The sequence below is a fragment of the Pseudomonas sp. DR48 genome (genome assembly GCF_019823085.1).
In the GTDB taxonomy this organism is placed as follows: domain Bacteria; phylum Pseudomonadota; class Gammaproteobacteria; order Pseudomonadales; family Pseudomonadaceae; genus Aquipseudomonas.
This window is the reverse complement of the sequence record NZ_CP081946.1, coordinates 2,088,599-2,146,269: the sequence shown is the minus strand read 5'-3', so window position 1 is coordinate 2,146,269 and position 57,671 is coordinate 2,088,599. Positions and strand designations below refer to the sequence as shown.

General features: G+C 60.1%; 40 protein-coding genes, 1 tRNA gene and 1 pseudogene (2 of these 42 running past the window's edge). 7 read left to right on the top strand and 35 right to left on the bottom strand.

All coding sequences use genetic code 11. The features are described from left to right. Window positions 1-384, bottom strand: the 5' end (the start) of a protein-coding gene (gene gabD / locus K5K95_RS09805; RefSeq protein ID WP_054050229.1) for an NADP-dependent succinate-semialdehyde dehydrogenase. The gene continues 1,059 nt to the left of window position 1, outside the view; 384 of the gene's 1,443 nt are visible here — the first part of the coding sequence; the start codon lies at window positions 382-384; its stop codon lies beyond the left edge, outside the window. 349 nt (window positions 385-733) lie between these two features. Here gabD and K5K95_RS09800 point away from each other — a divergent pair. Then, window positions 734-810 (top strand) — tRNA-Arg (locus tag K5K95_RS09800). A gap of 97 nt (window positions 811-907) precedes the next feature. Here K5K95_RS09800 and K5K95_RS09795 read toward each other — a convergent pair. From K5K95_RS09795 to K5K95_RS09775, 5 genes are all read right to left on the bottom strand, one after another. Then, window positions 908-1,174 carry a hypothetical protein gene (locus K5K95_RS09795; protein WP_261398174.1) on the bottom strand — a complete coding sequence of 89 codons (267 nt, stop codon included), beginning with the start codon at window positions 1,172-1,174 and terminating at the stop codon, window positions 908-910. A 20-nt stretch (window positions 1,175-1,194) separates the two neighbouring features. After that, window positions 1,195-1,827 carry a hypothetical protein gene (locus K5K95_RS09790; RefSeq protein ID WP_222589284.1) on the bottom strand — a complete coding sequence of 211 codons (633 nt, stop codon included), beginning with the start codon at window positions 1,825-1,827 and terminating at the stop codon, window positions 1,195-1,197. Next, window positions 1,824-2,390: an RNA polymerase sigma factor gene (locus K5K95_RS09785; RefSeq protein ID WP_222589283.1), complete on the bottom strand. Its 567-nt coding sequence runs from the start codon at window positions 2,388-2,390 to the stop codon at window positions 1,824-1,826. Before K5K95_RS09785 ends, K5K95_RS09790 begins: the two co-directional genes overlap by 4 nt. A gap of 1 nt (window position 2,391) precedes the next feature. Beyond that, on the bottom strand, window positions 2,392-4,092 hold the full coding sequence (locus tag K5K95_RS09780; protein WP_222589282.1) for a vWA domain-containing protein: 1,701 nt from the start codon (window positions 4,090-4,092) through the stop codon (window positions 2,392-2,394). An 89-nt stretch (window positions 4,093-4,181) separates the two neighbouring features. Then, window positions 4,182-4,742, bottom strand: a complete 561-nt coding sequence (locus tag K5K95_RS09775; RefSeq protein ID WP_222589281.1) for a YbhB/YbcL family Raf kinase inhibitor-like protein — start codon at window positions 4,740-4,742, stop codon at window positions 4,182-4,184. Between the two features lie 140 nt (window positions 4,743-4,882). Between K5K95_RS09775 and K5K95_RS09770 the strand changes: the two genes are divergently transcribed. Further along, window positions 4,883-6,412: an apoptosis inducing factor family protein gene (locus K5K95_RS09770; RefSeq protein ID WP_222589280.1), complete on the top strand. Its 1,530-nt coding sequence runs from the start codon at window positions 4,883-4,885 to the stop codon at window positions 6,410-6,412. A 78-nt stretch (window positions 6,413-6,490) separates the two neighbouring features. On the opposite strand, the gene K5K95_RS09765 is transcribed toward K5K95_RS09770, so the two are convergent. The 10 genes from K5K95_RS09765 to K5K95_RS09720 form a co-directional block, all read right to left on the bottom strand. Next, window positions 6,491-7,996, bottom strand: coding sequence for a YdgA family protein (locus K5K95_RS09765; RefSeq protein ID WP_222589279.1), 1,506 nt, complete (start codon window positions 7,994-7,996; stop codon window positions 6,491-6,493). 281 nt (window positions 7,997-8,277) lie between these two features. Next, window positions 8,278-8,913 (bottom strand): NADH:ubiquinone oxidoreductase subunit N, encoded by a 636-nt coding sequence (locus tag K5K95_RS09760; protein WP_222589278.1) that lies wholly within the window; start codon window positions 8,911-8,913, stop codon window positions 8,278-8,280. A gap of 81 nt (window positions 8,914-8,994) precedes the next feature. Beyond that, the gene (locus tag K5K95_RS09755; protein ID WP_222589277.1) at window positions 8,995-10,443 is read right to left on the bottom strand and encodes an efflux transporter outer membrane subunit; all 1,449 of its coding nucleotides are present in this window, start codon (window positions 10,441-10,443) and stop codon (window positions 8,995-8,997) included. Beyond that, entirely contained in the window at window positions 10,440-11,327 is an 888-nt protein-coding gene (locus tag K5K95_RS09750) for an HlyD family secretion protein (protein WP_222589276.1), read from the bottom strand. The genes K5K95_RS09755 and K5K95_RS09750 overlap by 4 nt, the downstream gene beginning before the upstream one ends. Continuing rightward, window positions 11,324-11,533 carry a DUF1656 domain-containing protein gene (locus K5K95_RS09745; protein ID WP_010464893.1) on the bottom strand — a complete coding sequence of 70 codons (210 nt, stop codon included), beginning with the start codon at window positions 11,531-11,533 and terminating at the stop codon, window positions 11,324-11,326. Before K5K95_RS09745 ends, K5K95_RS09750 begins: the two co-directional genes overlap by 4 nt. After that, entirely contained in the window at window positions 11,530-13,602 is a 2,073-nt protein-coding gene (locus K5K95_RS09740) for an FUSC family protein (protein ID WP_222589275.1), read from the bottom strand. The genes K5K95_RS09745 and K5K95_RS09740 overlap by 4 nt, the downstream gene beginning before the upstream one ends. Further along, window positions 13,599-14,027, bottom strand: a complete 429-nt coding sequence (locus tag K5K95_RS09735) for a MarR family winged helix-turn-helix transcriptional regulator (protein ID WP_222589274.1) — start codon at window positions 14,025-14,027, stop codon at window positions 13,599-13,601. Before K5K95_RS09735 ends, K5K95_RS09740 begins: the two co-directional genes overlap by 4 nt. Window positions 14,028-14,156: 129 nt before the next feature. Next, the gene (locus K5K95_RS09730; RefSeq protein WP_222590316.1) at window positions 14,157-15,632 is read right to left on the bottom strand and encodes a Fic family protein; all 1,476 of its coding nucleotides are present in this window, start codon (window positions 15,630-15,632) and stop codon (window positions 14,157-14,159) included. A gap of 99 nt (window positions 15,633-15,731) precedes the next feature. Next, complete coding sequence (locus K5K95_RS09725; protein WP_208670607.1) at window positions 15,732-15,977, bottom strand: DUF2789 domain-containing protein; 246 nt, start codon at window positions 15,975-15,977, stop codon at window positions 15,732-15,734. Window positions 15,978-16,113: 136 nt separating this feature from the next. Continuing rightward, on the bottom strand, window positions 16,114-16,575 hold the full coding sequence (locus K5K95_RS09720) for an aminoacyl-tRNA deacylase (protein ID WP_222589273.1): 462 nt from the start codon (window positions 16,573-16,575) through the stop codon (window positions 16,114-16,116). A 204-nt stretch (window positions 16,576-16,779) separates the two neighbouring features. On the opposite strand from K5K95_RS09720, the gene K5K95_RS09715 reads away from it, so the two are divergent. The 3 genes and pseudogenes from K5K95_RS09715 to K5K95_RS09705 all read left to right on the top strand — a co-directional run. Continuing rightward, window positions 16,780-17,313 (top strand): NfeD family protein, encoded by a 534-nt coding sequence (locus tag K5K95_RS09715; protein ID WP_222589272.1) that lies wholly within the window; start codon window positions 16,780-16,782, stop codon window positions 17,311-17,313. Window positions 17,314-17,315: 2 nt separating this feature from the next. Further along, window positions 17,316-18,074, top strand: coding sequence for a slipin family protein (locus K5K95_RS09710; protein WP_208670610.1), 759 nt, complete (start codon window positions 17,316-17,318; stop codon window positions 18,072-18,074). A gap of 107 nt (window positions 18,075-18,181) precedes the next feature. Next, window positions 18,182-18,412 (top strand): annotated as a pseudogene (locus K5K95_RS09705) (DUF6124 family protein); the annotation flags it as partial. A 196-nt stretch (window positions 18,413-18,608) separates the two neighbouring features. Here K5K95_RS09705 and cysC read toward each other — a convergent pair. The 8 genes from cysC to K5K95_RS09665 all read right to left on the bottom strand — a co-directional run bounded on the left by cysC (window position 18,609) and on the right by K5K95_RS09665 (window position 34,497). After that, complete coding sequence (cysC, locus tag K5K95_RS09700; RefSeq protein WP_222589271.1) at window positions 18,609-19,214, bottom strand: adenylyl-sulfate kinase; 606 nt, start codon at window positions 19,212-19,214, stop codon at window positions 18,609-18,611. Continuing rightward, window positions 19,198-20,712 carry a TolC family protein gene (locus tag K5K95_RS09695; protein ID WP_222589270.1) on the bottom strand — a complete coding sequence of 505 codons (1,515 nt, stop codon included), beginning with the start codon at window positions 20,710-20,712 and terminating at the stop codon, window positions 19,198-19,200. Before K5K95_RS09695 ends, cysC begins: the two co-directional genes overlap by 17 nt. A gap of 40 nt (window positions 20,713-20,752) precedes the next feature. Further along, the gene (locus K5K95_RS09690) at window positions 20,753-27,466 is read right to left on the bottom strand and encodes an Ig-like domain-containing protein (RefSeq protein WP_222589269.1); all 6,714 of its coding nucleotides are present in this window, start codon (window positions 27,464-27,466) and stop codon (window positions 20,753-20,755) included. 53 nt (window positions 27,467-27,519) lie between these two features. Then, window positions 27,520-28,356: a sulfotransferase family protein gene (locus K5K95_RS09685; RefSeq protein WP_222589268.1), complete on the bottom strand. Its 837-nt coding sequence runs from the start codon at window positions 28,354-28,356 to the stop codon at window positions 27,520-27,522. Between the two features lie 124 nt (window positions 28,357-28,480). After that, a complete protein-coding gene (locus tag K5K95_RS09680) occupies window positions 28,481-30,052 on the bottom strand; it encodes a glycosyltransferase family 39 protein (RefSeq protein ID WP_222589267.1) in 1,572 nt (523 codons plus the stop codon). 249 nt (window positions 30,053-30,301) lie between these two features. Beyond that, window positions 30,302-32,398: an HlyD family efflux transporter periplasmic adaptor subunit gene (locus K5K95_RS09675; RefSeq protein WP_222589266.1), complete on the bottom strand. Its 2,097-nt coding sequence runs from the start codon at window positions 32,396-32,398 to the stop codon at window positions 30,302-30,304. After that, window positions 32,399-33,718 carry an efflux RND transporter periplasmic adaptor subunit gene (locus K5K95_RS09670; RefSeq protein WP_222589265.1) on the bottom strand — a complete coding sequence of 440 codons (1,320 nt, stop codon included), beginning with the start codon at window positions 33,716-33,718 and terminating at the stop codon, window positions 32,399-32,401. Beyond that, window positions 33,715-34,497, bottom strand: a complete 783-nt coding sequence (locus tag K5K95_RS09665; protein ID WP_222589264.1) for an efflux RND transporter periplasmic adaptor subunit — start codon at window positions 34,495-34,497, stop codon at window positions 33,715-33,717. Before K5K95_RS09665 ends, K5K95_RS09670 begins: the two co-directional genes overlap by 4 nt. A gap of 500 nt (window positions 34,498-34,997) precedes the next feature. Between K5K95_RS09665 and K5K95_RS09660 the strand changes: the two genes are divergently transcribed. Beyond that, window positions 34,998-35,687, top strand: a complete 690-nt coding sequence (locus tag K5K95_RS09660; RefSeq protein WP_222589263.1) for an NYN domain-containing protein — start codon at window positions 34,998-35,000, stop codon at window positions 35,685-35,687. Here K5K95_RS09660 and K5K95_RS09655 read toward each other — a convergent pair. The 11 genes from K5K95_RS09655 to K5K95_RS09605 form a co-directional block, all read right to left on the bottom strand. Continuing rightward, window positions 35,668-37,218 (bottom strand): efflux transporter outer membrane subunit, encoded by a 1,551-nt coding sequence (locus K5K95_RS09655; RefSeq protein WP_222589262.1) that lies wholly within the window; start codon window positions 37,216-37,218, stop codon window positions 35,668-35,670. The two genes, K5K95_RS09660 and K5K95_RS09655, sit on opposite strands and share 20 nt — an antisense overlap. Then, a complete protein-coding gene (locus tag K5K95_RS09650; protein ID WP_222589261.1) occupies window positions 37,215-38,279 on the bottom strand; it encodes an HlyD family secretion protein in 1,065 nt (354 codons plus the stop codon). Before K5K95_RS09650 ends, K5K95_RS09655 begins: the two co-directional genes overlap by 4 nt. A gap of 26 nt (window positions 38,280-38,305) precedes the next feature. Further along, entirely contained in the window at window positions 38,306-39,841 is a 1,536-nt protein-coding gene (locus tag K5K95_RS09645; protein WP_222589260.1) for an MFS transporter, read from the bottom strand. Window positions 39,842-40,053: 212 nt separating this feature from the next. Continuing rightward, complete coding sequence (locus K5K95_RS09640; RefSeq protein ID WP_222589259.1) at window positions 40,054-40,980, bottom strand: LysR family transcriptional regulator; 927 nt, start codon at window positions 40,978-40,980, stop codon at window positions 40,054-40,056. 201 nt (window positions 40,981-41,181) lie between these two features. Further along, a complete protein-coding gene (locus K5K95_RS09635; RefSeq protein ID WP_222589258.1) occupies window positions 41,182-42,048 on the bottom strand; it encodes an ABC transporter permease in 867 nt (288 codons plus the stop codon). Window positions 42,049-42,068: 20 nt separating this feature from the next. Next, window positions 42,069-42,929 (bottom strand): ABC transporter ATP-binding protein, encoded by an 861-nt coding sequence (locus tag K5K95_RS09630; protein WP_222589257.1) that lies wholly within the window; start codon window positions 42,927-42,929, stop codon window positions 42,069-42,071. A gap of 5 nt (window positions 42,930-42,934) precedes the next feature. After that, entirely contained in the window at window positions 42,935-43,960 is a 1,026-nt protein-coding gene (locus K5K95_RS09625; protein WP_222589256.1) for an ABC transporter substrate-binding protein, read from the bottom strand. Between the two features lie 18 nt (window positions 43,961-43,978). Continuing rightward, window positions 43,979-44,866, bottom strand: a complete 888-nt coding sequence (locus tag K5K95_RS09620; protein WP_222589255.1) for a TauD/TfdA dioxygenase family protein — start codon at window positions 44,864-44,866, stop codon at window positions 43,979-43,981. A 305-nt stretch (window positions 44,867-45,171) separates the two neighbouring features. After that, complete coding sequence (locus K5K95_RS09615; RefSeq protein ID WP_222589254.1) at window positions 45,172-46,539, bottom strand: HlyD family type I secretion periplasmic adaptor subunit; 1,368 nt, start codon at window positions 46,537-46,539, stop codon at window positions 45,172-45,174. Then, window positions 46,529-48,685 carry a type I secretion system permease/ATPase gene (locus tag K5K95_RS09610; RefSeq protein WP_222589253.1) on the bottom strand — a complete coding sequence of 719 codons (2,157 nt, stop codon included), beginning with the start codon at window positions 48,683-48,685 and terminating at the stop codon, window positions 46,529-46,531. The genes K5K95_RS09615 and K5K95_RS09610 overlap by 11 nt, the downstream gene beginning before the upstream one ends. Before the next feature lie 37 nt (window positions 48,686-48,722). Beyond that, a complete protein-coding gene (locus K5K95_RS09605; RefSeq protein ID WP_222589252.1) occupies window positions 48,723-50,075 on the bottom strand; it encodes a TolC family outer membrane protein in 1,353 nt (450 codons plus the stop codon). A gap of 359 nt (window positions 50,076-50,434) precedes the next feature. Between K5K95_RS09605 and K5K95_RS09600 the strand changes: the two genes are divergently transcribed. After that, window positions 50,435-57,671, top strand: the 5' portion of a protein-coding gene (locus tag K5K95_RS09600; RefSeq protein WP_222589251.1) for a retention module-containing protein. The gene runs 6,299 nt beyond the window's last position; only the first 7,237 of its 13,536 coding nucleotides appear in the window; its start codon is at window positions 50,435-50,437; the stop codon falls past the right edge of the window.

Sequence of the window (57,671 nt, the reverse complement as noted above, 5' to 3'; positions counted from 1 at the left end):
ACCGTAGACGCGCTTGGCTTCTTCGGCGAACCACTCGATAAAGGAAGCGGCGTAAACGATTTCGCCCTTGGCTTCGGCCAATGGCTTGCCCTGTTCCAGGGTCATCAGGCGAGCGAGGTCGTCCTGGTTTTCGATGATCAGTTCGAACCAGCGACGCAGCTTGTTCGCACGGTCCTTGGCGGTCAGTGCACGCCAGGCCGGCAGCGCTTTGTCAGCGGCTTCGATTGCACGGCGGGTTTCGGCAGCGCCCATTTTCGGCACAGTACCCAGAATTTCGCCCGTTGCCGGGTTGTTGACCTTGATCGTCTGACCATTGTCCGCATCGACCCAAGCGCCATCGATAAAGGCTTGCTGGCGGAACAACTGGGTGTCTTTAAGCTGCATGTCGGCTTTCCTTAACAGCACCGCGACCAGCGCGGAGCGAATTATGATTGTAGAAAGGCGCCTCAAAGGCTGCCGTCAGGGAAATCATTCACCGGGCTGAAGCACATAAATAGCGCACTGATTGAAACTCGTGCGGTTCAGCACCCAGACAAGAGCGTTTGAAATCTCAAACGAATCCTAGGATCAAAGGGGGTAAAGGACAATAGCCTGTTCGAAAAAAAGAACGAAAACGCCGCATTTGCCCAATTTTTCTGATCAACGTAGCAAACGGTTGTTACGGTTGCGAAAACCATCGTCGATTCAGCAGCATGGACGCCCGCAGTGCATATGAGTATCATGGCGCCCGCTTGCACCAGTAGCTCAGCTGGATAGAGTACTGCCCTCCGAAGGCAGGGGTCGTGGGTTCGAATCCCGCCTGGTGCACCATACGTCGTAAATGAAAAAGCCTCAGATCTTAGGGTCTGGGGCTTTTTTGTGCGTGTTGTCTCTGAGCAGGGCAACCAGATTTGGGTCCAGTTCTGGTTTACTCCGTCGTCCAATCAAACTCGTCGTACTCATCATCCTCTTCGTCCTCGACCTCTTCATCGTCAAGGACGTCTTCCTCAAGAGCCTCTGCTTCCTGCTGCGCAAGAAGAAACTCCTTACGACTCTCGGTAATTGCCCGCCTCATCTCCTCCCCTTTCACAGGGCAGTTGAGCATTTGGGCGATGCGATCGATTTTTTTCGCCACGGCTTCCTCCAACGCATCGGCTATGGCCCGATAGTGCGCGCTTTCGGGCCTTGTTGCCAAATGGCCGACCGCTTTGCGTTTCAATTTTCCTGCAATTGCTTGAGTCTGGCCGTGAGGTTTTCCTTGGGAAAGCGTTTGTGCAATGTCGCCATCAGGTCAGCCGCCGCTTGAGCCTGACCTGCTTTTTGCAAGCGGATCACTTCCCTTAATTGATCGTTGATAAACTTTGCCGGCGCCATCACCGGGGGCTTGCTGACCTTTGCTTCGTCAGCCATTTCAGCGCTGATCGATTCGGTCTGCGCGGGGGCGGCAAAGTCGGCCATCGGCGCGGCTGGCGCTGGGGCAGACATCGCGCCAGCGGGAGCCGCGAGCGAACGCGCCAACTGCGCAGACTCCTTCTTGGCAACCGGGGCCGATGCTGTTGGTGCGGGTGCGGGTGCGGGTGCGAAGTCATAGCCTGGCACTTGCTCTGGCGTGCGTTGCACCAGCGCCAACATCAACGCGACACCCACGAGGCTGGCGAACGCGACTTGCCAGCGCGGTTTCTGGCAAGCCTTGACCCAGCGTTGCCAGAGATTCTGTTTCGGCGCAGGCGTTTCTCGGTGTGCGGCGGCCAGAATGAACGCATCAAGGTGCGCCGGGGGCTCATCGCGACTGTGTTCACGAAAATGCTGCAGCACTTGGTCTTCCGGTGTTTTGCGGGCGTCAGTCATGTCAGTACCTCCTCGGCCAGCAGCCGACGCAGTTTTTGCTGGGCGTAGCGCAAGCGGCTTTTCACCGTTTCCAGCGGTGTTTCGGTGAGGGTGGCGATCTGGGGGAAATCGAGATCGCTGTGGGCGCGTAGCAGGAACACTTCGCGCTGGTCGGCGGGCAGGTTTTGCAGGGCGGCTTCAAGGCGCTGACTGTCGCGGCTCAGGCTCAGCAGCTGCTCCGGATCGGTCGCCTCATCGATCACGGCGTGGGTTTGTTCGTCATAGCTGTCGTGCAAAGGGTTGTGAATGCCATGTTTGCGCCAGTGATCGATCAGTCGGTTACGGGCAATCTGGTAGAGCCACGTACGAAAGTTCGCCCGGCCCTGTGGCTGACTGGTGCTGCGGATCAGGCTCAGCCAGGTTTCCTGGTAAACCTCTTCAGCCAGTTCGGGCTTGCCACTCAGGCCAAGCAGGAATCGATAAAGCCCCTGGCGGTGACGGGCGTACAAAATCTCGAACGCCGGCCCGTCGCCCGCACGATAGCGGGCCAGCAATGATTCGTCGTTCGGCTCAAGCGCTGACATGTCAGTTGTAGCCTCCCTTCAGCGGCTCACTGTTGGAGGCCGTTGTGGTGCGCAGGCTTTGCGCCAACTCCACCAGTTGCACGAACTCTGCCCGCAGACCGAAACGGTCGTCACCCCGTGCACCGCGCGCCAGGGCCTCGGTGTCCTTCAGACTGAAATCACCGGTATATCGTCCATCCTTCAGTTGCTGGGAAAAAGCCGCCACGGCTGCTGCAAATCGCAGGTCATCACTGACTTTTCCGACCGAATCACCCGCAATCGGCCGTTCGATCAAGCGACTATTCCCACCTTCCGGCAACTGATAACGCACGCGTAACATCGCCAGTTCTCCGGTATTCCCGGAAACAACCGACTCCGACTGGCCATAGCGCAACGGCTCCAGCCAGCCCTTCTCGCCCTTGGGTACGATTTCATACAGCGCGGTCACCGTATGCCCTGCACCGATTTCGCCGGCATCAACTTTGTCGTTGCTGAAATCCTCACGCTTGAGCGTCCGATTCTCATACCCCAACAGTCGATACTCGCTGACCTGAGCCGGGTTGAATTCCACCTGCAGCTTCACGTTCTTCGCCACCACTGCGAGGGTTGATCCGAGTTGATCCACCAGCACTTTGCGCGCCTCGCGCAGGTTGTCGATGTAGGCGTAATTACCGTCGCCGGCGTCGGCCAGTTGCTCCATCAGGTGTTCATTGTAGTTATCCACACCGAAACCCAGGGTGGTCAGGGAAACGCCGGTCTTGCGTTTATCCACAGCCATTTGCTTGAGGCTGTCGAAATCGCTGACGCCGACGTTGAAGTCACCGTCGGTGGCCAGCAGGATGCGGTTGATGCCCTTGGGAATGAAGGCCTGCTGCGCCATTTGATAGGCCAGATCGATGCCAGAGGCGCCAGCGGTGGAGCCGCCAGCGTTCAGTTGATCGATCGCGGTACGAATTTTCGCTTTCTCGCGACCGGACGTTGGCTCCAGTACCACACGCGAATCGCCGGCATAGACCACCAGTGAAACGCGGTCCTGCTCGCGCAATTGATCGACCAGCAACTTCAGCGTGCTTTTGACCAGCGGCAAACCCTCGCGGCGGTCCATCGAACCGGACACATCCACCAAAAACACCAGGTTGGCCGGGGCCAGTTCCGCCACCGCGCGGTCAGACGCCTTGATGCCTATACGCAACAATCGGGTATGTGGGTTCCATGGCGATGGCGCCAGCTCAGTGGTCACACCGAAGGGCGAGCCATCGGTGGGCAGCGCGTAATCGTAGGGAAAGTAATTGACCATTTCCTCGAGTCGCACCGCGCCTTCCGGTGGCAGCCGACCATGATTCAGCAAGCCGCGGACATTGGCGTAAGCGCCGGTATCGACATCGGCGCTGAAGGTCGAGACCGGCGCTTCTGCGACGCTGTGAATCGGGTTATCCGCCAGCGCTTGGTACTGCTCGCGCGGCTCATCGCGATAACCGGACGCAGCAACCTCTGGCGCGAAGCTCGCCATCGGTGCCGGACGTACGCTGCGTTTAGCCATGGACGCATCTGCCGCAACGGGCTCGCTGCGCACCAATGCTTCAGTCGTCATTGCACCTTGAGCCGGCGGCGCCACCTCAGCGGGTTCAGGCTTGGAGGAAACGCCGCAACCGCCAACGGACAGCAACAACCCGATGGCGAAACCCTGGGCGGCCGGGCGGAGGAAATGCAGGGGGAGGAACATGGGGGCTGACCTCAGGAGGAAATTGATCCATTCATCCTCTGAGACGGACAGCCCGACAGGTTCGGGTTAAACCGCAGTGAAAAGAATCTTCAGCGGTGATAACGCCGCACCACGCTGCTGTTTCTCAGCACATGGTCTTTGATCTTTTCCATCAGCTGTGCGCGGGTAAGGCCAGCAGGCAAGGCGTCCGGGGCCAGGTCCAGGGCAAAAATCTGGATGATGTAGTGGTGCGCGCTATCACCGATCGGCGGACAAGGACCGATATAGCCCGTGGTGCCTTTGACGTTCATGCCGCCGACGCCTTCCAGGGCGGATTTGGCGCCGACACCGGCCGGGATCTGGTGGGTGGTCGGTTTGATGCCGTAAAGCACCCAGTGATCGACACCCTGGCCTTTCGCTCCGTCGGGGTCATGCATGACGATGGCGTAACTGAGGGTGCCCGCCGGGCCGGCGGTCCAGTTCAAGGCCGGTGACTGGTTGTGCCCGCCACAATTGGGCGCGTCACTGGCGGCGGCCGAGGTGAACAGGCGGTCATCGGTGACGCCTGGGATGTTCAGGGTGAAACGTTCCTGGGCCTGCACTGGCAGTTGCACACATAGGGCGACAGCAACGGCCGCCAGCCAAGGGTTCAAAGAGGTCAATCGGGTCATTCCGGAGCACCTTGTGCGGATGGGGCCGTCGTCGGCTTGCGAACTATAGCTGTACCGTTCGTGCGGTGGCAGCAGGAATTGGCTGAACCTCTAAACAAGCGCCAAACTCAATAGGTGAAACGCCTGTCTGGAGACCGATCATGGCACTGCAACGCGTCGCCCGTTTCACCGATGTGCCCGAAAATCGTGGCCTTGAAGTCCAGATCGGGCAAACCAAAATTGTATTGCTGCGCGTCGGCGATCAATTACGCGCATTTCAGGGCGAATGCCCACACGCCGGTGCACCGCTGGCAGAAGGGGCACTGTGCCATGGGCGCCTGATCTGTCCTTGGCACAAGGCAGCGTATCGGATCGAAGACGGCGCATTATGTGAACCTCCGTCGCTGGACAGTCTCAAGCGTTATCCGCTTGAAGTACGCGAAGGCGAGGTCTGGGTCGACGATCAGCCGATGAGCGATGCTCACACTCCCCCCGCGGACGATGAACGCACGTTCGCCATCGTCGGTGCCGGCGCGGCAGGCACAGCCTGTGCGGCGGCCTTGCGCGAAAAGGGCTTCGGCGGTCGCATCGTCCTGATCGATCGGGAACCCGAAGCCGGTTACGACCGCACGGTGTTGAGCAAATTCGTGATTGCCGGTGAAATGCCACCGCAAGAAGTCCCGCCGCTGCGTGATGCGAGCTATTACCAAACGCAGCGTATTGAGCAGCTGCACGGCGAAGTGGCACGTCTGGATTGCGCCAACAAGACTTTGCACTTTGTTGACGGACAATCGCTAAGTTACGACGCGGCATTGCTGGCAACCGGCGGTACGCCAAAACCACTGGCCGTGCCAGGCGCCGAACTGCCGCAAGTCTTCCTGCTGCGCTCCAGGGATCAGGCCCGGCGGATTCTGGACGCGGCAAAACCCGGTCAGAAAGCGCTCATCATCGGTGACAGTTTTATTGCCATGGAATCCGCGTCAGCCCTGCGTGAATACGGGCTGGACGTCACGGTCCTGGCTCGCCACGCAGTACCGTTCGCCAAGCAGTTCGGCGAAACCGTAGGCAAGGCAATTCGCGCCCGGCATCAGGCTCACGGCGTGGTGTTTCACACCGATGGCGAGGTCGTGCGCATCGAAGGAGCAGACAAGGTCGAAGCGGTGCATCTGGACAACGGCCAACGATTGCCCGCGGACCTGGTGCTGGTCGGCATTGGCGTGACACCCGCAACCGAGGCGTTTGCCGATCTGCCCAAGGCAAAGGATCAGTCGCTGCAGGTCGATGGCGGCATGCGTGTGACTGATGGGCTCTGGGCCGTCGGGGATATCGCGACCTTCCCGCTCAACGGTCAGCCGCAACGGATCGAACACTGGCGCCTGGCCCAGCAACAGGCACGCATCGCCGCGTCGAACATGCTGGGTGGCGACGAGCATTACCTGGATGTGCCGTATTTCTGGACCTGGCACTTCGGGAAAAACTACGACTACCTCGGCCACGCCGAATCCTGGGACGAGGTCGAGTTCAAGGGCGATCCCAACCATCCGCCCTTTATCGGCCTGTTCAGCAAGAACGGCGTGGTGGCCGCCGCGGTGGCCTGCGATCAGGAGCGGGCGATGGCGATGCTGGCTGAGCGCATGAAACAACCGTTGCCGGTGGATGAGGCGTGGCGGCTGATTCGGGACGAGGATTAGTCTTCAAAAACACCCGGACAGCAAAACGCCCGGCGTCTGCATTGCGCAGAAGCTGGGCGTTTTGTTGAAGCCAGCGGTTTATTGAACCTGTGGCTCGCCGGCGAATTTGCTCATCATGAAGCTGACAAACTCTTCAAAGGTCATTTTCTGGCCATTGAATTCCACCTTGTTGTTGGCGTAGTGCAATTTGCTGACGATATTGTTGCCATCCAGTTTGGCCAACTGCGTGCCGACCGCCATGCTGCTGAACATATCCGAGGTCGCAGTCGCCTGGTCGGCAATCAGCTTGGCGTCGGTCTGGCCGTCGATTTGCGACTGCACGGTGAGCAAGTCAACGAGCATAGGCTTGGACACTTGCACATTGACATCGAGCAACGCGATCAACTGTTGGATCAGTTGCTCCGACGGCAAGTCCATGGACTGTGGCTTGGTCAAGTCGAGCACCAGATTGGCGCGGCTTTCACCATTGGTGGATTTGAACGACAGATTCTCCAAAGCAACCTGCGGGCCGGCGGCGAGCAGTTTTTCCAGGCCGGATTTGACCTGTGCGTCTTCTTCCGGAGTCAAGACCAGCTCTGGAGCCGGCTCGCCAGCGGCAGCGGCTTCGGCGGCGGCTTTCTCGTACGGCTGCAGTTTGGTCTGATAGATCTGCATCAGCGACATGGTCGCCGGAATGTCGAGGTTCTTCAGGCTCATGGCCAACTGCGCAGAACCGAACGCCTTGCCGTTCAGGGAGACTTCGTCAACTTTGTAATCAGCACGCCCCGAAGCGCTGGTGCCCGACTCTTCCGTCTGGTTTTTCATCTCGAATTTCTTCAAGCCCAGGACGGATTGCTTGGCGCCGAAGGTGGTTTTGCTGTCGGTCAGCTCCAGGGTGTTCTCGCCGGTGTAGTAACCGTAGGTGCTTTTTATCAGGTTGCTGGCCACGGTCAGACCGCTCAGTTCAACTTTCACCGGTGTCTGGTCTTCAGCCACGGTGGTCAGCGTCATGCTGTCCATGTAACCGTTGGCCTTGATTTTTTGAGCCTGGGCGCTGGCAGCGACGTCAAGGTTCAGGCCAGAAAACTTCAGGTTGGACTTGGCATCCAGCGCTACGTCCAGCGGCAGCAATTCAAGCGTGCCGTTAGTGGAGTTGTCGTAGCCGATATTGACCAGTCCCTTGAGCGGCGACTGGTTCTTGGCTGCGGCAAACCATTTTTCCGTGGCTGCGGTTTTTTCAAGTTCGTAGTGACTGGTGGCCATGACCGGCAGCCATTTCAGCGACACCAGGCGCGAAAACGGCAGCGGGCCGTGCTCGATGTGATCGACGAAGAGCAATTCGACCGGGGTCTCGCCGAACATTTCACCCTCACCTTTGAGGCGATAGTGCGCGGTGCTGCTGAACACATGGCGCTCCAGCGAAACCAGCTCCAGCGACGCCGTGCCATTGGACCCCACCAGCGCGGCGTTCAGCTCTTTGTTGGCGTCGGCGATCGAGGAGTTGAGCACGCCTTCGATTTTGGTGCCGGTGTACCAGGCACCACCGGCGCTGATTGCACCGATGGCAACGACGATTCCAAGAAGCACGCCTGCTGATTTATTCATGTATTACCCAGTCAATGTCCGTTGTTAAGAGTGTGTCGTCTTCCCTGAACCCATGTCGGGTTGCGGTCACGACTGCGCGAAAAGTGCGAAGCAGATTAGCATCAGGCGCGTTGTGCGACCCAGTGATTAAAGGTTAAAGAGTGTCTATGGACCGTTCGCAAGGGTTGAGAGTTTCAGCGCACAGGAAATCGCTATCGCGGGCAAGCCCGCTCCCACAGGTTCGGTGAAATCCCTGTGGGAGCGGGCTTGCCCGCGATAGCGTCGGTTCAGGCGAATTCAATTCAGGAATATTGGACCTCAATCTCATCCAGCTGATGATCAAAACTTTTCAGCCGCGCCGTCCACGTGTACACCAGCACTTCAAAATCCCGATTGATCACCGCCCCGCCCGTAACTTCCGCGCGTGGATCGCAGAAGTCCAGCTGATAGCGCTCACGGGCCATGGCGGCCGCCACGTCGGAGAGTTCACGGGCATTATTGAGCCAGTGCCAGCCATCGTCGGAAACCTGCTTGTCCAGTTCAAGGCATTGTTTTTTCAAGGTCTCGAGGCTTTTTTCCAGCGGCGTGCCGGTGAGTTCACCCATGACTTCCTGGAACGTGCGCCCCGGTTGCCAGTAGCTGCCCCAGAAATACCGGTCAAACACCGTTTCGACCCGACGCAAAGCCACCTTGGTGTCCCAGATCAGCACCAGCGTCTTGCCTTGTTCGAGTTGTCTTTTTTTGATGCGCTGCCCCTGGACGGAAGCCCAGGCGACCACGACGATTGCCATCGTCGCAATCAGCGCGGATGCGCTGTCGAGAAACACCAGAGCCTTGTCGATCTGGTGGGACAGCATGACGCCGTAGAAATAGGTGGCCGACAGCAAAACCAATGCCGTGATAGCGCACCAGAAGCCGGGAGCATAAGGGTTTTTCATTATTAGATCCCCATGACCAACGCGAGCCTTGATCGATGAAGTCGACGCGCGACTCCATCAAGTCAAAGCATAGCAACGGCCTCAGGGTTTGCTGGTGTTAGTGCCTTGCGTTCGTCCGCTTTCCCAGCCGCCGCCCAGGGCGAGGAACAAATCGATCTGGCTCATTGCAACTTGGGTGTTGGCGGAAGCCAGTTGCGCCCGCACATCGGTGTAGGTGCGGGTCGCTTGCAGGTCGGCCAGAAACGACGCACGGCCGGCCTGGAAGAAACGGTGGGTCTGGTCGGCGGCCAATTGCGCCGACTGTTCGGCGTCGGCCAACGCATCGCGACGCTGCAACAGCGCGGAATACTGCGCCAGGCTGGTCTGGGTCTCGCGGATGGCGTTAAGCACCACGCCGTCGAAATGCGCCAGCGTGCCTTGGGTCGTCGCTTCCGCCTCGCGGATTCGCGCCCGAGAGCCGTTGGACGGCACGGTCCAGCTCAGCAACGGCCCGAAGCCCCAGCGATTGGTCGACGGCTTGCCGAGGTTCTCCAGAATACCGACGGTTCCGACCGTCGCGCCGATGCTGATGTCGGGATACAACTCGCCCGTGGCGATACCGATGCCGGCGGTCGCGGCGGCCAATCGACGTTCGGCCTGACGCACGTCAGGGCGACGTTTGAGCAAGGTGGCGCCGTCACCGACCGGCAACAATTGGGTAATTTTCGGCAATTCGGCGCAGGTGGCAGTGCCGGCAGGCAATTGGTCGACCGGTTTAGCCAACAGCATCGACAAGCGGAACAACCCGGCCTGACGCGCGGCCTCATAACGCGGCATGTCGGCGCGCAAGGATTTGAATTGGGTTTGCGAGCGAGTGACCTGGGTTTCATCGCCGCGCCCGGCATCACGCAGACGCTGGATCAGCGTGGTGCCCTGGGCTTGCAGGTCGAGGGAATGCTGGGCAATTTCCCGCTCTTCGTTGGCCGCGCACACCTGGGTGTAGGCCCGGACCACATCGGCCACCAAAGTAATGCGTGCCGTATCGGCAGCCGCTTGTGACGCATCGGCATTAGCTTTGGCGGCTTCGATACCGCGTTGCAGCGTGCCAAACAGGTCGAATTGATATGAGGTGGTAATGCCGATATCGCCAACGTTGGCCACCGGCACTTTCTCCGGTATCAAAAAGGCTTCGCCGGATTCCTGCAGACGCTGGGCACCCATCTTCACGCCGCCGCTCCAGCCACCGGCCGCTTGCGCCTCATCGACCTGAGCGCGGGCCCGGGAAAGGCTCGCCGCCGCCACGCGCAAATCGGTGTTGGTGGCCATCGCCTGCTGGACCAATTGGTCCAGGCGCGGATCCTGATACAAGCGCCACCAATCGGCGGGCACCGGGGCGGAAACGACATTTTTGCCGTCGACCGCCAGGTCGCCCTGCAAATCTTCGCGGTGGATGGCGGCCTCATCCGGCAAATGATAATCCGGCCCGACCACCTGACAGGCCGACAGCAACAAACCTAATCCGGCGACCGCCAAACCTGAGGCCCTGCTCATTTCGCGGGCTCCTGCGGCTGGTCATCCATGATCGATACGGTGGCGGTTCGGCCGGCGATCATGCGGAAATCCGCCGGCACGTCGTCGAAGGCGATCCGCACCGGAATCCGCTGGGCCAGTCGCACCCAACTGAAGGCCGGATTGACGTTGGGTAGCAGATTGCTGCCGCTGCTGCGGTCACGGTCCTCGATGCCGGCGACGATGCTTTCCACGTGGCCGCGCAGGCGTGCGCGGTCGCCGATCACCCGAATGTCGACGCTCTGGCCGACATGAATGCCGTCCAGTTTGGTTTCTTCGAAATAGCCGTCGATGTGAAACGAATTGCTGTCCACCACCGACAACACCGGGCGTCCGGCCGTGACGAATTCCTGCGCGCGCGGCGCACGGTCGTTGACGTAACCGTCCACCGGGCTGCGGATGGTCGAGCGGTCGAGGTTGAGCTGGGCGCTGTCCACCGCCACTTGGGCTTCCATCAACGCCACTTCGGCGCGGGCCACCCGCGACTGGCTCTCTTCCAGTTGCTCGCCGGGCACCAGATTGCCCAGACCACGGTTACGCTTGGCTTCGCGCTGGGCCTGGGCCAGGGTTTCCTGACGGTCGGCCACGGCGGCTTTGGCTTGGCGCAACGCCAGTTTGAAACGGTCCTGATCGATGCTGAACAGCACTTGGCCGCGCTTCACCAGTTGGTTATCGCGCACCTCCACTTGCTGGATCAGACCGGATACGTCCGGGGCGATCTGCACGATGTCGGCACGGATGTGCCCGTCCCGCGTCCACGGGGCGAACATGTAATACATCACCATGCGCCAGACCACGACGACGGCGAAGCTCACGATCAGCAGGGTCAGGACTACGCGACCCAGGGTCAAAAAAGGTTTTTTCATGTCATCAGGTATCGACTGAGTGAGTCCACGGCGCCGAGCAGCAAGGCGTAGAGGGCCACGTTGAACAATGCCCGGTGCCAGACCAGACGGTAAAAGTGCAGGCGTGTCAGCAACCCGTGCACCAACAGGAACAACAGATACGTAATGCCCATCAGCACCAGCAGCGTGGGCAGGAAGACCCCGCTGATATCCAGGTCACCGATCATAAAGGCGCTCCATCAATGCCATGGGGAAGCGGTTCTTCGAGTTCACCGGCGCTGACGAATTCAACACCGGGCAGCAAGGCCAGACGCAATCCGCTCAACGCGTGCAGCAAGTGCAGGCGCGCGCCGTCATCGCAGTCGGTATTTAACGAGCGGCGGGCGCGATCCAGCGTCATCAGCAGAGGACTCGGGGCCGGCAATCGTTCGCCAGCCTTCAGACACGCCTTGAAGTACTCGCCAACCTCGGCCACCACTTGATGCAGCAACGCTTGCGGCGTACCGACCACTCGCGGCGTGTAAGCGAGCAAATCGAGCACGTTCAAAGCCACACGCACTTCCCGCAGCGCAATACCGGTGTCTTGCCCGGTCATCGCCAGGCGCGGCAGATGCTGCATCAGCCGATCGAGCATCTGCACGCCAAGGTGCCGGTGTTCGGCCAGCGACGCCGGTTCGCTGAGGCTGACGATGTCGCGCCAGCTGAAACGCGTCAGGCGCTTGGCCGCCAGTTCCGCCCCGAACGGCCGGGCGATCAAGGTCCAGACGAACGCGAACAGCAAGCCGACCGGGCCGGCCAGGTTGGAGTTGGCGAAGCTGAGGAAATCCGCGTCGTAGGCGCCCTGAATACTGATGAAGGACGAGGTGTTGACGAGGGTCAGCAGCATGCCCAGATAGAATTGCGGCTTGACCGTCAGCGTGCCGATGCAAATGAACGGCACCGAAAACGCCAGCACCAGCATCGGGAAGTCATGCAGGTTGGGCAGCACCAGGAACAGATACAGGCTGGCGAACAGCACCGACATCGCAGTCCAGAAAAAGAACCGGAAAATCTGCGGCGCCGGGTCGTCCATCGAAGCGAAGAAGCTGCACGCCACCGCCGCCAGAATCACCGCCGCGCCGCCGTCGGTCCAGCCGAGCAGAATCCACAACACCGAGGCGACGATGATCGCAGTCACCGTGGACGCCGCCGAATAGAGCATCAATCCACGGTCGAGAAACGGCGACAGGCGACCCAGGCGCCAATGCCGATACACCGCACGCCAGCTGTCCTGGCTTTCGCACTGAATCGCCTGTTGCAGGCTGCGGCAGTCTTGCCACACATCGATCCACTCGCCGAGGCGATACAGCGCGTTGGAGAACAGCAGCTGCTTGCGATCATCCAACGCTTCGGCGGACGGTTGCAGCGCCTCGAGCCGGTCTTTCAACGCCTGCCATCGGCCGATGTCCGCATCCTTGTGGTCGAGCCATTCGGTGGTCGCGGCCAGCACCGGCGCGAACTTATCCACAAGCTCGGGAGTGCGTCGTTCAAGGGCATACAGCGCGTCATCAAGGGCGTCGATCACGGGCAGCAAGTGAATCATTCGCCCGCGCAGTTCCTTGGTATTGCGCACCGTCTGCGGCCGCGCGCCCTCGTGGGGCAACTGACCGATCATCAATTCCAGGCTGTTGAAGGTCGCGACCATCGCCGAGCGCAAGGCACTGACTTCGTCCGGTTGTACGTTGCGGCTGAGGAAACGCTGGCTGTAAGTCGAGGCGTCGGCGAACCACTTGCTCACCGAATCGTTGAACACCGGGGCCAGCCGTCGAGGCCAGAACATCGCGCCGACCACCGCGGCTACCGCGATGCCGAGGAAGATTTCTTCGGTTCGCGCTTCGGCCACGTCCCACACCGCCAACGGGTTATCCACCACCGGCAAGGCGATCAGCGGCAAGGTGTAGCCGGCGAGCATCAGCGCGTAACTGTTGGCCGTACGCAGATGCAGGGACAGGAACAACAACGTCCCGGTCCACAGCGCGATCACCACCACCAGCACATACGGGCTCTGGACGAACATCGGCACGAAAAAAACCGCTGCCGCCGCCCCGAGAAAAGTGCCGACGGCGCGGTATAGCGCCTTGGAACTGGTAGGACCGACAAACGGGCTGGAGACGATGTACACGGTCGCCATCGCCCAATATGGACGCGGCATTTGCATGAGCATGGCGATGTACAGCGCGATCATCGACGCCGCGAACGTGCGTACCCCGTAGAACCAGTCCCGTGCTGGAGGAACGCCAGTGAAAAATCCGCTCAAGGGTTGGCCACCGACGGCGCGTTGGCCGCTTCAAACGCTTTCAATACCCGCAGCGTCGCTTCCAGATCACTCTGGTCGATCCCTTCAAGCACTTCATGACGCAGGCGTACCAGCTCCACTTCAACCGCTTGCACCAACTCCCGGCCGGTTTGCGTCAGGCTCAGGCACTTGGCGCGCCGGTCATGGACGTCTTCGGTGCGACAGACATAGCCGGCGTGACACAGCTGATCGAGCAGACGCACTAGCGACGGACTCTCCATCCCCGCCGCTTGCGCCACGGTCACCTGCCGAACGCCCTCGCCCAAACGCCCGATCATCAGCAACGGGACGGCGCAGGCTTCGGAAATTCCATAGTTGACCAGCGTGGTCTGGCAGATTTTGCGCCAATGCCTGGCGGCCACCACCATGGAGCTGCTGATGTTCATCTGGAGAGCGTCGAGGGTTTTCGGCACGGCGGGAAATACACACTGTTAGTTTGCTAACTATCAATATGGCATTTGGAGGGAAAGCTGGTCAAGTTTTGACACAACTCTGTGACCAGAGGATGCTTCCCCTTAGATATTGCCCAACAATTTTTGCGCCTCGCTCTCGATAAAATCCAAAACCTCCTCCGACACGCTGTATTGAAACTGCTTACGACGGTGTTTTGAAACCTTGCCATCGTTGTCCAAACACATCATCACAAGCTTCGACAGATCGCTTCCCCGTACATCGAAACGCTGATTGACCGCTTTGACCACACGGTCGTAACGGTCCAGAAACTCGGTCTCCTCCCGAAGTTCGATCTCCAGCGCGCGGCGTGCCATCTGCAATGTGAATTCAACGCAGCGAGTGGCGTCCCAGAAGCGATAAACGGACGGGTGGCCAATGAATTCAAAGGCCATTTGATCAGCATCCAGCCAGGTGACGTTCCAAAAATCGCGAGCCGGTTTGGAGAAGTCTTTCAGCGCCTCAAGGTAGTTCGCTTCTTCGTGCTTCATGGCCACGGAAACCGGTAGCAACAGCCCATTTTCCAAGGCACCGCAATGGCAAAGGGTCTGATGAATCAGGAAACGTGAAAGTCGACCATTGCCATCCATGAACGGATGAAGGAAGACGAATCCAAACGCGGTCACGGCAGCCGCTACCAGTGGGTCGACTTGCCTCGAAGATTGATTGGCGAAGGTCATCAACTCCTCCATCAGTTCACGGCACAGATCCGGTGCGGGTGGTACGTAGCTGACGCCAGCAGCGCCCCGCAAACCGTTATGCAAGTGATTCTGTTCATGGCGAAACAGGACAGCTTTGTCAAAAGGATTGGAAACGGTGCTGTTCTGCAATTCGACCAGATAGTCTTCACTCAACGCCCGGCCTTCATGTGCCTGACGCAGCAGTTGAACAAAGCGACGTGATTTTTCTTCGCTGGGTTCTTCTTTCTCGATGGCGAAGGAATCGCGGGTTTCGTGCAGGTAAGCCCAGTTGATGGCGCGGTCCATCATTTCCGGCGGTAATGTCGCCATAAAGGCTTTGGCTCGGCCGAGAATATCGAGACTGAGCAGGGTTTCGAGTTCAGGCGTTCGTTCTACGGTGGCGCAGTAGCGCAGAGAGCCAAGCCCATTGAACTCAATACGCCAACGCGTGTTTCTAACAATTGGGCCAGTTACATAACGTGCGGGGTCAAAAAGCGGTGCAAACCTGCTGTTTATGGGGATTGCATAATCGAGTCGACGATTCGTTAACTCTTCCCAGAGAAAACAAGCCTTTCGTACAAAGACGCCATTTGGTGCTTTTGCCAATTCTTGAAGTAATTGCTCGGCAACGACTGCCTCAAGCGCGGCGGCCAGAATTGCGAGATTGATGCCTTCGTGTTTAAGCGCAAAAAAAATGTGTTCAAGGGTCGAGTCGGTTGCCGGCGCGACAGATTGAGGAACAGCCAGGCAATCTCCAATCATCGAGATGCGCGTGACTGGTTTGATCATAGCCACACGCGTCGGCGCGATAACCTTGAGTTTTAAAGCATCATGGAGGTGTGCGTATCCAACCAAGGGCATTGTGGGCGTCCACAGAAAAAGTTCACAAACGCGATTAAAGCCCAGATTTCTGCAACGCTTGTAAGTTTTTTGCACATTTCGGTCGTTTCGTTAAGATTTTTACACCCCTCGCCCCTTCCTCAACATCACATCCAGTTGATCCACCACCTCCGCCCAATCCGCGTCATCGAGAATCTCGCCCCGCAAAAAGTCCGCCTGACTCTGGGTCCAGAAAAACGCGTCCGCCAGATGCAGCTCGGGTTTGAGCGGTGAATGGGTGGCGATGAATTGGTCGATGCTGACCGGGTCGTTGTCCAGGCCGAGTTGTTTGAACAGCGAGGGAAGGCTGTGGGTTGGGGATTCCATGGTTGGCTCCTTTTTATGGCAAATGATGGATGACTGCTTTGCAGTCAATCGCGAGCAGGCTCGCTCCCACAGTTGATAGCGTTTCCCTGTGGGAGCGAGCCTGCTCGCGATGAAGGTATCACTGATGCAGCAAAACTCATTGGCTCAACTCACGCACCTCGGCATGGGGCACCATTTTCAGGAACTGCGGCATGTCCATGTGCAGCAGATTGGTGTGGTTGCCGGCTTCCAGGTAAATGTCTTTCTGACGGGTCAACAACGGGTCGATGACCACATCAAGCCCATAGGCTTCGCCCAAGGCAGGCACGGCGCCGCGTTCACAATCCTCAAACAGGTGCGGCAGATTGCTTTCCCGGGAGACCTGCCATTCGCCACTGCTGCGCACTTTACTCAAGTCCAGATGACGACTGGCCGGCAGCACGGCCATCAAGTAATGCCCGTGTTTGTCGTCGAGGATCACCGACTTGGCCACCCGTTCGGCAGGAATGCCGGCCAGCCGTGCAGTTTCAAGGCTGCTGGCCGAGTGAGGGTGGGAAACGATGTCATATTCGCAGCGCGCCTTGTCCAGGCTGCTCTGCACGGTTCTTGCCATACGCATGATGCACCTCGGTGTCCGCAACAACCTTTGGCGGACAGTGATTAACCCTTTTACACCCTTAAAAGTTTAGGCCCGCCGGGGCTATCCGGTGGGAAATCTGCTCGTCGGCAGACGTCGACATCTGATCAAAAATCGTACAGCCAGCAGCTCAGCTAGACTGTATACAGAACACCACAGAACACCCTGACTCTCCCGGAGGGTCACGTGAACACTCGCTGCTGTTTAGTTGCGCTGCTGCTGGCCTTGAGCGGATCGGTTTTCGCCGCCGACACCGTCGTGCTGCTGGTTCCCAACCCCATCGGGATCTGGCTGATCACGTTCGGCATTGCATTTCTGATCGCCGAAGCAGCGCTGCCCAATTACGGAGTGATCGGTCTGGGCGGCATCGCGATGTTTGTGATTGGCGCAATCATTCTGACCAACACCGAAGTGCCTGTGCCGTTGATGATCGGCTTGGGATTGATCAGTGCGCTGCTGCTGATTTACCTGCTGATCCGCGCCTTGAAAACCCGGCCGCGCCACGCCGTCACAGGCGATGCCGAGCTGTTGGGCAGCGTGACCGCAGTCACATCGCTGCAGGCCGACAGCGCCTGCAACGGTTGGGTGCATCTGCAAGGAGAACAGTGGCAAGTATTCAGCGCCACCCCGCTGCAACCCGGGCAAAAGGTCCGGGTGGTGGGCCGCAAGGGATTACTGCTGCAAGTGGCCGCGGCTGACGCGGCGCCGGGTGGAGAATAAACATGGGCCTGCAATTGGGTTTTGCCGCGCTGCTGTTACTGCTGATCGCGCTGGCGGGATCGACCTTTCGCATCCTGCGCGAATACGAACGCGGGGTGGTGTTCCAGCTCGGACGCTTCTGGCAGGTCAAAGGCCCTGGTCTGATTCTGCTGATTCCAGTGGTCCAGCAAATGGTCCGGGTCGACCTGCGGACTATCGTGCTCGATGTTCCACCACAAGACGTGATCACCCGCGACAACGTTTCGGTCAAGGTCAACGCCGTGCTGTATTTCCGTGTGCTTGATCCACAGAAAGCCATCATCCAGGTCGAAGACTTCCTCATGGCCACCAGCCAACTGGCGCAGACCACGTTGCGGGCCGTGCTCGGCAAACATGAACTTGATGAACTGCTGGCCGAGCGCGAACGCCTGAACATCGACATCCAGCAAGTGCTCGACGCCCAGACTGACGCCTGGGGCATCAAGGTCGCGAACGTCGAGATCAAGCACGTGGACCTCAACGAATCGATGATCCGCGCCATTGCCAAACAGGCCGAGGCCGAACGGGAACGCCGGGCCAAGGTGATTCACGCCGAAGGCGAATTGCAGGCCTCGGAAAAACTCATGCAGGCCGCGGAAATGCTCGGCCGCCAGCCGGGTGCGATGCAGTTGCGTTACATGCAGACTCTGAGTTCGATAGCCGGCGACAAGAGTTCGACTATTGTCTTTCCGCTGCCGATCGAGCTGCTCAAGGGGATGGCGGATTTGTCGGGCAAATCCTGATGACCCCAAAAGATCGGCTGCGCAAACACCAACGTCCGGTAGCTGCGTCGGAGATTTCCTTTAAGTTGTAGTGGTGTTGGTGAAGTTGTTACCGCCTAAACCGCCATCTCTTCACTGTTTCTGCCGACATCGACATTGAATCCCTACTGGCCAACGCCTCTGAAGACCTGCTGTCGATCAGCGCCATCGCGGCCGATCTGGCGGACGATGTCGAAGGCACGCGGCGTTCAGTAGCCCTGGCGCTTAGCCGCATGGCTGATGGTGTGCAGTTGCTTGTCGAGCGAGCGCTGGATCATTGGGAGGCGTTGCAGATGGAGAAGGCTCAAACCAAGGTTTAGCCGGGTAGATTGGTGGTGAATTGACCACCGTCATCGCGAGCAGGCTCGCTCCCACAATTGATTTTCAGCGAACACAACCTTGGTGTACGACCAAAATTCAATGTGGGAGCGAGCCTGCTCGCGATGGCTTCAGTACAGTCGATACATGGCTTGGCAACTGCCGCACTCTCGTTCAAGCGCGCGCAGGCCGCTCGACTCATCGTCTCGGCAGCACCGCGCATTCGCCGAGCCAGGTCAGTAAGCGGTCGAGGCACGCCTCAACCGACAGCACGCCGGTGTCGAGCACCAAGGCAGCCGATGGCGGCGTTTCATAGGGCGCGGAAACGCCGGTAAATCCCGCCAGGTCACCGCGACGTGCCCGGGCATAGTGACCTTTGGGATCGCGCTGCTCGCACACCGCCAACGAAGCGCTGCACCAGACTTCGCGGTAGTCCTCGCCCAGTCGCCTGGCGAACACCGCGCGTAGCTCAACCAGCGGAGCGATCATGGCGAGGATGACGATCTGCCCGTTCTCCACCAACAGCGCCGCCACTTCACTGGCTCGGCGAATGTTCTCCAGACGATCACTGTCGGTAAAACCCAGGTCGCGATTGAGCCCGACCCGCAGTCCGTCGCCATCGAGCACCAGGCTCTGCACGCCGCTCTCGAACAGTTTGGCGTGCAACGCCTGCGCCAGCGTCGACTTGCCCGCCGCCGGCAAACCGGTCAGCAGAATCGCCGTGCCGTGATGACCATTACGCACCTCACGCTGTTCGCGGCTGATGCTCGCTGTCGGCGCGCGCAGATTATTGGACGGGGGCATGGGTCACCTGCATGCTGATATCGCCCGACGCCCATGCCGCCTCGCGGTTGGCCAACGCGGTGGCAATGGACTGGACTTCGGTGGATTGGACCTCGTCCGGCATCGGATCGAGGCCGGCACTGGCGAAAATCTGACCGTAGGCGTTACGCAGATCAGCATAGGACAGGTCACGGCGCAAATCCGCCTGCAACGTATTCAGTTCACCCTGGATCAGGTCCAGTTCACCGAGGCCCGCCGCCTGATGACGGTTACGCAACTGCCCAAGAATCTGCCCGTCGATGCTCGACAACTCCTGATTGGTCTGGAACTGATGCAGCGCCTCCTGATAGTTGGCGTTGGCCACGTAGAGCTGGGCCAGCACGGCGATGGACATGGCCTGACGGCGCGCCTTGGCGACTTCTTCGCCCGCCTTGGCCACGTTGATCGCGGCCGGTGCGGAAATCACGTTGAACAGGTTCCAGGTCAGCTTGACCCCGTAGTCGGCCCACTTGTCATTAACCAGAAACGAGTTGCTGTCGTAGTGCCCGCCTGCCGAAAACTCCAGCCCCGGCAACAATCGCAGCATGGCTTTACGGGTTTCGGCGGTGCTGATTCGGGTTTGGTAATCCTGTTCGCGCAGTTCCGGTCGGCTGGCCAGGGCTTCGTGTTCCAGGCTGGCCATGCCGACCTTCAATTGCGGTATCGAGTAATCATCCGGGGTCGCCAGTTTTACATCGGTGCCCATCGGCAGGTTGATCAGGGTTGCCAGTTCGGTTTTGGCCAACGACAAGGCCCGGCGCTGTTCCTGCAACTGACGGGTCGCCTCGATCAGCGAGCGCTGGTAACTCAACGCCACGACCGGATCGCCGATGCGTTGTGTGCTCATGCTCTGGCTGTTGCTGCGCGCCGTATCGACCCGGGCCATCAGGCTGTCGATCTGAGTCAGTAGACGTTCGGCGGCCACTGCGCGCCAATAGGCCGAGCGCACGTCCTGGACGATGGTGTTGATCACCTTGCGCCGACGTTCCTGCACGATCAGGCGCTGGTCACCCTGCTGCTTGGCACTGATGTAACTGACGCCGAAATCGAGGACGTTCCACACCATGGTCAGGTCGGCCACTCGGCGGTCACGGTCCTGGGAGGTCGAAGGTTCCAGGGATTGGGTGCCAGTCAGCACGCTCTGGCTGCTGGAGGCACCCTGGTTGTTGCGCCCGACATAGCCTGCGTCCAGAGCCATGCGCGGCAGCATGTCGAAGCTGGCGAGGTCGAGTTGGCGCTTGGCCAACGCTTCTTCCATGATCTTGAGCCGGCCTTCGAGGTTGTATTTCACCGCGCGGGCCATTGCCTGGTGCAGAGTCAGCGGACCATTTAGGGGCTCCTGACCGGTGTACATCGTTTGTAGATCACTCTTGGCGCGCTGTTCGCTGACGCTACGCTCGATCGGTTCACTTTTGACCGCACATCCGCTGATCGCCAGCGCCAGCAGGCTGGCGCCGAATAACTTCTGACTTCTATTCATCCTTGAATGCCCCTGGATTGCGCATTGTTTTTAAAACTGTTCAGGCCTGCATTTCGCTGATGCCGACCTGTTTCAACGCCGCCGCCAAGCGGTCGACCTGCTGTTGCTCGGTGTCTTTGAGCTGTTGCAATTGCTGGTTCAGGGTCAACGCGCCAAACACACCGCGCAGTCCCTGGGAAGCATCCCCGCCCTTGATTGAATGACTGCCAAAAGTGTTCAGCGAATCCCGTTCACTGGCGGTGTCCTGATTGAACAGACTCGACAAAGTGCTGGTGCTGAACACCCCGCCATCGCCGCCGCCAAAGCCGAGGAAACCGTGGCCAGTGCCATCGCCACCGCTCTCGCTGCTGCTGAATACCTGTGCAATGAAGCTTGGCGACAGCGCGCCGCGATTCATGAAAATGTCGCCCAGCGGCCGGATGCCGTTGCCGATCACCCGGTCTTCGAACAACGGCGCAAACGTCAGCGGCGAGCCGAGAGTGCCGCTCGGTGGGCTGAAGATAATCGGCTGCAATGGCACGTTGGGTTGATCAGGCACGGTCACCGGTTGCGTGATGCGGAATTCCGGATCCGCCGGCACAATCACCAGCGGCGAGGTGGTCGCTACCGTGTTGACGGCGTAGCTGTTAGAGCTGCTGAGACCCACGCCGGCATTGCCGGACGCATCGCTGACACCCGAGGTGTTCACGCTGATGGCGTTATTGGCAGTGTTAACGTTGGCGCTCGGCGTCAGCACCGCTGTCCAGGTGATGCCGCCGTCGCTGCTCGACAGGTTGGACAATGTACCGTTGGCCACACTGATGTCAGACAGGTCGAAACCGCTGACGGCTTCATTGAAGGTGAACGTCACCAGCGACGTCTGGCCGGCGCCCAGGTTCGGGTTGGCGGTGACAATGGTGGCGATCGGCCGCTCGCCGTCGATGGCGTAATTGTTCGACACCGCGACGCTGTTGCCAGTGTTGCCTGCCTGATCGGAGACGTTGTTGGTGTCGAGGGCGATGAAGTTGCTCGGATCGGACATGTTCGCGGTCGGCGTGAAGGTCGCGGTCCAGGTTTTGCCGCCGTCGCTACTGGTGAGGTTGCTCAGATCGCCGTTGGTCACGCTCAAATCAGACAGATCGAAATCGCTCACCACCTCGCTGAAGGTGATCGTCACCAGTGTCGTCTGGCCAATGCCCAAATGCGGGTTGGCAACCACGATGGTGGCAGTCGGGCGAGTGGCATCGAGTGCGTAGTTGTTGGAGATGGCAATCGAGGCACCGGCGTTGCCGGCGGCATCGGCCACGTTGCCGGTGTCGAGCAGGATCAGGTTGGTGGCATCGTTGATGTTTGCCGTCGGCGTCAGGGTCGCGGTCCAGGTCATGCCGCCGTCACTGCTGACCAGGTTGGACAGCACGCCATTGGCCACGCTGAGGTCCGACAGGTCGAAACCGGACACCGCTTCGCTGAAGGTGATGGTCACCGTGGTGGTCTTGCCGATGCCGAGGCGGTTGTCTGCCACCACAATGGTCGCGGCAGGACGCGCCGTGTCGATTGCGTAATTGTTGGAATCGGTCACGCCCACGCCGGCGTTGCCAGAAGCGTTGATCACGCCGCTGTTGTCCAGACTGATCAGGTTAGTGGTGTCCGTCACATTGGCAGAAGGCGTGAAGGTCGCAGTCCAGGTGACGCCGCCGTCGCTGCTGCTGACGTTGCTCAACGTGCCGTTGGCGATGGTCAGGTCAGCGTTACTGAAACCGCTCACAGCTTCACTGAAGGTGATGGTTACCCCCGACGTTTCACCGACCTTGAGGGCGTTGTCGGCGATCACGATGGTCGCGGTCGGCACTTGGGTTTCAACGACGTAATTGGCCGAATTGGTAACCCCTGTCCCGGTGTTGCCAGCCAGATCGCTGACACCGGTATTGTTCAGGGTGATCACGTTAGTGGCGTCCGTCACACCGATAGTCGGGGTAAAGGTTGCGGTCCAGGTGATACCGCCGTCGCTGCTGCTCACCGCACTCAAGGTACCGTTGGCTATGGTCAGGTCACTGTTGTCGAAACCGCTGACAGCCTCGCTGAAGGTGATGGTCACCAACGCGGTTTCGCCCGGCTTCAGGGTCGCATCGCTTAACACGATGGTCGCGGTCGGGCGTTGGCTGTCGATGACGTAGTTGTTGGAGTCGGTGGTGCCGCTGCCTGTGTTCCCGGCCAGATCCTGAACGCCGGAGTTGTCCAGGTTAATGATGTTGCTGGTGGCGGTAATGCCGGCCACAGGGGTCAAAGTGGCGGTCCAGGTGATGCCGCCATCGCTGCTGCTGACATTGCTCAGGGTGCCGTTGTCGATTGTCAAATCCGCGTTGGTAAATCCGCTCACTGCCTCGCTGAAGGTGATGGTCACAAGACTGGTCTGACCCACGCCCAGAGCTGAGTCAGCCACGACGATGGTCGCGGTTGGACGCTGGGTGTCGATGGCGTAGTTGTTGGAATCGGTGGTGCCGCTGCCAGCGTTGCCCGAGCCGTTTTGCACGCCGCTATTGATCAGCGTGATCAGGTTGGTGGCGTCGGTGATGCTGGTGGTCGGCGTGAAGGTCGCTGTCCAGGTGATGCCGCCATCGGAGCTGCTCACTCCGGTGAGCGTACCGTTGGCGATGGTCAGGTCGGCGTTGGTGAAACCGGTCACGGCTTCGCTGAAGGTGATCGTCACGAGGGACGTTTCACCGATTTTCAGCGCATTGTCGGCGACCACAATGGTGGCCGTCGGCAGCACGGTGTCGATCGTGTAGTTGTCGGAATTGGTGGTGCCGCTGCCCGCGTTTCCGGACAGATCGGCGACACCAGCATTGGCCAGGGTGATGACGTTGGTCGAATCATTCACGCCAACCGTCGGCGTGAAGGTGGCGGTCCAGGTGATGCCGCCGTCGCTGCTGCTCACCGCCGTCAGCGTGCCGTTGGCAATGGTCAAATCCGCGTTGGTGAAACCGCTGACCGCCTCGGAGAACGTGATGGTCACCAGCGAGGTTTCCCCCGCTGTCAGGGTGCTGTCTGCCAATACAATCGTGGCGGTAGGACGCACGGTATCGATGACGTAGTTGTTGGAGTCGGTGGTGCCGCTCCCGGCATTGCCCGCAAGGTCGGCGATCCCGGTGTTGTCCAGGGTGATCAGGTTGGTCGTGTCGTTGATGCTCGCACTCGGGGTGAAGGTGGCCGTCCAGGTGATGCCGCCGTCGCTACTGCTCACTGCGGTGAGGGTGCCGTTGGCGATAGTCAGGTCAGCGTTGGTGAAACCGCTCACCGCTTCGCTGAAGGTGATGGTCACCAGCGAGGTCTCGCCGATGATCAGTGCATTGTCGGCCACCACGATGGTCGCCGTCGGGCGCACAGTATCAATGGCGTAGTTGTTCGAGTTGGTAGAACCGGCCCCGGCATTGCCGGACAGATCCTGCACGCCCGTGTTGTCCAGAGTGATCAGGTTGGTCGCATCATTGATGCTGGTGGTTGGCGTGAAGGTGGCCGTCCAGGTGATGCCGCCGTCGCTGGTACTCACTGCGGTGAGCGTGCCGTTGGCGATGGTCAGGTCGGCGTTGGTGAAACCGGTGACGGCCTCGCTGAAGGTAAAGGTCACCAAGGAGGTTTCGCCGATTTTCAGCGCATTGTCGGCCACCACGATGGTCGCCGTCGGGCGCACGGTATCGATGACGTAGTTGTTCGAGTTGGTAGAACCGGCCCCCGCATTGCCGGACAGATCCTGCACGCCCGTGTTGTCCAGAGTGATCAGGTTGGTGGTGTCACTGATGCTCGTGCTTGGGGTCAGCGTTGCAGTCCAGGTGATACCACCGTCGGCGCTGCTGAGCCCGGTGACCGAACCGTTGGCCACCGTCAGGTCCGCCGTGGTGAAGCCGGTCACCGCTTCGCTGAAGGTAATGGTCACCAGCGAGGTTTCGCCGATGCTCAGTGCGGTGTCGGCCACGACGATGGTCGCGGTCGGGCGCACGGTGTCGATGGCGTAGTTGTTGGAATCGGTGGTGCCCGTGCCGGCGTTGCCGGCCGTGTCGTTGATTCCGGTGTTGTCCAGGGTGATCAGGTTGGTCGCGTCAGTGATGCTGGCGGTTGGCGTGAAGGTGGCCGTCCAGGTGATTCCGCCATCGCTGCTGTTCACGGCCGTGAGGGTGCCGTTGGCAATGGTCAGGTCGGCATTGGTGAAACCGGTCACGGCCTCGCTGAACGTGAAGGTCACAAGGGAGGTTTCACCAATTTTCAGCGCGGTGTCCGCCAACAAAATGGTCGCCGTCGGGCGTTGGGTGTCGATGGCATAGTTGTTCGAGTTGGTCACGCCGACTCCGGCGTTGCCGGACAGGTCCGCCACGCCGGTCTTGTCCAGAGTGATGATGTTGGTGCTGTCGGTCAGGCTGGCGGTCGGGGTGAAGGTCGCCGTCCAGGTGATGCCGCCGTCGCTGCTGCTCACCGCTGTCAGTGTGCCGTTGGCGATGGTCAGATCGGCGTTGGTGAAGCCGGTCACGGCCTCGCTGAAGGTGATCGTCACCAGCGAGGATTCACCGATGTTCAGCGCGTTGTCCGTCACCACGATGGTCGCCGTCGGCGCCACGGTGTCGTGGATCACGTAGTTGTTGGAGGTGCCGGAACCGGTGCCGACGTTACCCGCCAAATCCTGCACCCCCGAGGTGTTTAGGGTGATTGCGTTGGTCGGTGCATTGATATTGCCCGCGGCGGTCAGGGTCGCAGTCCAGGTGACGCCGCCGTCGCCGCTGCTGAGCCCGCTGACCGAGCCGTTGGCCACGGTCAGGTCGGCCGTGGTGAAGCCGGTCACGGCTTCACTGAAGGTGATGGTCACCTGCGACGTGCCGCCGGAGTTCAGGTTTGTGGTGCCGACCACGATGCTCGACACGGTCGGCGGGGTCACGTCCGGTGCGTAGTTGGTATTGACCGTACCGCCATCATTGAAAATGTTGTTCACTGCGGCCGGGGAGGTGCCCGTTGCGCCACCGCCCATGGCGGGTCCGCCCGAACCGCTGCCGCCGACATTGCCGGCCATTGCGCCGAAGTTGGCCGCCGTCATCAGCAGGGTGCCTTTGTTCCAGATCGCGCCAACGCCCTTGCCGCCCGCACCACCAGGGTCGGCAGAGCCGCCGAGGCCACCGCCACCACCACCGCCACCGCCAGCCGCGACGTTGTTGGAGATAACGGACGTACCCACAACCGTCAGGGTGCCACTCGAGGCGTTGTAGATACCGCCAGACGCCGAAGCGCCGGCCCGGCCGGGCTTGTCCCAACCGGAGCCACCGCCACCACCACCGATGGAAACCGTGCCGTTGTTCGCTGTGCCACCGTTGCCGCCGTTACTGTAGTTGGCAGCGCCAGCACCTCCCGCACCGCCAGCGGTCCCGCCACCTCGACCGCCCATGTAGTTAGGGTTGTATCCCCCGCCATTGCCGCCATGACCGGCCGAGCCACTTGTACCGCCATAAACGCCAGTGCCGAACCCCGAAGTGCCGCCATGACCACCGAGTTGACCACCCAGCGCGCCGCCACCACCGCCGCCGCCGCCCACCGCACCGCCGACATAAGGTGAGGTCACACCGCCACCGCCACCGCCGCCCGAGGCCGCGTTATCGGTCACGGTAACGTTTTTAAGGGTCAGGTTACCGGAGTTGAAAATACCGCCGCCCATCGCTCCTGCGCCGTCCGTCCCTGCCGCCGCGCCCGCACCGGCCACCATGCCTTGCTTGATGATCAGGCCGTCAAAGGTCGCAGTGACGCCGGAAGTCACCTGCACCACGCGGGTTTTGTACTGGCCGTTAAGGGTGACATCTGCAATGCCGTCGTTATTCAGGTCACCATCAAGGGTTACGTTCTTGGTGATGGTCAGCTGCGAGTTCAGCCCGACAATCATGCTGCTGTTGAAGGTAACTGTGTCACCGGCCACGGCATCGGACAGGGCCTGGCGCAAAGAGCCCACGCCCGAGTCGCCGTTATTGAGCACGGTCAGTGTCGCCAGGCTGTACTGGTAGCCGGCCATGGAGGCGGATGACAGCACGTTGCGGCTTTCGATACTGCCGGTGGCGATTTCCAGATCCCAGTCACCGCCCACACCGGTACGGTTGGTGGACGCGGCTATATCGCGGCCGGTGAGTTGCGCCAGGGAATCGACAAAACTGACGCCGCGTTCCCCGGCACCGGTATTACAGGCATAGATCAGGATATCGCCACCGACGTTCATGCCCTTGCCGATCTGGGCCAGCACATCGCTGCGGGCGGCGACATTGTCAGCCGACAGGTAGCTGTTGCCGAGCCACAGGTCGCCGGCGTTGCCGTGGGCGATGATCTGCACCGAACTGACACCCTGATGGGTGTCCAGGTAAGCGGCAATCTGCTGCAAGCCGTCCTTGGTGGCGTCCAGCGTCACCACTTGGGTGCCTGGTGCCACACCTGTGAGCAGGCTGTCGGTATCCTTGATTCGCGAGTCGACGAACACCACGCTTTGGCCGGGTACGGCAGTGGGGGTTGCCGCCGGTGCGGGAGTCGCAGCCGAAGCGTTGTCCGCCTGGCCATGGGTGTCTTTGCTGGTAGCCGGGTGATCGACCGTCGGCGCCTTGGCAGCATCAGCCGTGGGGTGGCTGTCGGGCTGGGCGGCGTCGGCCACCGTGGCCGCGACCGCGCCGTCGAACAGCATGCGCGGTTCCAGGGACATGATCATCGGCGATGCCAGTGCGCGCGCACCCTGGGCCTTTTGCGATTTGCCGTTGTTCCACCACATGCTGCTCACCCGAACTCGAACTTTTATGACGGCCAGGAAACAACCGCGATCAATTAATTGATCGCGGCTTCGGATTTCATACGAATGACATTGGCGGCGCTGGAGGACCCATCGTGCCAAAAGGACAGTTCTGCATATTTGTCGAACAGGTCCGGCGGCAGGATGGTGCGCCGTGATTCCAGCGCCACTTGGCGTTTGACTCGATGCAGCCCCGAAACGCCCAGTGCCTGGTCAAACTCCGGCGCATCGTAGATGAGGTTGTTGAAGTCATGCTCGAACCACGGCTCGCCGATAAATTCGTACACCAGCCGCAACACCCGCTCCGGCGCCTGGCTGAGCAGGTCGTAATCGACGATCAGCAACGAGTCAGCGTTTTCACCGTAATAAGCTTCTTTGAGCGCAGTCCAGGCAAAACCCACCAGGCGATTGCGCTGGGCCAGGGTTTCACAACGGCTGTAGACGGTGTTGCGCTCGACTTCGTCGTTGAACAGCTTGGTGTTCTCGAACGGGTTGGCGCGATAAAGGCGCTCGAGGCTGTCCATCACCCAGGCGACGTTGCGCACGCAGGCAATGGTTTTGGCCTTGGGAAACAGATCCTGCAACGCCGGCAAACGCGAGCACCACTGTCGATTGGTATCGAAGATGACGGGCTTGTCGGCCTGATCGGCATAGTAGGAGTCGAACAATCCGCGCAACAGACGCCGACGCAACGGCGTGTCGATCACCGCACCGAACTCGCTACCGGCGCTGCATTGTTCGAGGACACTGGTAAAGAGCGTGCCAACGGGGCTGGTCATGCCTGCGTGAAAACGCGGGTTCTGCAACAGGATTGCCGACAGCAGGGTCGAACCCGACCGCGGCAAGCCTGAAATGAAATGGAACTGTTGCATCCGTTCACCTGCACATAAGTCCTTTACGTATGAGCAGCGTAGACGAAGAATGGCCTTACAAGTAGTGGTGTTTTGATATCAAATCGAAGCTAAATCCTTTAAAAATGTGATTTTTATTTCTGACTCAATGCATCACGAACAAGCGCGCATTGGCGCCTCCCGCCTGGGTTTTGCTAACGCCCTGCCACCCTGCTGGCAATGGTGCAAATTCGTCCGGCCCCTCGGCGGTTCCGATCAACCATACGCGGCTGGTGCCTTTGGGCAGGCTGCCAAGGCTGTCGAGATAAACGTCCTGAGTGACCAGCGTGCCGAAACCATAGGCATTCGGCCGGCTCGAAGTGCCATTGGGCAATGGGGGCGTATACAGCAACGGCTTGGTGTCGGTGCGGTTGTAATAGACATAGCTGAGGTACCAGAGCATGTCGCTGGTGACGATCCGGTCCCCGGCAACGAAGTGCTGGTTGACGTATTCGACCATGACACTGATCTGGTCATTGGTATCCACCGTGGCGTTGTTTTTCACTCCCACCAGTTCGACACCGACAAACAGCATCAGCGCCACCAGCGCAATCACCCGAAAACCCGAATACAGGCGATCAATGGCCAGCGCAGCGATCATCGGCAGCCCGAGGGCGTACGCAGTGACGTAACGCTCGATGAACACCGGCGAAATATAGGACACCCCAAACACCAGCAGCAGCGGTACAACGCTATAGATCGCCACCAAAGCACTGCCACGAAAAACACTGCGGTCGCGGGCCAGTGCCACCCACATCAAGGCCAGCACTGCCAGGGGCATGGCGATAAATAGCGGCGTCGGAAGCTTTTCGCCATCGTCCTGGATCAGGAACGACCAGATCATCGAAGGCAAGGAGCTGATCGTGACGGGATCTTCCCACCCGACATCACCATTGGCTTTGAGCTGATCCATGTGCTGGATCAGATCGATCAGGCTCGGCACCCACGGCAGGTACAACAGCACGATGGCCCCGTTCGCCAGCCACCAGCCAGGGCGCTGAATGTGCCGCAATCGATAGCCTGGCTGTAAACGAATCACCCCCAGGTACAGCCAGTGGCAAAGAACGCACAGGGCCGTGAAGTAATGGGTGTAGAACGCGGCCGTCATCAGCAGGGCGTAGGCGACCAGATAACGCGTGCGCCGGGGGTATCTGATCCAGTAGACCAAGGCAATCGTCGCACCGATCAACCACAGGCCCAGCAGCGAGTACATCCGCACTTCCTGGCTGTAGCGCACCGCCGTGGGCAGCAGCGCCAGCAGGACACCGGTCAGCAGCGCGGCACGCCGAGTGGCGATCAAGTCCATCAGCCATACGCCGAGCCATACCGTGGCGATTCCGGGTAATGCGCTGAGACATCGGATCGAGAAAATGCCATCGCCGAACAACTCGATCCAGCCGTGCAGGATCATGAAATACAGCGGCGGGTGTACATCGTGGGCGGCGTGCTGCCAGATCCCGCTTAACGAATACTGGCTCAATAGCAGACTGGAACCTTCGTCGCCCCAAATAGCCGCCGCCGTCAGGTCGTAGAAACGCACTGCCGTGGCCAAAATCAGGATCGGTAACAGCCAATGCTCGCGTACCCACCGCAGCAAACGCTGAACATGCGCCCAGGGGCGGGGTGCAGCATGCGGGCCCTGGGTGCCGTCAACCGGCGTTTCTCTACGTACTTCCATTGCTCCCCTCAAGATTGCCACTGACAAATACTGGATCGTGCGCTCACTGTAGGGCAGCGACAGTACCGTCGTCGATGCTGGCTTTACGACCAACGACATTCGGCAATCAGGCGGATCAACCAGGCTGTGGCGCGGCGTGACCCGGCCACAGAAATTTTTGGAGCCTGGGCTCCACAGAATTAGTCGAAGGTTTTTGCTCGCTGGAATTGCCGGAGCCGGGATGTTTCTAGTGTCCGGCGTCGTTTGCTCTTAGAAACCGCTTTCCCTGACACCCAGTGCCGCCATGCGTCGCCAGGCAACGCCCAGCAATGACTCGCCGCGTCCCTGCAACACCACCACGCCGCGCAAGGGTTGCATCGGCGTCGGCACCTCTTCGAGGGTGCTCAACCTGGCTCCGTATTGTCCCTGCACCGGTTCGGCCCGTTGATGCGGATCGCGACGCACCGCGATCGGCCCGTGATGATCGGACGTCAGCGCCTCCTGATCGACATAAGCCGCGCCATTGGTGTCGATTTCGGCCAATTTGACGGCGATCGCCGGGTGCATCGGGTCGTCGGCAATGAACCGCCCGGTGGCGCCCGGGGCAACGCGCCACAGTTCGGCTTCGGCCAGATAGCCACGCAACCGCGCACCGTCTTCAACGACGCGCGCCAAGGGGTCCTTGGTCGACAGCCAGCGACCGACCGTCAGTTGTGGCAACAGATCGCGTACGGTGCCGGCGTGAGGCGCGCGCAGCAGCAGACGTTCACGTTGGGCAGCCAATCCGCGATATTCAGCCACGGCCTCTGCCAGGCGTTGCTCGACAATACCGGCATCGGCGGCGGTTTCGCTGCGACTGGCCTGACGGCGCATCTGCAATTGCTGGATCTGGATTTCGCGACGGACGATGGCCTGGCGCGAATCCAGGTCCGGCGATTCCAGTTCAATCAACACCTCGTCCTGTGCAACCACCTGGCCGTCGTGCACATTTACCGTTTTGACTCGTGACGCAACCGGCGCATGCAGCGCACTGGCGCGTCCGGCCTCAAGCATCGTCGGCAACTCCACCGCGCTGCGCCATGGCAATCCCAGCGCCAGGAGCAGCCCAAGCAACGCCAGGCTGCTGAGCAAAACTCGTGGGGCATACGCCTGTTCCCTTCGGCTCCACCATTGCCGCCACTCGCTCAAAATGGGCAAGAAGATGAACCACACCAGCTCCACCAGCATCAGGAAAATCCCCAACACTTTGAAGAACAGGTGATAAACCGCCAGGGCGATCCCGAAAAACAACGCCGCGCGCCACAGCCACGAGCCGTAGCCCCAAATCAGCAACCGGCGCTGCATCTTCGGCGACCAAGGCTCCGGCGCCGCCGCGCCATAACCAAACAAAAACTCTCGTAGCCGCCAACGGCACAAGGCAAATGCTCGCCCTTGCAGGTTATCCACCTCCCATAAGTCGCTGAGCAAAAAGTAGCCATCAAAACGCATGAACGGATTGAGATTGATCATCAGCGTGGTGATCCAGGTGGCACTGGCGAGCATGAACGCCGCCGTGCGTCCGGGCCCCTCGGGCAGCAGTGACCAGATGAGGAGCGCGATGCAGGCCAGCAGCAGTTCCGCCAGCACACCTCCGGCGCCGATCAGCAGCCGCGCGCGGCGATCATTGACCCGCCAGGCGTCGCTGACGTCGGTGTAAAACATCGGCAGCAAGACCATGAACGCTACGCCCATGCTCTGCACCCGACAGCCCGCGCGCTTGGCCATGAACGCGTGACCGAACTCATGACAGAGCTTGGCGAAGAACAGCGCCACGCCGAACGCCAGCGCGCCGCCGAGGCTGAACAAATGCGGGAAGGTGGCGATAAAACGTTGCCAGTCCCGGGACACCAGAAATACCCCGAGCCCCAGGATGACCGGGAATCCGTAGCGCAGCGCTCGCGGGCCGAAGCGCTCAAGCCAAGGCCAGGCACGATTGAGAAAAGCGTCCGGGCGCCACAGCGGAATACGGAAGAACAAGTATTGGTGCAACAACACCTGCCACAGCGTCTGCCGCTGGGCGGCGGCTTTGAGGCTGTAACTGGCGCGCTGTTGCGGATCGAGCGCGCTGATCAGATCGTGGCTGCGCAAAAAGCCCAGCAACTGCTCCAGCTCCGCGCCATCGAGTGGCAAGCCGGGTTCGCGGTTGGCGGCACGCAGCACTTGTTCTGGGTCTCCCAGGGACCAATGACGCAGCAAACGCATCGCCGTCGCGCCGAGTTTGAAATAGCGGCCGCGCACCGGGTCGGCCAAGGTCCAGCGCGGCGAGCCATCAAGCGCCGGAGCAGCGGGCGTCAGCTGCAAGTCGGCGCGCAGGTTCGGCAGGCTCATCTAAAGGCCCACACTCTGGCGCAACCCGGCCAGCGGTCGGCGTAGCAGGTACAACGCCAGCGGTGCACGGTCGCCGAAAATCTTGGCGGTGCCGCGCAGGCCGATGCGCGGCGGCGCCCCCGCAAAATTCGCATCCAGACGATAAGCCAGTTGCCCGGCTACCGTGGGTTGCGCCTCATAGGCCGACCGTTCAAGTGTGGCCAGGTGTCGGTGCAACGGATCGCTGTCGAGAAACAGCGCGACTTGCGCGCCGGGCGCAAGGGCAATGGCGTCGCCCACCGCCAATTCGATACGTAACTCGGCCTGATTCGGGTCGGCAATTTCCATCAGCCGCTCGCCGGTCTGTACCGGTTTTCCTGTCCAGCGCTCCGCGTCGGCGAACACCGCGATACCGTCGCGCTCGGCGCGCACTTCGCTGCGTTTGAGCAATTCGCGGGCGTAATCCCGTTCGGCGCGTTTTTGCTCGACTCGCGCGGCCAACAGATCGATCTTCGAACTTGATTCAGCATCAGCGAACGAGCGTTGGGAATTGGCCTTGAGTTCCGCTTCGGCAACGCCCAACGCTCGTTCAGCCACATCGGCCTGAGCCTTGAGCGTGGTGCTTTCGAAGCGCAGCAACAGCTCGCCGTTTTTTACCGTCTGATTGGGCTTGACCAGGAACTCGGTGATCACCCCGTCCAGCGGCGCAGCCACCACGCGACCGCCCAACGGAACCACTTCGGCGGGCGCCAGCACCGATTGGCGCACCGGGATCAGCAACGCGAGCAACACCAGGGCAAGCAACGCCACCTGGCGTTTTCGGGTCCAGCGCAGTCGCCACGGCTTGCGCGGTTGCAGCGCCAGCCAGGCATGGCTGTAGGTGTCGCCCAGTTGCGACAGCAGCACCTGTTCGGAAGGATTCCACGGCAGATCCCGCGCCAGCCACAGACCTCCGAACACCTCACCTTCATGATCGATCAGCGGCAGCCAGAACACATGGGCCGCCGAAAGACTTTGCCAATCGGCCTGGATCGATTCACTGAGCACATTCGCCGGGATCACCCGGGCCAGTTTCAGCAGATCGGCCTTGAACAATTGAGCCACGGCCTGTTCGACGAACGCCACGAACGGCGCATTCGGCTCCACCGTGCTGACGCCCGTCACCGCTTGCACCTTGCCGGCGATCAACAGCGCCGCGTGGCGAAAGCCGAACAACGCCTGCCCGTCATTGACCAGGCTGTAGGCCAGCTGCGAAGGCGTGCGCGCCGCGCGGGTCAGACGCTCGAGATCAAGAAACCTGGCGAAGACTTGTTCGGCGCCGCTGGCAACCGGCGCGTTCATTTAAGCTCCGCGAATCGCGCCGTGCCACTCATGCCCGCCAGCAAACCGTTGGCATTGGGAAGCGTCGCGACCAGCAGCAAAGTCTGGCTGCCTTCATCGATCCGCGCACCGAGGCGCTTGACCGTGGCATCCAGTGGATGGCCGGTTTCATCGGGAACAAAACTGAAGGTCTGGCCGGGTTTGAGCCGGGCCATCCAGCGCGACGGCACCAGCAGATGAATTTCCAGGGTGCGGTTGTCGACCACGTCCAGCAAGGGAGCGCCAGCGGCAACACTTTCATAGCGCTTGACCTTGCGCTCGACCACTTGCCCATCGAACGGCGCCAACACGCTGCAGCGTTTGACCTGAACCTGATAAACCTGGGACTGCGCTTGTGTTTCGCTGACCTTGGCCTCGGCCCGCGCCACTTCAAAGCGCCCGACCGAATTCAACGCCGCCAGCTGTTTATTGTGCGCCAGCTCTTCACCCGCGCCACGGTTGGCTGCTTGAGCGGCATTGAGTTGGGCCTGATACGCCGAGCAATCAAAACGCGCCAGCGTATCGCCCTTCTTGAACGACTCGCCCTCACTGAACGGCAACTCGACAATGCGCCCGGACAACTCACTGGCAAGCACCGCTTGATCCCTGGCTCGCAACACGCCGCGAGCCTCACTGCTGGCCGTTGTGCTGCTGCCAGTGGCACTGTTTTCCAACAACGGATCGTCTGGAACGGGCGTTTGCGCCTGAACTGCGCATGTCACCAAGGTCAATCCAATAACCCAACCACGAACACGCTGCATAACCGTATCTCCCTGACGGATGAGCGGAGTCTATGACAGGGTGGATGGGCGTCAAGTGGATGGATGTTATTGGATGGAAATGTGATGTTTCAAAAAGACAAACTTTCTAGAGTGGGTGATTGATTGCCACCCGAAAGGATGGTCGGTATTAAATCCCACACGGAATCGGGAACCTCCGTTCAATATAAACTGATGCCGGCTATAGACAATTTTCAGATCTAACGAAAGACAGTGACCGTCAGGTCTCTCAAGCAGTGATTGTTAACAATTGAGCCTGGGAACACCTTGACCATCGACCATGCAAGTGCACAAAACTAGCCCTTGCCGGCGCTGGAAATCATCCAGTCGAAGGGGTCTTGGTCAAACGAGGTTGACGTGCGTGACGCACTCAATTTAGGATCAGCCCACTACTCAACCCCGTACGCAGAGATTAGGTTCTCTGGCAGTTGGGGTGAAAAAACCGGCTTCGGCCGGTTTTTTCGTTTCTGAGGGTTGTGTTTGTGCGCACTGCATTCTTCGTTGATGGCTATAACGTGTTCTACGGGTTACTGACTGACACACCTTATAAATGGCTAAACCTGCCGCAGTTGTTGGCTTATATCGCTCACATTGAAAACCCTCAAAGCTCTACGGCCTCAATTGACTATTTCACGTCCTCGGTCAAACCAGACCTGGCTACTCGCGGCATTGTTTCCAAGGAGGCTCAAGACAGTTACGTCCGCGCCCTAAAGGCTCACAACGTTGCCGTTCACTATGGTCGCCATCAACTCGAACCCGCACGCGCCCCCCGTTTTATCAGCAAGAAAATCAGAGCCTCGCGTCAAGACACAACCCCAATCTGGAAACTCGAAGAAAAGGAAACTGACGTCCATATCGCGATAAGCATGTACCGCACAGCAGCTAGACAAACCAAGGCTCCCGATGCTGAACGCATCCAGCAACTTGTGCTGGTGTCCGGGGATACAGACATGGCTCCCGCACTGAAAGCTATCCGAGAAGACTTTCCCCAAATAACCGTAGGTATCGTTCTTCCATACAGGAGTGGTTTCAAACGAACCCCGCCCGGCTCTTTGAAAGAACGCTCGCACTGGATGCGAAAGGCTATCTCCGCAGAAGAGCTGCAATCACACCAGTTCCCGGATCGCGTGCCTACCCGTAAAACGCCGGCAATCAAGCCGGATTATTGGTAACGGCATTGGCCAATGGATACACCGACTCCCATCCCCCACCCAACGCTTTATACAAACCCACCATCGCCAGCGAGACCGCGGTCGAGATCTCCACGAATTGTTCCTGAGTCGCCAGCAACGCGCCTTGAACCGTCAGCACGTTGACGAAGTCCACCACCCCTTCCACGTATTGCTGCTGCGCGGTGCGCAGGGCGATCTGGTTCTGGCGCACGGCTTCGGCGAGGCTGTCGCGGCGCAGTTGGCTGGCGTTGTAGACGGTCAGTTGATCATCTATTTCATGCCACGCACGTAGTACGGTTTGCTGGTAGGCGATAGCGGCCTCCTGTTGCTGTGCCTCGCGCAAGTTCAGAACGCCGCGCAAACGTCCACCATCGAACAGCGGCAAGCTCAGTTGTGGGCCGATGCCAAACGAGCGCGAGCCCCAGGAGCCGAAATCACTGAGCTGCAGGGCTTGCGAGCCGAGGCTGCCGGACAAGGTAATCCGTGGATAGAAATCGCCCTTGGCCACGCCGATGCTCGCTGTAGCGGCATGCAGGCGAGCTTCGGCCTGGCGGATATCCGGACGGCGTTCGGCCAATTGCGACGGCAGGCCGATAGCGACCTGACGCGGGGTTGGCGGCACGGGGACGTCTGTGGATAACTCGGCGAACAGCGCTTGCGGTGGTTCACCCATCAACAGGCTGAGGGCATTGATCAGTTGCGACTGACGCTGTTCAAGCGCGGGCAAGCGCGATTCAATGGCGGCGACTTGAGCCGCCGCTTCGGCGACGTCCAGGTCGGTGGCAACGCCGTCGGCCAGACGCAGTTGCGACAGTTTCAAGCTGTGGCGGGCGACGTAGAGGTTTTGCTCAGTGACGGCGCGAGTGCTTTGTACGCCGCGCAATTGAATGTAGTCCTGAGCCGTTTCGGCGAGCACCGACAGCAGCACGCCGCGACGATCGTTTTCCGCGACTTCAAGGGTCGCATCCGCAGCTTCGGTTTCGCGACGCACACGGCCCCATAAATCCAGCTCCCAGGATGCGGAGAAACCTGCATCCCACAGATTGAACGCCGAGTCGCCGTTGTGGCCGGACGGGTCCATCAATCCTTCGCCGCTGTTGCGTTTACGTCCGTAACTGCCCGTGGCGGCGGTGTTGGGGTAACGCTCGGCGGTAACCACCTGGCGCACGGCACGGCTTTGTTGCAGGCGGCTGCTGGCGAGTTTCAGGTCGAGGTTGTCGGTCAGGGCTCGTTGGCTCAGGGCGGAGAGTTTCGGGTCGTTGAAGACTTCCCACCAGCGCTCATCCATGGTTTCGGCGATGGCTTGGCTGGCAGCGGCTTTTACTGGTTTTGACCATTCGGTAATTTGTTGCGCTTGCGGTTTGTGGAAGTCCGGGCCGACAGTGCAGGCTGAAAGGCTAAGGACCAGTAAGGCGCAAAAAGTAAGTTGAGGCCACCGGCCTCTTCGCGGGCAAGCCCACATTGGAATGCGGTCAACTGTGGGAGCGGGCTTGCCCGCGAAGGCGTCAGCCCAGTCGAAAAATATCTTCATTGCTGAGCCACCTCACGCGAGGCGTTGCTCGCCGTATCGATCCTCGCTTCGACCGACATCCCCACCCGCAACCGCTCGGCCAATGCCTGCCCCGGTTCCAGCACAATCTTCACCGGAATCCGCTGCACCACCTTGGTGAAGTTGCCAGTGGCGTTGTCCGGTTTCACCGACGCGAACGTCACGCCGGTGGCCGGGGCGATGCTCTCGACGCGACCGTTCAGGACTTCGCTGCCAAGGCTGTCGACACGCACTTGCACGCCCTGACCCGGTTTCACATCAGTCAGTTGGGTTTCCTGAAAATTGGCCACCACGTAAGCCTGGGCCAGCGGCACCACCGCCAGAATTTTGCTGCCCGGCGTCACGTAAGCGCCAACCCGCACTGCGCGCTCGCCAACCATGCCGTCCTGCGGCGCAACGATGCGCGTGTAAGACAGCTCGTAGCTGGCCATTTCCAGCGCCGCTTGCGCTCGCTTCAGTCCACCTTCGGCCGCGTCGCGCTGAGCGGTGAGGATCTCCACTTGCTTGCGTTCCGCCGCCAGCACTGCGGTCACGTTGGCCAATCGAGCAGTGGCCTGATCAATGCGCGTGCGCGCTTGCTGAGCGTTCTGCACCGTACCCGCACCCACGCCGGCCAAGTGGTTGTAGCGATTCAACTCGTGCGCGGCAAAGTCCATTTCAGCCTTGGCCGACACCACTGACGCCTGCGCTTGAGCAATCACCGATGTCTGGCGCTCAAGGGTGGCCCGCGCGTTTTGCAATTGCGCCCTGGCCACCAGCGTTTCGGCGTCGGCGGCTTGGGCGGCGGCACGCAGATCCCGATCATCGATCAGCGCCAGCAACTGACCAGCCTTGACCTGTTGGTTGTCTTCCACCAGCACTTCCTTGATGAAACCCGCCACGCGAGGCACCACCAGAGTGAAGTCCGCCGAGACAAAGGCATCGTTGGTACTCTGTTGTGTGCGTTTGCCAAAAAAGCCTGGCGCCAGCAGGTAAACCAGCACGCCGACCGCCACCACAGCGACGATGCTGACCGCCATTTTTTGCTTTGCTTGAGTCGTCATAAAAACCTTCTGTCTCAGTGAAACGTTCATGTCGGTGCGCGCGGTGGATAAATCCGCGTCGGCAACCAGAAAATCAGCAGGATCAGCGTCACGGCGACGCCCGCCATGCACAGATAAAGATCGGATGCCGTCAGCACGACGGCTTGTTCATGCAGGCGATGAGCAAGGCCCGCATTGTCTCTGTCAGCCAGCGGCGAGTTACCGAGGTTGTCCACCAGCATGGTCGAGTGAAAATGCAGACGCGTGGTGGTCAACACTTCGATCACCCCGGTGGCAACCACCGCCGAAAGGCCTTTCACGGTGTTGAACCAGGCCGAGGCATAGGGGCCTTCCATTGGCGTGATGCTGCCGGTAGAAAGCATCAGCAGCGGCAGCACCGCCATCGGCTGACCGAGGATTTGCAGCCATTGCAGGACGTAGAAATCGTCGCGAATCCACACCGACGTCAGGTGCGAACCACCGATGCAAGACAGCGCCAACAGGCTCAGACCGATCCCCAGTACCCAGCGACAATCGACCCAACGCAAGTTGCACAACGCCGCCACCAACGGCAGCGCGATCAACTGTGGCAACGCCGCCAGCAGCATGATCGGCGCGGTCTGGACAGGGCGATAACCCTGCACCTGCGCCAGGTAGCTGGACGGAAGGATGATCACCGCCAACAGCACCACCAGCACGCCCGCCAGGGTCAACAAGGCGAACGACAGGTTGCGGATGCCGAGCATCTGCATCTTGAAAAACGGGATCGGCTGCGACCATTCATTGATCAGGAACAGCACCAGCAGCAATAGACCACCGCCGAGCAATCCGCAGATCAGGTTCGACTCGAACCAATCCAGCCGATTGCCCTGCAGGATGCCGATCACCAGCATGCAAATCGCCGGAAAACCAAGGAGTAATCCGCGCCAGTTAAATTGCTTGAAACGCTCCAGACGCAGCGGATCCTGCGGCAAGCCGTAGGCGACCGCCGCCATGGCAATCAGACACGGCGCGATGACTTGCCAGAAGGTCCACTGCCAGCCGACATACTCGGTCCACAAACCCGCCAACGGCGTGCCGAGGCCTGGGCCAAAAGTGGCCGTCAGCGCATAACCTGCCAGACCGTAAAGCTTCACGTTGGCCGGTAAAAATCGCAGCGCGACGGTCATCAGCATCGGCGGCAGCGCGCCGCCGGCCAGGCCTTGCAACGTGCGCATGAGCAGCAGGCTTTCGTAGTTCGGCGCGAACGGGCACAAGACGCCCAATACGGTGAAGGCGCTGATGGCGCAGAGGGTGAAGCGCCGCAACGAGAACGTCACCGCGCACCATGGCGCGAAGGCCATCGCGGCCACCGACGTCGCCGTGTAACTGGCGACCAACCAAGTGCCTTCGTCGTAGCCGATCGCTAACGCGCCACGGATGTCGGCCAGCGCGACTTTGGTCACCATCTCGTTGAGGCCCGACACCAGCACCGCCAGCAACACGCCCACCAGGCCGATGATGATTCGCGGGCCGAAGACCGGGGGCGCGGCGGCAGCCGGACTGGCCACGGCGAGCGGTGCCGTGACCGTAAGGGAAGTCATTGCTGCAAGCTCCGGGGTTTGAACACCGGGGCATTTTAAGAAGTGCAGGACATTACGAAAATTGACTTATCGGCAGCTTATAAGTGCACTGGACGCAGCAATGAAGAACGTGTGGGAGCGGGCTTGCTCGCGAAAGCGGCGTATCAGTCGCCATTGATGTTGAATGTGATGGCCCCTTCGCGAGCAAGCCCGCTCCCACAGCAAGTCAGTGATCAGCTTGCGGAGGGTTGCGCGGCCAGCCACGTCTCGTCGCAACAGGCCTTGAGTGTTTCACGCAGCCAACGATGGGCCGGATCATTGTCGTAGCGTGGGTGCCAGGCCTGGGTCAGCATCAGGGTTGGCAAGGGCACAGGCAGGGTAAAGGAGCGTAGTTTCAAGCCCAGGCGTCGCACGCTCAAAATGGCTTCCTGAGGAACCGGCAGGATCAAATCGGAATCCGGCAGCGCAAACATTGCCGCATGGAAACTCGGCGCAATCACCGCCACCCGCCGTTCCAGCCCCAACGCGCTGAGTGCCGTATCGATCGGCCCGCGAGCGATCCCGCGGCGGGACATGCTGATATGGGAGAACCCGGCATAGCGTTCAGCCGTGATCTCTTGCGCAAACAAGGGGTGATCTTCACGCACCAAGCCGACAAAGTGCGTGGAAAACAAGTTCTGCACCTTCACTTCCGGCATGACCGGACGATTGTTGCTGACGCTTAAGTCGATTCGCCCCTCACGCAAGGCCTCGTCATCGCCATCGCCCTCGGGCACGAAGCGCAATTCGCAGTGCGGGGCCTGGCGCTCCATCGTGTCGAAAAGCTTGCCCCCGTAAACACCAACGAAAAAATCGTTGGCCCGAATACTGAATCGGCGACGCAAACTGCCCAAGTCCACGTCATCGGCAGAGCGGAACAGCCGCGCGGCCTGCTCGACCAGATCGCGCACCTGCTCGCGCAACGCCAACGCCTTGGGCGTTGGCACCAGGCCACGACCGGCGCGCACCAGAATCGGATCGCCAATGGCCTCACGGATCCGCGTCAGGGTGCGGCTCATTGCTGCCGGACTGAGGTTCATTCGCCGCGCGGCGCCGACAACGCTGCCCTCGTCGAGCAGAGCGTCGAGGGCGACCAGAAGATTCATGTCCGGGAGTTGCATGGTGAGCACTCGTATCTGAGGTGGATTGACTCAGACGCAATGCTAACAAACATTCTCCTGACTTATGTGGTGGCAGGTCTGGCCCCTTCGCGGGCAAGCCCGCTCCCACAGGGATTTCCAGTGGATGCAGACTTTGTATTCAACACATAAACTGTGGGAGCGAGCCTGCTCGCGATGGCGTCAGCCCGGACACCACAAAACTCAGCGCTGCATCCCCCAGCGCTTGACCGTCACCCGCTCCAGCGAATCAAACACCAGGTTCTCCACCAGCAACCCGATCAAGATCACCACCGCCAACCCGGCAAATACTTTGTCGGTGTACAGTTCATTGCGATTCTGGAAGATATACCAGCCCAACCCGCCTTTGCCGCTGGTGGCGCCGAACACCAGTTCAGCGGCGATCAACGTACGCCAGGCGAAGGCCCAGCCGATTTTCAATCCGGCGAGGATCGACGGCAGTGCCGCCGGAATCAGAATGAACAACACAAAACGCATGCCCTTGAGACCGTAATTACGCCCGGCCATGCGCAAGGTTTCCGAGACCCCGAGAAATCCGGCATAGGTGTTCAACGCAAGCGCCCAGAGCACCGAATGCACCAGCACGAAAATCAGGCTGTTCTGCCCCAGACCGAACCACAGCAACGCCAACGGCAACAGCGCAATGGCCGGCAGCGGATTGAACATCGAGGTCAAGGTGCTCAGCAGGTCGCGCCCAAACTGCGTCGACACCGCCAGCGTGGTCAGGGCAAACGCCAGCACAATGCCGATCAGGTAACCCTTGAGCAGCACCACCAGGGAAATCCAGACCTTGCCGAGCAACTCACCGCTGAGCAAACCGTCATACAGCGCACTGGCGGTTTGTAAAAAACTGGGCAGCAGCAGGTCGTTGTTCTGCACGCGGGCAACCACTTCCCACAGCACCGCAAGCAGAATCAGGATCAGGCTTTTACGAATCCAGCCTTGCTGCCACAGGCGCTGACCAAGCGGTAGTTCACGCTCCAGCGGCACGCTCGTGAGCGGCTGCAGAACGATTTCGAATTCTTCACGCGGGGATGATAAATGGCTCATCGGGCGCTCCTCTCAATGGCTCAATAAGCGATGCGGATGTCAGTGAAATCCAGCTCACGTTCGGTTTCCGGTGACTGGCCTTCATCGAACAACAATCGGTGAATGCGCCGCGCAGACTCCTGAAACGCCACGCCGCCAAGGCTGTGCAGATCGTATTGATGGCTGTGGACTTCCGCCCGTACCCGCCCCGGATGTGGCGACAGCAACAGGATGCGATTGCCCACCACCAGCGCTTCTTCGATGGAGTGAGTGACGAACAGCAGCGTGAAACGCACTTCCTCCCAAAGCAGCAGCAATTCCTCCTGCATCTTGCGGCGCGTGAGCGCATCAAGGGCGGCGAAGGGTTCGTCCATCAAGAGGATTTTCGGTTGCATCGCCAACGCCCGGGCGATCGCCACGCGCGCCTTCATGCCACCGGACAAGGTGTGCGGGTAGGCATCGGCAAACGCCGCCAGACCGACCTTGTCCAGGTAGTGCAGCGCCCGCTCCTCGGCCTCTTTGCGTTTGAGGGTTTTCGAGGCGAGCAGCGGAAACATCACGTTCTGTTTGACGGTTTTCCATGGCGGCAGTTGGTCGAACTCCTGGAACACCACGATCCGGTCCGGCCCCGGCGCATCGACGGTTTGCCCTTGAAGGCGGATCTCGCCCTCGCAGGGCCGGATAAACCCGGCAACCGCCTTGAGCAACGTCGACTTGCCGCAACCTGACGGCCCCAGGAGCACAAAACGGTCCGCCGGATCGATTTCAAAACTGACTTGATGCGTCGCCCGAACCACTCGCTGCGGCGTGCGATATTCGAGGCTGACATTGTCGACCGACAGCAGCGCCTGTGCGGTGTCGTTCGGTTTGCTGACCGTGTGGCCTTGCAAAGGGGCGTTCATGGCAATCAGCTCCCTTGCAGTGGTTTGGCGTCCTGGAAGAAGTAGTCCTTCCACGAATCCGGTTTGTTTTTGATCGCGCCGACGCGGTAGAGGAATTCGGCCAACGGGTAAGTATTTTTCGGCGTGACGCTGAACTCGAATTGCGGGTTGTCGATGATTTTCAACAAGTCGGCGCGGTCGATTTTCGCCTTGGTGACACGGATGTAAGTGTCGGCGGCGGCGCCTTTGTCTTTCTGAGCGAACTCGGCCGCTTCAGTCAGCGCTTGGACGAAGGCTTTATATGTTTTCGGGTTTTCATCGCGGAATTTTTCGGTGGCAAACAGCACGGTCGGCGAGTTCGGGCCGAGCACGTCATAGGAATTCAAGACCACGTGCACATTAGGATTGGCCAGTTCCTGATCCTGGAACGGCGGGTTGGAAAAGTGCCCGGACAACTCGGTGCCTCCGGCAACCAACGCGGCGGTGGCGTCCGGGTGTGGAACCGCGATGGTGTACTTGTCGAGGCGATTGAATTCCTTGTCACCCCACTGCTTGGCCGCTGCGTATTGCAAGAAACGCGACTGCACCGAAACGCCAACCGCCGGCACCGCAATGCGATCCTTTTCGGTGAAGTCAGCGATGGTCTTGACCTTGGGATTGTTGCTCACCAGGTAGTACGGAAAGTTGCCCAGGGAAGCCACGGCCTTGACGTTCTGCTTGCCGTGGGTGCGGTCCCAAATCGTCAGCAGCGGACCGACGCCGGCACCGGCGATATCAATGGAACCGGAGAGCAACGCATCGTTGACCGCAGCGCCACCGGACAACTGAGTCCAGTCGACCTTGATGTCGATGCCTTCCTGCTTGCCGTACTTCTCGATCAGGTTCTGATCGCGCACCACGTTGAGCAACAAATAGACAATACCGAACTGCTCGGCAATGCGGATTTCACCTTCAGCATGGGCCACAGTCGGCGCCACCAGGCTGCCGGCAATCAAGCTGAAACCCAAACCGATGGCAGCTGCCAGCGGTGCGAATGGAAGACGTTTGGACATGATCGATCTCCGACGGAATCAGTAAGGCGCGTCGTCCTGGATGGTGGTTCGATACAACTTGCGGCGCAGATGACTTGGGCATCCGGCGGCAAGGTGGATCAGCGAGCGGTTGTCCCAGAACACCAGGTCGTGGGCCTGCCATTGGTGGCGATAAATGTTTTGCGGCAGCACGCTGTGGGCATAGAGCTCGGCGAGCAGTTGCTTGCTCTCGTCTTCCGGCAAACCGACGATGCGGGTAGTGAAACCCTCGCTGACGAACAACGCCTTGCGACCGTTTTCCGGGTGCGTACGGACGATCGGATGGATGACTTCGGCGACCTGAGCCAATTGCTCCGGCGTCAGCGTCGGACGCCAGTTTCCTTCGAATTTGGTCTCGCTGTAGCGCGCCGTATATGAGTGCGCAGCCGAGCGACCTTCGACAGCCTTGCGCAGCGCCTCGGGCAGGTTGTCCCAGGCTTTGTGCATGTCGGCGAACAGCGTGTCGCCACCTTCGGATGGCAGCTCCTGGGCGTGCAGCATCGAGCCCAGGCTAGGCAGTTCTTTATAGGAAAGGTCGGAGTGCCAGAACTTGCCGGCGTCACCGAGGCCGATGGATTGGCCGTTTTCGATGATGTTGGAAACGATGAGGATTTCCGGATGCCCGGCCAGCAGGAATTGCTTGAGCACGTGGATCTGCAACACGCCGAATCGGCGACTGAAGGCGATCTGCTGCTCGGGGGTAATGCGCTGGTCGCGGAACACCACGACGTGATGGTCAAGGTGCGCGCGGTGGATGCGGGCGAAGTCCTGATCATTGATCGGTCGGGACAGATCGAGACCGATGATCTCGGCACCGACAGCGCCGCTGAACGGGCGGATGTCGAAGGCTTGTGGCGCGATTGCGGGTGACGCAGAGACGGCTGACATAAAAATCACTCCCACGCACGGCACGCTCATGGGCGCGCACGTCGATCAAGAAACTCACGGAGGTTCCGTGTTGGTTCGTGTCGTGCGGCGCGCCGATTGGTCGGCAGGTACGCAGGGAAGTGACTTTATAGATATAAGAACTTAAATTTAAATATCGTTATCGAATAACGATATGGCTTTTGATTTTTATCGCTATTGAGGCCGCCATCGCGGGCAAGCCCGTTCCCACATTGGATTTGTGTCGATCACATAACCAATGTGGGAGCGGGCTTGCTCGCGAAGAGGCCCTAAGCCGCAAAGAAGATTTACCGTTCGTGCAAAGCCTCTGCCCGCGCCCGAATAATCGGTTTGAGCAGGTAGCTGAGAATAGTTTTCTTGCCCGTGATGATATCCACCGAAGCCACCATCCCCGGAATGATCAGCAACGGTTTCTCATCTGTCCCCAGGTGGCTGCGCTCCGTGCGTAGCTTGATGATGTAGTACGTGGTCTTCTTGTCTTCATCGGTGATGGTATCGGCACCGATCTGCTCCAGCTTGGCCTTGAGCCCACCATAAATGGTGTAGTCGTACGCCGTGAATTTCACCGTCGCTTCTTGCCCCGGATGCAAGAACGCAATGTCCTGCGGACGAATCTTCGCCTCCACTAGCAAGGTGTCGTCCAGCGGCACGATTTCCACCAGATCACTGCCCGGCTGGATCACGCCGCCGATGGTGTTCACCAGCAACTTGTTGACGATGCCTCGTACCGGCGAGGTGACCAGCGTCCGGCTGACCCGATCTTCCAGCGCTTTGCCGGTGGCCTGGGCCTTGTTCAGGTCCGTGCGTGCTTCATTGAGTTGGGTCAGGGCCTCGCTGCGGAACTTGCCGCGCGTCTCGTCGATCTTGCGCTGCACTTCCTTGATCGCCGATTCGGCGCGAGGGATCGCCAGCGTCGTGGCGTCCAGCTGGCCACGGGTTTCGACCTCGGCGCGCTTGAGCCGCAGCACTTCAACCGGCGATACAGCGCCCTGAGCCACCAGCGGCTCGGACATGGCGATTTCCTGACGTTGTAACGACAGTCCGTTGCGGTACTGCGACTGTTTGGAAGTAAATTCGCGCAGCTCTTGCTGACGCTGGATCAACTGCTCCTGCAGCCCTCCGATTTCATCGTGCAGTTGCTGGCGGCGGCTGATGTACAGCGACTCCTCGCTGGCAGCCTGGCCAGGAACAGCCTTGAGCACATCGGCGGGGAAATTCAGCGGACGATCATCGACTTCGGCGCTCAAGCGTTCCACGCGCAGCAGCATCGACAGTCGATCGGCTTCGGTTTCGCCCACGTTGGAGGCGAAACGGGTGTCGTCCAGGCGAATCAACGGTGCGCCCGCTTCGACGATCTGCCCTTCGGTCACGAACAGCTCGGAGACGATACCGCCTTCGAGGTTCTGGATTTTCTGGATCTTCGACGACGGAATAGCCTTGCCGTCGCCCTTGGTGACTTCGTCGATCACCGCGTAGTTGGCCCAGAGCATCAGGAACACGAAGAAACCGATGATCGCCCAGATCGTCAGCCGCACCACACGTGGGGCGTCTTCGATCAGCGCTTTATTGACCTCGGGCAGTGGCTGGCCATGCAGCGACTCGGAGCCTTTGAAGTAACGGCGAATGGAGTTCTTGACCCCGGACTTAAGCAACACTGATCTGCCCCTTTTTCAACGCTTCCATCACGGCGGCTTTCGGGCCATCGGCGAGAATCTGTCCACGGTCGATAACGATCAAGCGATCCACCAGCGACAACAGCGACGCCCGGTGCGTCACCAGCACCACGGTTTTGCTCTCGACGACGGCGGCGAGGCGTTGCTTGAGGCGTTCTTCACCGGTGTTATCCATGGCGCTGGTGGGTTCATCGAGCAGCAGGATCGGCGGGTTGAGCAGCAACGCCCGGGCCAGGGCGACGTTCTGGCGCTGACCGCCGGACAGGTTCTGCCCGCGCTCACCGACTTGGAGCTCATAGCCTTGCGGGTGCAGACGGGCGAACTCGTGTACTCCGGCCAGTTCGGCCGCTTGCAGGACCATTTCGTCTTCGACATAGCGCGCACCTGACACCAGATTGTCGCGCAACGTGCCGGCCAGCAACTGGATGTCCTGCGCCACATAACCGATGTTGTAGCGCAATTCACTGACATCGATCTGGCGAATATCGACGCCATCCACCAACAGTGCGCCCTCGTCCGGCTGATAGAGACCCACCAGCAGTTTGGCCAGGGAGCTTTTGCCCGAGCCGCTGCGACCGATGATGCCGATCTTCTCGCCAGGCTTGATGATCAGGTTGATGTTTTTCAGCGCCGCGTTTTGCTGATTCGGGTAGGTGAAGTTCAGCTGCCGGCATTCGATGGCGCCTTGCAGCACCTTGCGGCTCAACGGACGTTCATCGAAATTGCGCTCTTGCGGCAACTCCATCATTTGATCGACCGAGGTCATGGTCACACGCGCTTGCTGGTAGCGGGTCAACAGGCCCGACAACGAAGCCAGCGGGCTGAGCGCGCGGCCACTGAGCATATAACAGGCGATCAAACCGCCCATGCTCAGGTGCCCGTCGATGATCTGGTACACGCCGAAAACGATCATGATCACGCCAGCCAATTGCTGGATCAGCAAGGTGATGTTCATCGCCAGGCCGGAAAGCATTTTCACCCGCAGTTCGAGGCGGCTGAGGGTGCCGATGGTCTGTTCCCACTGGTACTGACGTTCACTTTCAGCGTTGTTGACCTTCACCGCGTCGAGGCCGGCGAGGGTTTCGATCAGGCTCGATTGACGCTCGGCGCCCAGGGCCATGGTTCGTTCCATGGTCGCCACCAACGGCTTCTGCAAGGCATAACCGATCAGCAACGCAATCGGGAACGCCAGCACCGGGATCCACACAAGGTGACCGCCGAGGATCGCGATGACCAAAAAGATCAGCAGCGTAAACGGCAGGTCGATCAGGCTGGTCAGGGTCAGCGAGGCGAGGAAGTCGCGCAGGCTCTGAAACTCATGGATGTTCTGGGCAAAGCTGCCGACCCGGGCCGGGCGATACTTCATGGCCATGCCGACAATGCGCTCGAACAACGTGGCCGAGATGATCAGGTCGGTTTTCTTGCCGGCCAGATCCAGGCACAAGCTGCGCAGGCTTTTGAGGATCAGGTCGAACAGATAGGCGCCCGTGATGCCGATGGCCAGCACCCAGAGAGTCGATTCGGCCTGGTTCGGCACAACGCGGTCGTAGACGTTCATCACGAACAGCGGCGCGGCCATGGCGATGATGTTGATCAGGAAACTGGCGGCAATGGCATCGGCGTACAGCCAGCGCGAACGCTTGAGGGTGTCGCGGAACCACGAGCGCGCACGCGGGATCAGCGTGCCGTGATTGACGTCGAATTTGTGTTGGGGCTGGGCGAAGAACACCTTGCCGATGTAGTCGTCGGCCAACAGTTCGCGACTGACAACGCTTTCACCGCCATCGCTTTCGCTGAGCAATACGCGGGCCTGATCCTCACCTTGCCAACCGAGCAGGACGGCACTTCGACCGTCCTTGAGCAGCAGCAGCGCCGGCATGGCAATCGTTGGAATCTGCTCAAGCTTGCGTTGCAGCACCCGCCCTTGCAGGCCGGCGCGGGCTGCCGCGCGGGGCAGCAGTTCCACACTCAGGCGCTGCTTGGGTAACGGCAACCCGGTGGTCAACATCGCGGCGCTGGCCGGCTTCTGATGCAACGTGCACAGGGCCAGCAGACCATCCAGTAACGGATCGTCGTGCAGCGCGCGTGGATCATGAATGAGTTGAACTCGACTGACTTCTGATTCCACGCTCGGCACTCTTGGCAAACAGTTGAATAAGGAAGACTCAATTCATCCCGGGTAGCTGGACCCTGGGCTTCACATCGTTCTGCACAACGGATGCCAACGGTGCGACCACTCCCTGGCTTTTGAGCAACTCGCCCATGGTCGCCTTGATTCGATATTGAGTAAATAACTGAATGTTCTTGATCTCCGCCAGGCGACGGGAAGCGGTGAACAGTTCGTTTTCACTGTCGAGCAGGTCGAGCAAAGTGCGTTCGCCCAGGCTGAACTGCCGCTGATACGCAGTGCGCACACTGGTGCTGTGATCAACATATTGCTGGGCGATCGGCACTTGGGCGTTGGCATTGTTCAGCGCATTCCAGGCCAGGCCCAACTCTTCATTTAATACGCGCAGGGCATTATTGCGGATATCCAGGGCCTGGTTCGACAGGTAGGACTTGGACTCCAGATCAGCCTTGTTACTGCCACCGGCATACAGGTTAAAGCGCATGCGCAGCATGGCTTGCCATTCGTTGGTGTGACCGTTCTGACCGTCGAGATCGTTGTCGGCGGTGCGACCCAGTTCGGCATCGAAGCGCGGGTAGAAGGACGATTTGGCGGTGTCGTATTGCTTTTCGGCAGCGGCGATATCGGACTCGGCGGAACGCAGGATCGGGCTGTTTTCCAACATCTGCGCGCGGGCTTCATTCAAGTTGGCCGGCAACAGCGCGAGGAATTCGGCTGGGCGCTCCAGTTGATCGGGCATCTGGCCCACAGCACTGAGAAAGTTGGTCTCGGCATCCGCCAGGTTGGTCTGTTCGGTGATCAAGTTGTTGCGGGCCTGGGCCATGCGCGCTTCTGCCTGATCGAGGTCGGCACCGCTGCCCACGCCACGCTGGGTGCGTAACTTGATCTGGTCAAAAATCCGCTCGTGACTCTTCAAGTTGTCGGTGGCCAGACGAACGAACTCGCGACGGGTCAGGACATCGAGATAGACCTGTGCAACGGTCAGTACAGTGCGTTCCGAGGTACCCAATAAAGAATAGGCCCGGGAGTTAACGGTGGCTTGTTGACGCCCCACTTCACTGGACGTCGCAAAACCGTCAAAAACCATTTGCGACAACCGCAAACTTGACTCGCCTCGGTTCAAAGTTTCCCAGTGATTATTATTGCCGGCAGACCGCGTATTGACGTTGTCCGCTCCCTCGCGACCATAACCGCCCAGCAGATCGACCCGTGGCAGGTATCCACCTTTTGCTGCCTTTAATTGATAATCCGCCGCCAATCGACTGTTAACACCTGCCTGAATTTCGGGATGGACGTCCAACGCCTGTTGCATGGCCTCCGGAAGTGACTGCGCCTGAACAAAACCGGCGGTTATGGCGAAAGGTAAAGCCTTGAGCAGCTGCAAACGCATGGTTGGAATTTCCCGGAATTACTTGTCTTGAATCACTGCAGAACGTGCCGCTGCATCGGATGATTGTCATCGTGATGACCGTATGTCGGAAATGTTGAACTTGTAACCGAGCTGCCTTCTGCGGGGCAGATAGCCACTTCAATATCAATGTGACATTACGGGAGCGAGTGTTTAGGATGAGAAGTGCAAGGTCAATACTTTGGCATATAGTTAATAGCGAAAAAGCATAGCCAAATGTTTGACGACCAAACGCGTCAACGTTACGCCTCGAATATTTTGAAAGTACGTCCAGACAGTTTTGGCGAGTGCGCCATCAGGTCCATGGAAGTCAACTGAACGTGACACCCGGAGAGTCTTCAATGAGCAGTGTTGTTGCTATCGTCAAAAGCATTGTTGGTCAGGTTTTCGCGGTGTCCCCAGAAGGCGTTCGTCGCATACTCGTTGAAGGCGACCGGTTGTTTGTCGGCGATCAGGTAGACACTGGCGCGGCAGGCGCCGTGACGCTCGAACTGGCTGATGGCCGAACCCTGGACCTGGGCCGCGACACTCAGTGGAGCGCCAGCAGCCCGGACTCCAGCGCTGACCTGGCACAAGCCACAGCGCAAGCCGCACCCTCCGTTGAAGAATTGCAGCAAGCCATCGCGGCGGGCGCCGACCCGACTACCGACCTCGAAGCCACAGCAGCGGGCCCAGCGGCCGCCGGCACGGGCGGTGCAGTCGGTGGTGGCCACAGTTTTGTGATGCTGGATGCAACCGCTGGCCGGGTGGACCCGACCATTGGTTTCCCGACTGCGGGCCTCAACGCCGCGGCACAGGCGGCACAGAACACCACTGGCGGGCAAACGGCCAACGCCAACGCCAACGCGGCGCGTGAGTCGACCTTGAGTCTGAGCGCCACGCCAACCATCACCGAGGCTGGCGGCGTACTTGTCTACACCGCGACCCTGAGTCAGGCGCCGCTGACTGACCTGAGCATCACCCTGTCCAATGGCTCGGTGATCGTGATCCAGGCCGGCCAGTTGACCGGCACCGTCAACGTCCCGCTCGCGCCAAACGACACTGTTTATAACGACGCCACCCAAATCGACGTGACCGTCACCGGCACCACGGGCGGCAATGGCATCGTCGTGACTGCGCCGACGACTCCGGCCGTAACCCAGGTTACCGACACCGTCGATACCACCACGGTCACCCTGAACGCAGGCGCCAGCGTCACCGAAGGCGGCCAGATCACTTACACCGCGACGTTGACCAATCCGGCGCAGACGCCGGTGACTGTCACCCTCTCCAACGGTTCGACCATTACCATCGAAGCCGGCAAAACCACCGGCTCCGTGAACGTCGACACCCCGGCCAATGACGTTTATCAAAACGGCAGTACCGTCAGTACCACGATCACCGGCGCTACCGGTGGCAACTTCGAGAATCTGGTGCCGAGCACTACGCCGGCGGTCACCACCATCACCGACTCAAAGGACGACACCGGCCTGAGCCTGTCGGCGTCCACCGAAGTGGCCGAGGGTGGTTCGATTGTTTACACCGCGAGCCTGACCAACCCGGCTGGCACGCCAGTCACCGTGACGTTGAGCAACGGCGCGGTGATCACCATCGCTGCCGGCGCCACTACCGGCAGCGTAAGCGTCCCGGCACCGGCCGATGACGTCTATAAAGATGCCGGCAAGGTTGAAGTCAGCATCAAGGACGCCAGCGGCGGTAATTTTGAAAACCTGGTTACGAGCTCTGCGGCGGCAGTAACCACTGTCGCCGACACCATCAACACCTCGACCGTCAGCCTGACCGCGACATCCTCCGTCGCCGAAGGCGGCACCGTGGTGTACACCGCGTCCGTCACCGCGCCGGTGACCGATTCGCCAGTGGTGGTGACCCTGTCCAACGGCCAGACCATCACCATTCCGGTTGGTGCCAGCAGTGCCAGCGTCAATTTCGTTGCGCCTAACGATGCGTTGGCCGGTGGCGGTTCCCTGAGCGTCAAGATTGATGATGCCAAGGGCGGTAATTACGAGAAGCTGGACGTTGACGGCAAGTCGGCCACTACCTCGGTCACCGACACCCAAGACACCACCACCATCAGCCTGAGCGCAACCGACTCCGTGGCCGAAGGCGGTTCGATTGTTTACACCGCGAGCCTGACCAATGCGGCCGGCACTCCGGTGACCGTCACCCTGAGCAACGGCGCGGTAATCAACATCGCCGCTGGCGCGACGACCGGCTCCGTCACCGTAAAAGCCCCAGCCGATGACGTCTACAAAGACGCCGGCAAGGTTGAAGCAACCATCAAGGATGCCAGCGGTGGCAACTTTGAAAATCTGGTGCCGAGCACTGTTCCGGCTGTCACCGACGTCACCGACACGATCAACACCTCGACCGTCAGCCTGACCGCAACATCCTCCGTCGCCGAAGGCGGCACCGTGGTGTACACCGCGTCCGTCACCGCGCCGGTCACCGATTCGCCAGTGGTGGTGACCCTGTCCAACGGCCAGACCATCACCATTCCGGTCGGCGCCAGCAGTGCCAGCGTGAATTTCGTTGCACCAAACGATGCCCTCGCCGGTGGCGGTTCGCTGAGCGTCAAGATTGATGATGCCAAGGGCGGCAACTACGAAAATCTGGTCGCCGACAAATCCCCGGTCAGCACTGCCGTGACCGATACCGCCGACACCACGACGTTGAGCCTGAGCGCGACCGACTCGGTCGCTGAAGGTGGTTCCATTGTCTACACCGCGAGCCTGACCAACGCCGCCGGCACACCGGTGACCGTGACGCTGAGCAATGGCGCGGTGATCAACATCGCCGCCGGCGCAACAACCGGCTCTGTGACCGTCAAAGCGCCAGCCGATGACGTCTACAAAGACGCCGGCAAGATCGAAGCAACCATCAAGGATGCCAGCGGTGGCAACTTTGAAAATCTGGTGCCGAGCACTGTTCCGGCTGTAACCGACGTCACCGACACGATCAACAGCTCGACCGTCAGCCTGACCGCGACATCCTCCGTCGCCGAAGGCGGTACCGTGGTGTACACCGCGTCCGTCACGGCGCCGGTGACCGATTCGCCAGTCGTCGTAACCCTGTCCAACGGCCAGACCATCACCATCCCGGTCGGCGCCAGCAGTGCCAGCGTCAATTTCGTTGCACCAAACGATGCGTTGGCCGGTGGCGATTCGCTGAGCGTCAAGATTGATGATGCCAAGGGCGGCAATTACGAGAAGCTGGACGTCGACGGCAAGTCGGCTACTACCGCCGTCACCGATACCCAAGACACCACCACCGTCAGCCTGAGCGCGACCGATTCCGTGGCCGAAGGCGGTTCCATCGTCTACACCGCGAGCCTGAGTAACGCCGCCGGCACGCCAGTGACCGTGACGCTGAGCAATGGCGCCGTGATCAACATCGCCGCTGGCGCAACGACGGGCTCCGTGACCGTCAAGGCCCCAGCCGATGACGTCTATAAAGACGCCGGCAAGGTTGAAGTCAGCATCAAGGATGCCAGCGGCGGTAATTTCGAGAACCTGGTCACCAGTCCGGCAGCGGCCGTGACCGACGTCACCGACACGATCAACTCCTCAACCGTCAGCCTGACGGCGACATCCTCGGTCGCCGAAGGCGGCACCGTGGTGTACACCGCGTCCGTCACGGCGCCGGTCACCGATTCGCCTGTGGTGGTGACCCTGTCCAACGGCCAGACCATCACCATTCCGGTCGGCGCCAGCAGTGCCAGCGTCAATTTCGTTGCGCCAAACGATGCCCTCGCCGGTGGCGGTTCGCTGAGCGTCAAGATCGATGATGCCAAGGGCGGTAATTACGAGAAGCTGGATGTCGACGGCAAGTCGGCCACTACCTCCGTCACCGATACCCAAGACACCACCACCGTCAGCCTGAGCGCGACCGACTCCGTGGCCGAAGGCGGCTCGATTGTTTACACCGCGAGCCTGACCAACGCCGCTGGCACGCCAGTGACCGTGACGTTGAGCAACGGCGCCGTGATCAACATCGCCGCTGGCGCAACGACGGGCTCCGTGACCGTCAAGGCCCCAGCCGATGACGTCTACAAAGACGCCGGCAAGGTTGAAGCAACCATCAAGGATGCCAGCGGTGGCAACTTTGAAAACCTGGTAAAAGACCCGGCTGCCGCTGTAACCAGCGTTACCGACACCCTCGACACCTCGACCGTCACTCTGACCGCCACCAGCAGCGTGGCCGAGGGCGGCACTGTGGTTTACACCGCCTCGGTGGGTGCACCCGTCACAGGTTCGCCGGTCATCGTGACCCTGGTCAACGGACAGACCATCACTATCGACATTGGTAAAAGCAGCGGCACGGTCAATGCCGTTGTTTCCAACGACGTGCTCAGCGGTCACGCACCACTGACCAACTCGATCACCAACGTCAGCGGCGGCAACTACGAAAACCTGGTCGCCGATAAAACCCCGGTCAGCACCAGCGTGACCGACACCGTCGACACCACTACCGTATCGCTGACTGCCACCGGCAACGTCAACGAAGGCGGCTCGATCGTCTACACCGCGACCCTCAGCAACCCGGCTGGCACACCCCTCACCGTCACCTTGAGCAACGGCGCGACGATCACCATCGACGCCGGTAAAACCACCGGCACGGTTAAAGTCGATGCGCCGAAGGACGACGTCTACAAAGACGCTGGCAAAGTTGAAGTCACCATCAAAGACACGTCCGGCGGCAACTTCGAGAACCTGGTGAAGAATCCGGCGCCGGCCGTGACCAACGTGGCCGACACCAACGACACCACACACCTGACCCTCAGCGCCGACAAATCGATACTTGAAGGCTCGCACATCACCTACACCGCGACCCTGACCAACGCCGCGCAGACGCCGGTAACCGTGAAGTTGAGCAATGGCGAGACCATTACCATTGCCGCCGGCCAGACCAGCGGTTCGGTGACCATCGCGGCGCCGGGCGACGATGTCTACAAGGACGCCGGCAAGCTCACCGTGAAGATCACCGACGCCAGCGGTGGCAACTTCGAAAATCTCGACGTCAGCAAGACGTCGGTGACCACCGCTGTCAAAGACACGATCGACAGCACGTCCCTGTCCCTGTCGGCCAGCAACACCGTGAGCGAAGGTGGCCAGATCACCTACACCGCGACCCTGAGCAACCCGACGGACACGGCCATGACCGTGAAGCTGAGCAACGGCGCGGTAATCAACATCGCCGCCGGCGCCTCCAGCGGTTCGGTCAACTTCGCCGCCCCGGCGAATACTCCCTACGTGGATGGCGGCAAAGTCCAGGCAACGATTACCAGCCAGAGCGGCGGCAACTTCGAGAAAGTCGTCACCGATCATTCGCCAGCGGTCACCACCGTCACCGACTCTGCCGATACCACCGGCCTGAGCCTGAGCGCAACCGGTTCGGTCGCCGAGGGCGGTTCGATCATCTATACCGCGACCCTGACCAATGCGGCCGGCAGCGCCATGACCGTGACGCTGAACAACGGCGCTGTAATCCACATCGCCAAAGGCGCCACCAGCGGTTCGGTGAACTACGCCGCGCCAGCTGATGACGTCTACAAAGATGCCGGTAAAGTCGAAACCAGCATCACCAAAACCACCGGTGGCAACTTCGAGAACCTGGTGGCCGACAAGACGCCAGCCGTCACCGATGTGACCGATACGATCAACAACAGCACCGTATCCCTGACCGCTACGGCCAGCACGGTCGAAGGCGGCGTGGTGGTTTACACCGCATCGGTCAACGCGCCCGTCACCGGCTCGCCGGTGGTTGTGACCTTGTCCAACGGCCAGACCATCACCATTCCGGTCGGTGCAAGCAGCGGCCATGTGAACTTCACCGCACCGAATGACGCCCTGGCTGGCGGCGGCTCCTTGAGCGTGAAGATCGACGGCACCACTGGCGGCAACTACGAAAATCTGGTGGCGAATCAAACCCCGGCGGTCACTTCGGTGGCCGATGTAAAAGACACCACCACCGTTAGCCTGACCGCCACCGATTCCGTGGCCGAAGGCGGTTCGATTGTCTACACCGCGAACCTGACCAATGCGGCCGGCACACCGGTGACCGTGACCCTGAGCAACGGTGCCGTGATCAACATCGCTGCTGGCGCGACGACCGGCTCGGTGACCGTCAAAGCCCCGGCTGATGACGTCTACAAAGATGCCGGTAAAGTCGAAGCGACCATCAAGGATGCCAACGGTGGCAACTTTGAAAACCTGGTCACCAGTCCGGCAGCGGCCGTGACCGACGTCACCGACACGATCAACACTTCAACGGTCAGCCTGACCGCGACGTCCTCGGTCGCCGAAGGCGGAATCGTGGTGTACACCGCGTCTGTCACGGCGCCGGTGACCGATTCGCCAGTGGTGGTGACCCTGTCCAACGGCCAGACCATCACCATCCCGGTTGGCGCCAGTAGTGCCAGCGTCAATTTCGTTGCGCCGAACGACGCCCTCGCCGGAGGTGGTTCGCTGAGCGTCAAGATCGACGACGCCAAGGGCGGTAATTACGAGAAGCTGGACGTTGACGGCAAGCCGGCCAATACCTCCGTCACCGACACCCAAGACACCACCACCGTCAGCCTGAGCGCCACCAATTCCGTGGCCGAAGGCGGCTCAATCGTCTACACCGCGAACCTGACCAACGCCGCTGGCACGCCAGTAACCGTGACGCTGAGCAACGGTGCGGTAATCAACATCGCCGCCGGCGCCTCCAGCGGCTCCGTGACCGTCAAAGCCCCAGCCGATGACGTCTACAAAGACGCCGGCAAAGTCGAAGCGACCATCAAGGATGCCAACGGTGGCAACTTTGAAAACCTGGTCACCAGCCCAGCGGCGGCGGTCACTCAGGTCACCGACACCATCAATACCTCGACCGTCAGCCTGACGGCAACCCCTGCGACCGCCGAAGGCGGCAACGTGGTGTACACCGCCTCCGTCAACGCGCCGGTCACTGGCAAAGACGTAATCGTCACGTTGGCCAATGGCGAAAAAATCACCATTGCAGTCGGTGAAAGCACCGCCTCGATCACCGTCAAAGCACCGAACGATGCCTTGGTCGGCCACGAGCCGTTGACCAACGCCATCAAGGAAGTAACCGGCGGCAACTACGAGAATCTGGTCGCCGACAAGACTCCGACTTCAACCGCCATCAGCGACACTCCGGACACCACCAAAGTGACCATGACTGCCAGCGACTATGTGGTCGAAGGCGGCACCATCACTTACACCGTCAACCTCAGCAATGCCGCCGGCACTGACATGACGGTCAAACTGAGCAACGGCGAAAGCGTCGTGATAAAGGCTGGCGACAAGTCGGGTTCCATCACCATCCCGGCGCCGGCCGATGACGTCTACAAGGATGGCAGCAAGATCACCGTTGGCATCGCCAGCACTGACGGCGGCAACTTCGAGAAACTCGACGTCAGCAACACAACGCACACCACTACTGTCAACGACACAGTGGACACCACCACGCTGAAGCTCAGTTCCGATGTGAGCACTGTCGGCGAAGGTGGCCAGATCACCTACACCGCCACGTTGAGCAATCCGGCCGACACAGCGATGACCGTCACCCTGAACAACG

Excerpts from the sequence above, each read along its gene's own strand:
- K5K95_RS09790 (WP_222589284.1), bottom strand. The coding sequence starts at position 1,827 with ATGACTGACGCCCGCAAAACACCGGAAGACCAAGTGCTGCAGCATTTT.
- K5K95_RS09785 (WP_222589283.1), bottom strand. The coding sequence starts at position 2,390 with ATGTCAGCGCTTGAGCCGAACGACGAATCATTGCTGGCCCGCTATCGT.
- K5K95_RS09780 (WP_222589282.1), bottom strand. The coding sequence starts at position 4,092 with ATGTTCCTCCCCCTGCATTTCCTCCGCCCGGCCGCCCAGGGTTTCGCC.
- K5K95_RS09775 (WP_222589281.1), bottom strand. The coding sequence starts at position 4,742 with ATGACCCGATTGACCTCTTTGAACCCTTGGCTGGCGGCCGTTGCTGTC.
- K5K95_RS09770 (WP_222589280.1), top strand. The coding sequence starts at position 4,883 with ATGGCACTGCAACGCGTCGCCCGTTTCACCGATGTGCCCGAAAATCGT.
- K5K95_RS09765 (WP_222589279.1), bottom strand. The coding sequence starts at position 7,996 with ATGAATAAATCAGCAGGCGTGCTTCTTGGAATCGTCGTTGCCATCGGT.
- K5K95_RS09760 (WP_222589278.1), bottom strand. The coding sequence starts at position 8,913 with ATGAAAAACCCTTATGCTCCCGGCTTCTGGTGCGCTATCACGGCATTG.
- K5K95_RS09755 (WP_222589277.1), bottom strand. The coding sequence starts at position 10,443 with ATGAGCAGGGCCTCAGGTTTGGCGGTCGCCGGATTAGGTTTGTTGCTG.
- K5K95_RS09750 (WP_222589276.1), bottom strand. The coding sequence starts at position 11,327 with ATGAAAAAACCTTTTTTGACCCTGGGTCGCGTAGTCCTGACCCTGCTG.
- K5K95_RS09745 (WP_010464893.1), bottom strand. The coding sequence starts at position 11,533 with ATGATCGGTGACCTGGATATCAGCGGGGTCTTCCTGCCCACGCTGCTG.
- K5K95_RS09735 (WP_222589274.1), bottom strand. The coding sequence starts at position 14,027 with ATGAACATCAGCAGCTCCATGGTGGTGGCCGCCAGGCATTGGCGCAAA.
- K5K95_RS09730 (WP_222590316.1), bottom strand. The coding sequence starts at position 15,632 with ATGCCCTTGGTTGGATACGCACACCTCCATGATGCTTTAAAACTCAAG.
- K5K95_RS09725 (WP_208670607.1), bottom strand. The coding sequence starts at position 15,977 with ATGGAATCCCCAACCCACAGCCTTCCCTCGCTGTTCAAACAACTCGGC.
- K5K95_RS09720 (WP_222589273.1), bottom strand. The coding sequence starts at position 16,575 with ATGCGTATGGCAAGAACCGTGCAGAGCAGCCTGGACAAGGCGCGCTGC.
- K5K95_RS09710 (WP_208670610.1), top strand. The coding sequence starts at position 17,316 with ATGGGCCTGCAATTGGGTTTTGCCGCGCTGCTGTTACTGCTGATCGCG.
- cysC (WP_222589271.1), bottom strand. The coding sequence starts at position 19,214 with ATGCCCCCGTCCAATAATCTGCGCGCGCCGACAGCGAGCATCAGCCGC.
- K5K95_RS09695 (WP_222589270.1), bottom strand. The coding sequence starts at position 20,712 with ATGAATAGAAGTCAGAAGTTATTCGGCGCCAGCCTGCTGGCGCTGGCG.
- K5K95_RS09690 (WP_222589269.1), bottom strand. The coding sequence starts at position 27,466 with ATGTGGTGGAACAACGGCAAATCGCAAAAGGCCCAGGGTGCGCGCGCA.
- K5K95_RS09685 (WP_222589268.1), bottom strand. The coding sequence starts at position 28,356 with ATGCAACAGTTCCATTTCATTTCAGGCTTGCCGCGGTCGGGTTCGACC.
- K5K95_RS09680 (WP_222589267.1), bottom strand. The coding sequence starts at position 30,052 with ATGGAAGTACGTAGAGAAACGCCGGTTGACGGCACCCAGGGCCCGCAT.
- K5K95_RS09675 (WP_222589266.1), bottom strand. The coding sequence starts at position 32,398 with ATGAGCCTGCCGAACCTGCGCGCCGACTTGCAGCTGACGCCCGCTGCT.
- K5K95_RS09670 (WP_222589265.1), bottom strand. The coding sequence starts at position 33,718 with ATGAACGCGCCGGTTGCCAGCGGCGCCGAACAAGTCTTCGCCAGGTTT.
- K5K95_RS09665 (WP_222589264.1), bottom strand. The coding sequence starts at position 34,497 with ATGCAGCGTGTTCGTGGTTGGGTTATTGGATTGACCTTGGTGACATGC.
- K5K95_RS09655 (WP_222589262.1), bottom strand. The coding sequence starts at position 37,218 with ATGAAGATATTTTTCGACTGGGCTGACGCCTTCGCGGGCAAGCCCGCT.
- K5K95_RS09650 (WP_222589261.1), bottom strand. The coding sequence starts at position 38,279 with ATGACGACTCAAGCAAAGCAAAAAATGGCGGTCAGCATCGTCGCTGTG.
- K5K95_RS09645 (WP_222589260.1), bottom strand. The coding sequence starts at position 39,841 with ATGACTTCCCTTACGGTCACGGCACCGCTCGCCGTGGCCAGTCCGGCT.
- K5K95_RS09640 (WP_222589259.1), bottom strand. The coding sequence starts at position 40,980 with ATGCAACTCCCGGACATGAATCTTCTGGTCGCCCTCGACGCTCTGCTC.
- K5K95_RS09635 (WP_222589258.1), bottom strand. The coding sequence starts at position 42,048 with ATGAGCCATTTATCATCCCCGCGTGAAGAATTCGAAATCGTTCTGCAG.
- K5K95_RS09630 (WP_222589257.1), bottom strand. The coding sequence starts at position 42,929 with ATGAACGCCCCTTTGCAAGGCCACACGGTCAGCAAACCGAACGACACC.
- K5K95_RS09625 (WP_222589256.1), bottom strand. The coding sequence starts at position 43,960 with ATGTCCAAACGTCTTCCATTCGCACCGCTGGCAGCTGCCATCGGTTTG.
- K5K95_RS09620 (WP_222589255.1), bottom strand. The coding sequence starts at position 44,866 with ATGTCAGCCGTCTCTGCGTCACCCGCAATCGCGCCACAAGCCTTCGAC.
- K5K95_RS09605 (WP_222589252.1), bottom strand. The coding sequence starts at position 50,075 with ATGCGTTTGCAGCTGCTCAAGGCTTTACCTTTCGCCATAACCGCCGGT.